This window comes from Flavobacterium solisilvae, from assembly GCF_012911605.1.
GTDB lineage: Bacteria > Bacteroidota > Bacteroidia > Flavobacteriales > Flavobacteriaceae > Flavobacterium > Flavobacterium solisilvae.
The window spans coordinates 57,672-115,342 of record NZ_JAAMPT010000202.1; the positions used below are offsets into that span (position 1 = coordinate 57,672).

At 31.2% G+C, this 57,671-nt stretch carries 61 protein-coding genes (2 of these 61 cut by a window edge); 20 read left to right on the top strand and 41 right to left on the bottom strand.

From position 1 onward, the window contains the following. The 4 genes from G6042_RS05050 to G6042_RS05065 all read right to left on the bottom strand — a co-directional run. Nucleotides 1-177 carry the 5' end (the start) of a TonB-dependent siderophore receptor gene (locus G6042_RS05050; protein WP_169523218.1) on the bottom strand. The gene continues 2,046 nt to the left of window position 1, outside the view, so only the first 177 of its 2,223 coding nucleotides appear in the window; the start codon lies at nt 175-177; its stop codon lies off the left edge, out of view. A 175-nt stretch (nt 178-352) separates the two neighbouring features. After that, nucleotides 353-838, bottom strand: coding sequence for a DUF6265 family protein (locus G6042_RS05055; RefSeq protein ID WP_169523219.1), 486 nt, complete (start codon nt 836-838; stop codon nt 353-355). Nucleotides 839-872: 34 nt separating this feature from the next. After that, nucleotides 873-1,481, bottom strand: a complete 609-nt coding sequence (locus G6042_RS05060; protein ID WP_169523220.1) for an HPP family protein — start codon at nt 1,479-1,481, stop codon at nt 873-875. Between the two features lie 2 nt (nt 1,482-1,483). Further along, the gene (locus G6042_RS05065; protein ID WP_169523221.1) at nt 1,484-2,764 is read right to left on the bottom strand and encodes a chloride channel protein; all 1,281 of its coding nucleotides are present in this window, start codon (nt 2,762-2,764) and stop codon (nt 1,484-1,486) included. 141 nt (nt 2,765-2,905) lie between these two features. Here G6042_RS05065 and prfA point away from each other — a divergent pair, with 141 nt between their 5' ends. Next, nucleotides 2,906-3,979, top strand: coding sequence for a peptide chain release factor 1 (prfA, locus tag G6042_RS05070; protein WP_169523222.1), 1,074 nt, complete (start codon nt 2,906-2,908; stop codon nt 3,977-3,979). 66 nt (nt 3,980-4,045) lie between these two features. Here prfA and G6042_RS05075 read toward each other — a convergent pair whose 3' ends face one another. The 16 genes from G6042_RS05075 to G6042_RS05145 form a co-directional block, all read right to left on the bottom strand. After that, the gene (locus G6042_RS05075) at nt 4,046-4,708 is read right to left on the bottom strand and encodes a DUF6565 domain-containing protein (RefSeq protein ID WP_169523223.1); all 663 of its coding nucleotides are present in this window, start codon (nt 4,706-4,708) and stop codon (nt 4,046-4,048) included. 12 nt (nt 4,709-4,720) lie between these two features. Further along, nucleotides 4,721-4,873: a hypothetical protein gene (locus tag G6042_RS14550; RefSeq protein ID WP_317168044.1), complete on the bottom strand. Its 153-nt coding sequence runs from the start codon at nt 4,871-4,873 to the stop codon at nt 4,721-4,723. An 18-nt stretch (nt 4,874-4,891) separates the two neighbouring features. Continuing rightward, on the bottom strand, nt 4,892-5,257 hold the full coding sequence (locus G6042_RS05080) for a hypothetical protein (RefSeq protein ID WP_317168045.1): 366 nt from the start codon (nt 5,255-5,257) through the stop codon (nt 4,892-4,894). A gap of 18 nt (nt 5,258-5,275) precedes the next feature. Further along, a complete protein-coding gene (locus G6042_RS05085; protein ID WP_169523224.1) occupies nt 5,276-5,599 on the bottom strand; it encodes a hypothetical protein in 324 nt (107 codons plus the stop codon). Beyond that, on the bottom strand, nt 5,568-5,984 hold the full coding sequence (locus G6042_RS05090) for a hypothetical protein (RefSeq protein WP_211161637.1): 417 nt from the start codon (nt 5,982-5,984) through the stop codon (nt 5,568-5,570). The genes G6042_RS05085 and G6042_RS05090 overlap by 32 nt, the downstream gene beginning before the upstream one ends. 10 nt (nt 5,985-5,994) lie before the next feature. Further along, nucleotides 5,995-6,291, bottom strand: coding sequence for a YtxH domain-containing protein (locus tag G6042_RS05095; RefSeq protein ID WP_169523225.1), 297 nt, complete (start codon nt 6,289-6,291; stop codon nt 5,995-5,997). A gap of 19 nt (nt 6,292-6,310) precedes the next feature. Beyond that, complete coding sequence (locus G6042_RS05100) at nt 6,311-6,463, bottom strand: lmo0937 family membrane protein (protein WP_169523226.1); 153 nt, start codon at nt 6,461-6,463, stop codon at nt 6,311-6,313. A 26-nt stretch (nt 6,464-6,489) separates the two neighbouring features. Continuing rightward, a complete protein-coding gene (locus tag G6042_RS05105) occupies nt 6,490-7,149 on the bottom strand; it encodes a porin family protein (protein ID WP_169523227.1) in 660 nt (219 codons plus the stop codon). A 38-nt stretch (nt 7,150-7,187) separates the two neighbouring features. Beyond that, complete coding sequence (locus G6042_RS05110) at nt 7,188-7,466, bottom strand: hypothetical protein (RefSeq protein ID WP_169523228.1); 279 nt, start codon at nt 7,464-7,466, stop codon at nt 7,188-7,190. 114 nt (nt 7,467-7,580) lie between these two features. Further along, a complete protein-coding gene (locus tag G6042_RS05115; protein WP_169523229.1) occupies nt 7,581-8,030 on the bottom strand; it encodes a hypothetical protein in 450 nt (149 codons plus the stop codon). A gap of 450 nt (nt 8,031-8,480) precedes the next feature. Then, nucleotides 8,481-9,395 (bottom strand): endonuclease/exonuclease/phosphatase family protein, encoded by a 915-nt coding sequence (locus G6042_RS05120; protein WP_235933197.1) that lies wholly within the window; start codon nt 9,393-9,395, stop codon nt 8,481-8,483. A gap of 189 nt (nt 9,396-9,584) precedes the next feature. Further along, nucleotides 9,585-11,369 (bottom strand): ATP-binding protein, encoded by a 1,785-nt coding sequence (locus G6042_RS05125; protein WP_211161638.1) that lies wholly within the window; start codon nt 11,367-11,369, stop codon nt 9,585-9,587. A gap of 2 nt (nt 11,370-11,371) precedes the next feature. Further along, nucleotides 11,372-11,818, bottom strand: coding sequence for a response regulator (locus G6042_RS05130; protein WP_169523232.1), 447 nt, complete (start codon nt 11,816-11,818; stop codon nt 11,372-11,374). Nucleotides 11,819-11,839: 21 nt separating this feature from the next. Further along, nucleotides 11,840-12,391 carry a helix-turn-helix domain-containing protein gene (locus G6042_RS05135; RefSeq protein ID WP_169523233.1) on the bottom strand — a complete coding sequence of 184 codons (552 nt, stop codon included), beginning with the start codon at nt 12,389-12,391 and terminating at the stop codon, nt 11,840-11,842. Between the two features lie 15 nt (nt 12,392-12,406). Further along, a complete protein-coding gene (locus G6042_RS05140) occupies nt 12,407-13,522 on the bottom strand; it encodes an AI-2E family transporter (RefSeq protein ID WP_169523234.1) in 1,116 nt (371 codons plus the stop codon). A 64-nt stretch (nt 13,523-13,586) separates the two neighbouring features. Continuing rightward, nucleotides 13,587-13,772: a CsbD family protein gene (locus tag G6042_RS05145; protein WP_169523235.1), complete on the bottom strand. Its 186-nt coding sequence runs from the start codon at nt 13,770-13,772 to the stop codon at nt 13,587-13,589. Nucleotides 13,773-13,926: 154 nt separating this feature from the next. Here G6042_RS05145 and pyrF point away from each other — a divergent pair, with 154 nt between their 5' ends. Continuing rightward, entirely contained in the window at nt 13,927-14,742 is an 816-nt protein-coding gene (gene pyrF, locus G6042_RS05150; protein ID WP_169523236.1) for an orotidine-5'-phosphate decarboxylase, read from the top strand. Nucleotides 14,743-14,753: 11 nt separating this feature from the next. Then, nucleotides 14,754-15,572, top strand: a complete 819-nt coding sequence (locus G6042_RS05155; RefSeq protein WP_169523237.1) for an ABC transporter substrate-binding protein — start codon at nt 14,754-14,756, stop codon at nt 15,570-15,572. A 157-nt stretch (nt 15,573-15,729) separates the two neighbouring features. Here the strand turns inward: G6042_RS05155 and G6042_RS05160 are convergent, their stop codons facing one another. After that, a complete protein-coding gene (locus G6042_RS05160) occupies nt 15,730-16,437 on the bottom strand; it encodes a DUF4197 domain-containing protein (protein WP_169523238.1) in 708 nt (235 codons plus the stop codon). Between the two features lie 237 nt (nt 16,438-16,674). Here G6042_RS05160 and G6042_RS05165 point away from each other — a divergent pair, with 237 nt between their 5' ends. The 7 genes from G6042_RS05165 (at nt 16,675) to G6042_RS05195 (ending at nt 26,862) form a co-directional block, all read left to right on the top strand. After that, entirely contained in the window at nt 16,675-18,531 is a 1,857-nt protein-coding gene (locus G6042_RS05165) for a galactose-binding domain-containing protein (protein ID WP_169523239.1), read from the top strand. A 192-nt stretch (nt 18,532-18,723) separates the two neighbouring features. Beyond that, the gene (locus G6042_RS05170) at nt 18,724-18,993 is read left to right on the top strand and encodes a hypothetical protein (RefSeq protein WP_169523240.1); all 270 of its coding nucleotides are present in this window, start codon (nt 18,724-18,726) and stop codon (nt 18,991-18,993) included. 21 nt (nt 18,994-19,014) lie between these two features. Beyond that, complete coding sequence (locus G6042_RS05175) at nt 19,015-19,704, top strand: T9SS type A sorting domain-containing protein (RefSeq protein WP_169523241.1); 690 nt, start codon at nt 19,015-19,017, stop codon at nt 19,702-19,704. 234 nt (nt 19,705-19,938) lie between these two features. Next, nucleotides 19,939-21,606 carry a sensor histidine kinase gene (locus G6042_RS05180; RefSeq protein WP_169523242.1) on the top strand — a complete coding sequence of 556 codons (1,668 nt, stop codon included), beginning with the start codon at nt 19,939-19,941 and terminating at the stop codon, nt 21,604-21,606. Between the two features lie 2 nt (nt 21,607-21,608). After that, nucleotides 21,609-22,304: a LytR/AlgR family response regulator transcription factor gene (locus tag G6042_RS05185; protein WP_169523243.1), complete on the top strand. Its 696-nt coding sequence runs from the start codon at nt 21,609-21,611 to the stop codon at nt 22,302-22,304. An 83-nt stretch (nt 22,305-22,387) separates the two neighbouring features. Next, a complete protein-coding gene (locus G6042_RS05190) occupies nt 22,388-25,813 on the top strand; it encodes a methylmalonyl-CoA mutase family protein (RefSeq protein ID WP_169523244.1) in 3,426 nt (1,141 codons plus the stop codon). 44 nt (nt 25,814-25,857) lie between these two features. Further along, complete coding sequence (locus G6042_RS05195) at nt 25,858-26,862, top strand: metal-dependent hydrolase (RefSeq protein WP_169523245.1); 1,005 nt, start codon at nt 25,858-25,860, stop codon at nt 26,860-26,862. On the opposite strand, the gene G6042_RS05200 is transcribed toward G6042_RS05195, so the two are convergent. Then, on the bottom strand, nt 26,863-27,069 hold the full coding sequence (locus G6042_RS05200) for a hypothetical protein (protein ID WP_169523171.1): 207 nt from the start codon (nt 27,067-27,069) through the stop codon (nt 26,863-26,865). A gap of 21 nt (nt 27,070-27,090) precedes the next feature. On the opposite strand from G6042_RS05200, the gene G6042_RS05205 reads away from it, so the two are divergent. Beyond that, nucleotides 27,091-27,609, top strand: coding sequence for a hypothetical protein (locus G6042_RS05205; RefSeq protein ID WP_169523246.1), 519 nt, complete (start codon nt 27,091-27,093; stop codon nt 27,607-27,609). A 297-nt stretch (nt 27,610-27,906) separates the two neighbouring features. After that, nucleotides 27,907-28,467, top strand: a complete 561-nt coding sequence (gene sigZ, locus G6042_RS05210) for an RNA polymerase sigma factor SigZ (RefSeq protein WP_169523247.1) — start codon at nt 27,907-27,909, stop codon at nt 28,465-28,467. A gap of 47 nt (nt 28,468-28,514) precedes the next feature. Here the strand turns inward: sigZ and G6042_RS05215 are convergent, their stop codons facing one another. Both G6042_RS05215 and G6042_RS05220 read right to left on the bottom strand, forming a co-directional pair. Next, nucleotides 28,515-29,774 (bottom strand): aminotransferase class I/II-fold pyridoxal phosphate-dependent enzyme, encoded by a 1,260-nt coding sequence (locus tag G6042_RS05215; RefSeq protein ID WP_169523248.1) that lies wholly within the window; start codon nt 29,772-29,774, stop codon nt 28,515-28,517. Nucleotides 29,775-29,838: 64 nt separating this feature from the next. Continuing rightward, nucleotides 29,839-30,465: a 7TMR-DISMED2 domain-containing protein gene (locus G6042_RS05220; RefSeq protein ID WP_169523249.1), complete on the bottom strand. Its 627-nt coding sequence runs from the start codon at nt 30,463-30,465 to the stop codon at nt 29,839-29,841. An 86-nt stretch (nt 30,466-30,551) separates the two neighbouring features. Here G6042_RS05220 and G6042_RS05225 point away from each other — a divergent pair, with 86 nt between their 5' ends. From G6042_RS05225 to G6042_RS05235, 3 genes are all read left to right on the top strand, one after another. Further along, nucleotides 30,552-31,121 (top strand): non-canonical purine NTP diphosphatase, encoded by a 570-nt coding sequence (locus G6042_RS05225; protein ID WP_169523250.1) that lies wholly within the window; start codon nt 30,552-30,554, stop codon nt 31,119-31,121. A gap of 153 nt (nt 31,122-31,274) precedes the next feature. After that, nucleotides 31,275-33,149, top strand: a complete 1,875-nt coding sequence (locus G6042_RS05230) for a DEAD/DEAH box helicase (RefSeq protein WP_169523251.1) — start codon at nt 31,275-31,277, stop codon at nt 33,147-33,149. Between the two features lie 186 nt (nt 33,150-33,335). Then, nucleotides 33,336-34,124, top strand: a complete 789-nt coding sequence (locus tag G6042_RS05235) for a carboxypeptidase-like regulatory domain-containing protein (protein ID WP_169523252.1) — start codon at nt 33,336-33,338, stop codon at nt 34,122-34,124. Nucleotides 34,125-34,143: 19 nt separating this feature from the next. Here the strand turns inward: G6042_RS05235 and G6042_RS05240 are convergent, their stop codons facing one another. Then, nucleotides 34,144-34,833, bottom strand: coding sequence for a TrmH family RNA methyltransferase (locus tag G6042_RS05240; protein ID WP_235933199.1), 690 nt, complete (start codon nt 34,831-34,833; stop codon nt 34,144-34,146). An 82-nt stretch (nt 34,834-34,915) separates the two neighbouring features. Here G6042_RS05240 and G6042_RS05245 point away from each other — a divergent pair, with 82 nt between their 5' ends. From G6042_RS05245 to G6042_RS05255, 3 genes are all read left to right on the top strand, one after another. Beyond that, nucleotides 34,916-35,098, top strand: coding sequence for a CAL67264 family membrane protein (locus G6042_RS05245; protein ID WP_187656238.1), 183 nt, complete (start codon nt 34,916-34,918; stop codon nt 35,096-35,098). 87 nt (nt 35,099-35,185) lie between these two features. Next, a complete protein-coding gene (ettA, locus tag G6042_RS05250) occupies nt 35,186-36,880 on the top strand; it encodes an energy-dependent translational throttle protein EttA (RefSeq protein WP_169523254.1) in 1,695 nt (564 codons plus the stop codon). A gap of 129 nt (nt 36,881-37,009) precedes the next feature. Next, nucleotides 37,010-39,163, top strand: coding sequence for a response regulator (locus G6042_RS05255; RefSeq protein ID WP_169523255.1), 2,154 nt, complete (start codon nt 37,010-37,012; stop codon nt 39,161-39,163). Here G6042_RS05255 and G6042_RS05260 read toward each other — a convergent pair. Beyond that, nucleotides 39,160-40,413, bottom strand: coding sequence for a DEAD/DEAH box helicase (locus G6042_RS05260; RefSeq protein WP_169523256.1), 1,254 nt, complete (start codon nt 40,411-40,413; stop codon nt 39,160-39,162). The two genes, G6042_RS05255 and G6042_RS05260, sit on opposite strands and share 4 nt — an antisense overlap. A 70-nt stretch (nt 40,414-40,483) precedes the next feature. Further along, nucleotides 40,484-41,521 carry a formimidoylglutamase gene (locus G6042_RS05265; RefSeq protein WP_169523257.1) on the bottom strand — a complete coding sequence of 346 codons (1,038 nt, stop codon included), beginning with the start codon at nt 41,519-41,521 and terminating at the stop codon, nt 40,484-40,486. Nucleotides 41,522-41,622: 101 nt separating this feature from the next. On the opposite strand from G6042_RS05265, the gene G6042_RS05270 reads away from it, so the two are divergent. Then, complete coding sequence (locus G6042_RS05270) at nt 41,623-42,507, top strand: hypothetical protein (protein WP_169523258.1); 885 nt, start codon at nt 41,623-41,625, stop codon at nt 42,505-42,507. 101 nt (nt 42,508-42,608) lie between these two features. On the opposite strand, the gene G6042_RS05275 is transcribed toward G6042_RS05270, so the two are convergent. The 13 genes from G6042_RS05275 to G6042_RS05335 all read right to left on the bottom strand — a co-directional run bounded on the left by G6042_RS05275 (nt 42,609) and on the right by G6042_RS05335 (nt 54,574). Further along, entirely contained in the window at nt 42,609-43,310 is a 702-nt protein-coding gene (locus G6042_RS05275) for a hypothetical protein (RefSeq protein ID WP_169523259.1), read from the bottom strand. Between the two features lie 92 nt (nt 43,311-43,402). Continuing rightward, nucleotides 43,403-45,391 carry an excinuclease ABC subunit UvrB gene (gene uvrB / locus G6042_RS05280; RefSeq protein WP_169523260.1) on the bottom strand — a complete coding sequence of 663 codons (1,989 nt, stop codon included), beginning with the start codon at nt 45,389-45,391 and terminating at the stop codon, nt 43,403-43,405. A 39-nt stretch (nt 45,392-45,430) separates the two neighbouring features. After that, nucleotides 45,431-45,736 carry a type II toxin-antitoxin system RelE/ParE family toxin gene (locus G6042_RS05285; RefSeq protein ID WP_169523261.1) on the bottom strand — a complete coding sequence of 102 codons (306 nt, stop codon included), beginning with the start codon at nt 45,734-45,736 and terminating at the stop codon, nt 45,431-45,433. Beyond that, nucleotides 45,721-45,939 carry a hypothetical protein gene (locus G6042_RS05290; protein WP_169523262.1) on the bottom strand — a complete coding sequence of 73 codons (219 nt, stop codon included), beginning with the start codon at nt 45,937-45,939 and terminating at the stop codon, nt 45,721-45,723. Before G6042_RS05290 ends, G6042_RS05285 begins: the two co-directional genes overlap by 16 nt. Before the next feature lie 37 nt (nt 45,940-45,976). Beyond that, nucleotides 45,977-46,930 (bottom strand): 23S rRNA (adenine(1618)-N(6))-methyltransferase RlmF, encoded by a 954-nt coding sequence (rlmF, locus tag G6042_RS05295; RefSeq protein ID WP_169523263.1) that lies wholly within the window; start codon nt 46,928-46,930, stop codon nt 45,977-45,979. Nucleotides 46,931-47,044: 114 nt separating this feature from the next. Further along, the gene (locus G6042_RS05300) at nt 47,045-48,247 is read right to left on the bottom strand and encodes a DUF3570 domain-containing protein (protein WP_169523264.1); all 1,203 of its coding nucleotides are present in this window, start codon (nt 48,245-48,247) and stop codon (nt 47,045-47,047) included. Nucleotides 48,248-48,265: 18 nt separating this feature from the next. Continuing rightward, complete coding sequence (locus G6042_RS05305; RefSeq protein WP_169523265.1) at nt 48,266-48,475, bottom strand: DUF4266 domain-containing protein; 210 nt, start codon at nt 48,473-48,475, stop codon at nt 48,266-48,268. 6 nt (nt 48,476-48,481) lie between these two features. Next, on the bottom strand, nt 48,482-49,414 hold the full coding sequence (locus tag G6042_RS05310) for an FAD:protein FMN transferase (RefSeq protein WP_169523266.1): 933 nt from the start codon (nt 49,412-49,414) through the stop codon (nt 48,482-48,484). Between the two features lie 9 nt (nt 49,415-49,423). Then, nucleotides 49,424-49,846, bottom strand: a complete 423-nt coding sequence (locus G6042_RS05315; protein WP_169523267.1) for a thioredoxin family protein — start codon at nt 49,844-49,846, stop codon at nt 49,424-49,426. A gap of 123 nt (nt 49,847-49,969) precedes the next feature. Further along, nucleotides 49,970-50,635: a thiamine diphosphokinase gene (locus tag G6042_RS05320; RefSeq protein ID WP_169523268.1), complete on the bottom strand. Its 666-nt coding sequence runs from the start codon at nt 50,633-50,635 to the stop codon at nt 49,970-49,972. Nucleotides 50,636-50,736: 101 nt separating this feature from the next. Next, a complete protein-coding gene (locus G6042_RS05325) occupies nt 50,737-51,297 on the bottom strand; it encodes a hypothetical protein (RefSeq protein WP_169523269.1) in 561 nt (186 codons plus the stop codon). Nucleotides 51,298-51,375: 78 nt separating this feature from the next. Continuing rightward, nucleotides 51,376-52,197 (bottom strand): DUF4249 family protein, encoded by an 822-nt coding sequence (locus G6042_RS05330; protein ID WP_169523270.1) that lies wholly within the window; start codon nt 52,195-52,197, stop codon nt 51,376-51,378. A 4-nt stretch (nt 52,198-52,201) separates the two neighbouring features. Continuing rightward, nucleotides 52,202-54,574 carry a TonB-dependent receptor gene (locus G6042_RS05335; RefSeq protein ID WP_169523271.1) on the bottom strand — a complete coding sequence of 791 codons (2,373 nt, stop codon included), beginning with the start codon at nt 54,572-54,574 and terminating at the stop codon, nt 52,202-52,204. A 138-nt stretch (nt 54,575-54,712) separates the two neighbouring features. On the opposite strand from G6042_RS05335, the gene G6042_RS05340 reads away from it, so the two are divergent. Further along, a complete protein-coding gene (locus G6042_RS05340; RefSeq protein ID WP_169523272.1) occupies nt 54,713-55,420 on the top strand; it encodes a hypothetical protein in 708 nt (235 codons plus the stop codon). Nucleotides 55,421-55,454: 34 nt separating this feature from the next. Here G6042_RS05340 and G6042_RS05345 read toward each other — a convergent pair whose 3' ends face one another. Then, nucleotides 55,455-57,671, bottom strand: the 3' portion of a protein-coding gene (locus tag G6042_RS05345) for an NADP-dependent isocitrate dehydrogenase (RefSeq protein ID WP_169523273.1). Its footprint extends 3 nt past the window's final position; only the last 2,217 of its 2,220 coding nucleotides appear in the window; the start codon falls outside the window, past its right edge — the gene reads right to left on this strand; its stop codon occupies nt 55,455-55,457.

Sequence of the window (57,671 nt, forward strand, 5' to 3'; positions counted from 1 at the left end):
ATTTGTTGGGTTATTTTTTCCATTAACAACAACTTCAGTTAGCTTTTTTACAGTATCATTTTCTGTAAAATAGGATACTTCATCAAAATTATCAGAATGTGCAGTTGCAGTTTCTTGAGCATGAAATTGTTGGTTAAAAAATAGTGTTAATCCGAAGGCAAGTATATAATTTTTCATCTTTATTTAGAATAATTTAAAATAACACCGCAAATATAATCCCGTTTTAATAAACGACAAATTTTATTTAGACTTATTTTAAATAAAATTTATAAACGATTGAAATTCTATAAATTAAAAAATAAAAAAACCTTGCGAAAGGCAAGGTTAGTGGTGTTTTTTAATAAAAAGAAACTTATTTTTTTGACATAGGATAACTTTCAGAAGATTGTTTTCCTTGTTGTTTTCCAGAAATTGTTGCTACAAGATTAGTGTCAGAAACTTTTTTGTACACAATTTTTTGAGGATAATCATGCGCTGGGTTTTCAAAAGCAAATTCGTTTTCAGTTTTACTTTCGGTCATTTTGAATTCAACAGGTTTGTTGTCATTTTGACCTTTTACTGTTGGGATATAAAGTAACGTTTCTCCTTTTTGAGTAAGTACAATTTCTTCAGAATGTAAAGTGTCTTTATCTTTAATAAAAAGTGTTTTTCCAGTAAAAGTACTATCGTTCGCTTTTATCCAAGTTTCGGTTAAATTACCTTCGGGCATTTTATTTTCCCATTCACCAACAAGCCAAGACATTTTCTCTAATTTTTCAAAAGATTTATTCGAAGAATCGGTTTTGCATGAAGTAAAGCAAATTGCAGCAATAATAGATGTAATAATGGTTGATTTCATAAGATTGAATTTGGAAAATGTAAATTTAAGAAACTTATTTATCATTTTGATATTTTGGAAAAAAAGGAACTCTTTTTCGTATTTCTGTAAATTTTTTATGAATAGGATATTGTCGGTTTGAAGTAATGTTATTGAAAAATAATGCCACAATAAGTAAAATTAAACTTCCAACAAGAACAGGCGAAACAACATACCAATAGCCTAAATTTTTAAGTTCCGCCGAGCCAGTAACAGCAATCAAAGCTGTTGCGCCACCTGGCGGATGAAGTGTTTTAGTTATTTGCATTAAAACAATTGATAATGAAACAGCCAATGGAGCTGTTATCCACAAAACATCGGGTACTATTTTTTGAATTGTTACACCAATAATAGCCGAAACCAAATGTCCACCAATTAGATTTCGAGGTTGTGCCAAAGGACTTTGAATTACACCATAAACCAATACACTCGATGCTCCAAACGAACCAATAAGATAAATCACATCCGATTTTGGTAACGTTTGCGATTGCAAATAAGCAATAATTCCAATCCCAATAAATGAACCTAAAAAAGCCCAAAAATGCTCTTCGGTATTAATTAAAGTTTCTTTGTAGAGAATGTAGCGTGTTTTTCGATAACTTCTTCTAATTTTTTTAGTAGGCATAATTATGACTTTAAATTGACCAAACTATAATTGTAAACCGTATAAGGAAAAATCATTTTTGAGGTGTATTTTGCAATCAATGAAACCATTAAAATTGGAAAAAATAAAGTATAATCATTTATCATTCCACAAACTAAAAATAAAGCAGTAAATGGAGCTTGAATGCTAGCGCTCAAAACAGCTGCCATACCAATAATCATAAAGTTAATAGGAATTACATTGGTGTGAAAATATGTATTCAAAATTGTAGCAACAAATAATCCTAAAAATGCTCCAATAAATAAACTTGGAGCAAAAACACCGCCATCGCCACCAGCAACTAATGTTGCTGATGTTAAAATTGGTTTCAATAAAATAATTCCAATTAAAGTGGCAAACCAAGCCAATGTGATAACAGGAGTTGAGTTTGCAAAAATTTCTTTGATAGCATGATAACCATCACCATATAGTTGAGGTAAAACCAATAATCCGATGCTTAAAATAATAGAGCCAATTATTATTTTATGGAATTGAGTTTTCAGTTTACTAAATTTTGATTTGAAAAATAAAACCGTTTTTGTCAAGTAAACCGAATTTACTCCAGCTAAAATTCCAAGTAGAATAAAGTAAGGAATAGCATGATAATGCCAAGTAGTTAAGGCAACAGTAAACAATGCTTTTTCATCAAAAAACAGCAATAAAGCAGAAGCAATAATAATGGCAATTCCATTGGTTAAAAAGAATGTTTTGTTCAGTTTTTTTGTAATCACTTCTATAGAAAATAAAATTCCAGCAATAGGACTTCCAAATAAAACGGTAATTCCAGCAGTAATTCCAGTACAGATTAATTCGGTTTTGTATTTTTTAAAAATAGTTTCTTTCTCAGGAACAACATTACCAATTGCTGCGGTTGCTACAACAGTAGAAACTTCAATTCCAGTAGAACCACCAAAAACAACAGTTATTAATCCGTTTAAAAAATGAGAAGGGATTTTATAAATAGGTAAAGTTTTGGATCTAAATTGTGTACAAGCAAAAATTTCAGTAATACCTTGATTGCTTTTTTTCTTAAACAAATAATACCTTAAAAAATAAATTAATGACAATCCAAAAATTGGAAAAACAAGAAAGAAAATCCAGTTATTTTCGGCTCTTAAAAAGAAAATAGCTTCATAATGTTCGGTTATGTGTTTTAAAGCTAATCCTAAAAAAGCAGAAAGAAAGCTAACTAAAACTGAAGCTATGACTAATTTTTTTGTAAAAATAAAAGAAGAATTGGGAGTGTTTTTTGCTTGATGTATCATCAGTATGAATAATCTGTTTCTACAAAAGTACTAAATCATTATTCGAAATACTTTAAATAACATCTTAAACTGTCCTTAAGAAGTGTAAACTTGAAGCAAAAAGTTGTATTTTTGCACTCTTAAAAATAGAAAGACAAGACAATGTTAGAAAGATTGCAATATGTAAAACAACGTTTCGACGAGATTTCGGATTTGATTATTCAACCCGATGTTATTGCCGATCAAAAACGTTATGTACAATTAAATCAAGAATATAAAGGATTAAAAGCGTTAATGGAAAAACGCGAGGAATTGATTAACGTTACCGGAAATATCAATGAAGCTAACGAAATTCTTGCGGATGGTTCTGATGCTGAAATGGTAGAAATGGCCAAAATGCAGTTGGACGAAGCCAAAGAACGTTTACCAGAACTGGAAGAAGAAATCAAATTCATGTTGATACCAAAAGATCCAGAAGATGCTAAAAATGTAATGGTAGAAATACGTGCCGGAACTGGTGGCGACGAAGCTTCAATTTTTGCTGGAGATTTATTCAGAATGTACACAAAATACTGCGAAGCTCGCGGTTGGAGAACATCGGTTGTAGATATGAACGAAGGAACATCAGGAGGTTTCAAAGAGATAATTTTTGAAGTAACAGGCGAAGACGTTTATGGAACATTGAAGTTTGAAGCTGGAGTTCACCGCGTACAACGTGTTCCACAAACCGAAACACAAGGTCGTGTTCACACCTCGGCAGCAACAGTTATGGTTTTACCAGAAGCCGAAGAATTTGACGTACAAATCGATATGAACGACGTTCGTGTTGACTTTTTCTGTTCATCTGGTCCAGGCGGACAATCGGTAAATACTACAAAATCGGCAGTTCGATTAACACACATTCCAACAGGTTTGGTGGCACAATGTCAAGACCAAAAATCGCAACATAAAAATAAAGACAAAGCTTTAGAAGTTTTACGTTCAAGATTATACGAGCAAGAATTGGCAAAAAAACAAGCCGAAGATGCGACAAAACGTACTTCTCAAGTAAGTTCTGGAGATCGTTCTGCAAAAATCCGTACCTATAATTATGCACAAGGTCGTGTGACCGATCATAGAGTTGGTTTGGACGTTTTTGATATGGATGGCGTTATGAACGGAAAAATCCAAAAATTTGTCGACGAACTTCAGTTGGTCAACAACATGGAAAAACTAAAAGAAAGCGAAGTTTTCTAAAAATAGAAAAGGCAGAAAGTTGTTAAACTTGTCTGCCTTTTCTCCCCCAAAGATTACTTAACCTAACTATTTTTTTGCGTTTGCATTCTCTTCTGATTTTGCACCCATTCGATTAACGGTATACATTGGTGCAAATTTTAATTTTAAACCAGCAATTTTCATATTGTCTTTGCTAGTTAATCCTTGTTTTTCAACAGTATTTTTTCTTGAATCCAATGCTTCATAAAGCAATTTAATTTCATCCCAATCTTCTCTTGAATAAGTATCTTTGTTCTTTTGAACTGTTGTTACAAATTGATCGTAAACAGCCAAGATATTGTCTTTGTTTACCCATTCAAATTTCATATCGTCATGTATGAATTGTGTTCCAAAAAGTTCTTTATTTCTTGTTAATTGAGCATTTTTTGCATCAATTTCAGCTTTCTTTACTAGAATATCTTTTTTGAAATCTTCATATCTGATACCAACAGCCGCAAACTTTTTTTCAAATTCATCTTTATTATCTAGTTGATTGATTTCGCTTTTTAAAGCAGTTGTTTTGTTGTCGAATTCCTTTTCAATTTCATTCCATTTAGAAACTATTTCATCAGATTTTTCAAGAGTTAAAGAATCTAAATATTTTGAATAGCTTTCTGTAAGTTTTTCAACTTTAACTTGTTGTTCATCTTTACATGAAATCAGTAAAGCTACGATTGAAAATAGGGCAAAGGGTTTTATCAAAATTTTCATGATTTTTATTTTTTAAAGTTTAAATCCGTAGGCAATTCTCAACGATATAAGTCCTAAACCTTCTTTGATAGTATTATTTTTTTCTACAGGAAAATCGTTGAAGTGATCGTATCTTAAAGAAATATCAATTTTATCGGTTGCATATCCAATAGTTGGACTTAACATCAATGAGGTTTTATCATATCAATTTGTTACTGCAAATGCCGCTCCAACTTCTCCCATTAAATATAATTGGTCTTTTAATACGAATGCTTTAAAACCAGCTTTTGCAGGAATATAACCTAAGTCATTATCACCTCCAGAAACAAACATGTTGCTAAAACCAGTTGTAAAGGTTAATGAATATTTTTTTGATAAATCATATTGTAGTCTCGCATCTGCGCCAAGGTTAAAATCATATGGATCATCAGTTGGAACACCAGCGTTAATTCCTATCCCAAGCCTAAAGCCTTGATCATATTTTTCTTGTTCTTGAGCTGTTGTGAAAATTGAAAACAATAACATTGTTAATGTTCCAATAAATGTTTTTTTGATTGCTAAATTTTTCATGGATTATTTTTTTTAGTTTTAATTTATTTTTTTTGATATGAAGTTAGTAACTGCATACTGCAAGGTATATCCAGCTATTTTCTTAAAGATATTTGTTGTGTCTCCAATTAAAAATTTTCTAGAAATATAGCCAGAGGCAACACTGGTTAATGAGTTAATCAGATTTGTTTTTGTTTCTGGTGTATTGAAATCTTTTAGAGTTTTATTTAATAGATTAACAGGTTTAATACTTTCAAATAATGAATCTAATTGGTTTTTTACATCAAGAAGTTCTTCTTTTTGTTTTTGTTCTAGAAGGTCAATAGCATTACTAAGCTTTTGAGTTGGAGTTAGTGTTCTCATGGTTTGTATGATTATTGTTTTCTAATACTTCATCTAAATCAATTTTTTTTAACATTTTGGTAATAATCATGTTACTTAATGGGATTTTCATTAATTTATTTCTTTTGAAGTAAACAACTGTACCTATAATGAGATAAAGGGTTGATACAATGATGAAACCTAGATAATGTTCATTAAGTATTTTACCAATGTAAAGACTAACTCCAATATTTATAAAAAGAGTAAACATTGAAAAAATTATAAAAATTACTATGTTTGAAGTCAGTGATGATAGAACGTCTGCTGATTTTTCTACAGCATTTAGTTTGATAAGATCAATACTTGTATTAGTATATTTTTCTATTTTATCAATTAGTAAATCTTTATTTTTTGCAAATGTTTCCATGATAAAAAAGTTATAAAACGGACTTGTTAATATCCTTTAAGTTTTCAAGATTTGTTTTTTCTTCTTTGATTTTTTGTTCAGCTTCAGCAATTAAATCTTGAGCTTCATCTTTAAAACCTTCTACTGATTTTGAAATTTTATCAGTCAATTTTGAAAGAGAGTCTTTAAAGTTGTCTTTCAAATCATTTCCTTTATCAGCGATTTTCTTTCTAGTTTCGCTACCTTTTGCTGGAGCAAATAATATTCCTAAAGCAGCACCAACTGCAACTCCACCAAGAATTCCTAATAATACATTGTTGTTTTTCATGATTTCTATTTTTTATTGGTTAAATTCCTTTTCCTTTGATTAATCTTAATAGAATAGCAATTACTGCAATTACTAATAAGATATGAATAATGTTACCTGCGCTATATACAAAGAAACCAAGTGCCCAAAGTATAACAAGTATAACTGCGATTGTGTATAATAAATTTTGCATGACGTATTTTTTTTAAAAGATTAGTATTAAAATTTGATTGTTGCGTAAACGCTTAATGAACTGTTTTTACCCTCTGGAAAAGTATATGATTGACCTAAAAATGATCTTTCTTTTCCCACTGTTTGGAGACCATAATTATAACGTGCTCCAATTCCAAAACTATCGAATTCAATTCCAAGTCCAACTGCTAAACCATAGTCAAACTTATTTAAGTCATCGTTATCAATTTCTTCTTCGAAATTAAAACTACCACCATCAGTTTCATTAGAAATTTTTGCATCAACTAAATAAGCAAAGTATGGTCCGAAATGAATGTTGAAGTTATCAGTTAGGTTAGCTCTAAGTAAAACTGGTGCTTCAATATAGTTTAATCTAAATTTTCCTGTACCTGATGCAAAAGCGTTGTCATAAGTTAGTTCTGCACCTTTTACTGAGTAAAGAAGTTCTGGTTGAAGAGATAAACTTGATGAAATAGGTAATTCCAGAAATAAACCGGCATTAAAACCTATCAATCCATTTTCATCATCAACATCTTCAGTATATAAATTTGATAAGTTCAATCCACCTTTAAAACCAAAATTGGCTCCTGTTTTTGATGTTGAATCTTTTGTATCTTGCGCATTTGCTGTTAAGGAAGTTCCTAAAGCTAAAATTAAGACTGCTGCTATTTTTTTAAACTTTTTCATAATAGACTTTTTTAAATTTTACTAAATTGATTTAATTTTTATTTGTATGTTTTAATAATCTTAGAACTTACAACGTCATTTGTTGACATTAGTTTTATTGTTTTTTTTGCACTTTCAATTGAGTTTGTATAACCACTTGCAACTCCATGCTTAGATTTTATTTCCCAGAAGAAAAGAGGTTGCTGTACTTTATTTACAATTTCAATTCGTTTTTGTTCTGAGATATTTATTTTTTGTTTTTCTTTTATTTCGCCATCATTATTTGCATTTGCAAATGAACTGATAACTAATGCGAGGGTTAAAATACTTGTTTTCATAATTCTATTTTTTTATTTCATTTTGATGTTACAAAGATTTAATTTAAGTTCTATTTGCTTGTTACATCATTATTACTACTTGTTATATAATTTCAATTTTGCTAAATTTTTATTTTAATTGATTGCTATTTGCTCTGTTTCTAAATCATTTCCTATCATGTTTTCAGCTGGTCTTTTTATTCTGCCTTTTGAATTGTATGGAAATTTTTTTGAATGAATTTTGATCATTGTTTCTGGATTATCTCCATCATAATCTGTAATTTGTACTTTTTCATTTTTAAAAATCGAATATCCACCATAATTTGTTGGAAGAATATCTGAAGTATACCATTGACCATTTTCTTGGAAATAATAAACTTTTTCTTTTAAGTCATAATAAGCTTGCATGTTCGGGAAATAATGATAGCGTATTGTGCAACCTGTAGATTTGCTTACATTCAATTTTGTTTCTTTTTTTGAAACTGGTTCAGTATCATTTTTTAGAACATTAGTTTCAACATTTGATGACCAAGCTGTTGACATTTCAACTAAAGAAAGCGCAACAATAAAAAGTATCTTTTTCATAGCAATTTTTTTTATTAGGTTATCTTTTTTTTACATTACAAAGTTGCAATCAAGTCGAGAAATTTATGTTACAACTTTATTTTAGTTTGTTATATAATTCTCATTTTTAATTTCTATGTGATTGAAAATGTTAGTATTAATTAACATTACAAAGATGCGACGCCTTTATGCTAAATCTTTTATATCATTTTTTTTACTTGTTATAGAATTACAATGTTGAGCTGTTTTTAAAGGATTTTAATGTTTATTTATTCTTTTGTGGAATTGAAAATTATGACTTCATTTATTTTTCTTGACATAAAAAAAAGTCCATTAAAACAACTTGTTTTAATGGACTTCAATGAAGTATCATATTGTATAAATTATCTGTTTAATTATTCAATAGAAACTTCTCGATGGATTCTGAAATTTTAATTAGTTATGAAAATTTGTATATTGAATAAAATGATATTATTCTCTGTTTCCTTCTTCTTTAATTCCTTCTTTGATATAATCATCAATAATATCTTTTTCGTGAGTTTCGATATTACTAACTTCTTCTTCTTGAATGTCGTTTTTATGATCAATCCAAAACTCAGCCCAGATTGGAAAGTGATCAGAGCCAAAAGCTTCTAACTTTTTTATGTTTTTAACAAAAATTTCTGCAGTATGAAATATATGATCAATAGGTATTCTCATGAACCAATATTTGGCATGAAAGGTAGAAATTAAACCTCTTCCAATTCTAGGATCTATTAGATTTCCACTTTTCATAAATAGTGTAGTACTTTTTGCCCAGCCAACATTATTTAAATCTCCAATAACAATGGATGGTTTGTTAAGCTCATTCAATCTTTTTGCTACACTTAATAGTTCACCATCGCGTTCTTTTGAATTTGTTTCCTCTGTTGGGCTTGGCGGCGGCGGATGAACTACAAATAATACAAAATGATATCCTTCTTTCAAATGAAAGTGAACTTCTAGGCTTGGAATGTCATCTGCAACAAAGTAATGTTCTTTGATGTCACTCAATGGTAGTTTAGAATATAAATGCATTCCATAAGTATTCTCCAGTGTAACTTTATGGTTATAGGGATAATTTTTTTCAAGACTCCTATTAGCAATTTCCCAATCTGAATTACTTTCTAGTGTTATGAAAATATCAGGATTATTAGTAGAAATTAAATTTTGAAATTTAGTATAATTAGTATTGAATTGATAAACATTTGCTGATAGAATTGATATGGTAGCAGATGCATCTTTCGATTTTTTTTTGTCGGGTAAACTATATAAAAACGTATATTTAATTATTGTTTTTGCATGAAAAATAATAATTAAGACAAGTGTTGTATTGAATAAAGGATTAACTGTTTGATAATTTATCATGCCAATAGCAATTAAAATTATTGATAGATATAATACATGTACTTTTAAAAAATCACCTAATCGAAAAAACCAATGTTGATTTTTTAACATTGGTAAAAAGGTTAGTAATAATACAAGTAAAAATAATATATGGAATAAAATCATTAAGTATGAGTTTTATATTATTTGTTAGAATAGTTACTTTTTAAATTAAATAATTGGTAAATAGATAGTGAATTTAGCTCCGTTATTCGGTTTACCATCAGCATAAATAAAGCCTTTGTGATTATCAACAATTTTTTTACAAATTGCAAGTCCTATTCCAGTACCACTATATTCGTCTTTGTTATGAAGTCTATTAAATAGCATAAAAATTCGTTCAGAATACTGTGGATCAAATCCAATTCCATTATCTGTAAATGTAATTTTGTAAAATTTGGATTTATCGTTGAAAGGAATTTTATTTTCATTTTTTGCTTCAACCTTTTTGACTTTTATATCAATTTTTGGAGGAATATTTTCTTTGCTATATTTTAAAGAGTTATTAATAAGGTTGGTAAACAACTGCTGTATTTGAAAAGGTATAACATTCAAATGAGGTAGAGAATCACTTGTAATAATTGCCTTTTTGTCTTCAATAATTTGAGTAAGTTCAAGTTTTGAGTTTTCTAATAGTTCATTTAAACAGGTTGATACAAAAACTTTTTCAGCTTTATTTGTTCTAGAAAATTGCAATAAATCATCAATTAAAAGACGCATTCTTTCTGATGAGTCTTTAATTTTTATTAAATATTGTTTACCATTTTCTGAAAGAGAATTTATTTCTTTATCAATTAATCTAGATATAAATGTTTGAATTTTTCTCAGTGGTTCTTGTAAATCATGACTTGCAACATAGTTGAATGCTTGAAGTTCTTTATTGTTTGCTTCTAATTCTCTATTTCGGTCTTCTAAATTTTTGTTTGTTTGAATTTCTTCAGTAACATCTGTAGTAGTACCTATTAGTATTTTTTCATTTTTAGTGTTTACAAATGAATTTGCAATATTTTTTATAAAAATAGTTTCACCATTTTTCTTTTCAACTCGGTAGATAATAGTAGGTAAATGACCTTCAACAATCATTTTTTCCGCAGCTTGTTTTAGTGTTTCTAAATCTTCTGGATGAACAAACTTCTCAAAATAACTTTCTAAAGTTGGTTTAAATTCCTCTGGTTCATAACCTAATAATCTAAATTTATTGTCTGAAAAAATGAATTCATTTGTGACTAAATTTAAATGCCAAGTTCCAGATTTTCCAACTATTTCTGCAAGTTTGTTTGTTTCGTTCTTTAAATCAAGAATTTCGTTGTTTGTTTGAAGTTCTTGTAAATCTCTACTTATTTTAACAAAAGCTAAACTTATTATTGCTATAGTAACAAACAAAGTTATATAAATAAATTTAGGAGTAAAGTTTATCAGACTATCATTTTTTTTATCTCTTGATTCTAAAAGCTTGTTTTCAATGGCTAGCATTTCATTAATTTTAAATGAAATTTGTTCCATTATTTTTTTACCTTTTAATAAATTTTCTTTCAATTCATCTTGTGTAAAAGATGAATTATTATTTAATCCATAATCAACTATTTTGAATTTTTCGATACAAAGTTTTTCTATTGTATCAATTAATTTTTTCTGTTTTGGGTTATCAGATGTTATTTTTTTTAGATAATCTATGTTATGTTTTATAATTAATTTTGAAAAATTAATTTGAGTAGGAAGTTTTTTATTTTTAGTCAATAGATAATTCCTTCTTTCTATTTCTAAATCTTTTATAGTTGTATATAATTGTTCAATTTCTATTGTAACTTTATATGAATGAGCAACCATTTCTGAGGAAACTGTAACCGAGTCCATATGACGATAGGTCAATGCAGAAACAAAAAGCATTATAAAAATAGCAAGAACAAATACGATTTTTAAAAAAAGTGGTGATTTATGTATTGACAAAATTTTCATAACTACATTCTAAGTAAAAAGTTATCTTTATTTAATCCAGAAGTATGATATTGCCAATTAATTGTAACTACATCTGATAAAACTTTCTTTAGAGTGTTAAAGTCATTTGGTTTTTTTATGTAGATATTAGCACCGTTGACAAAAGTCTCTTCAATATGTTCTTCAGATGAAGAGGTTGAATAAATTGCTATAGCAATATCATCAAATCGTTTATTGGCTTTAATTTCGTGAAGACATTCTATTCCGTTCTTTTTTGGCATGTTCAAATCTAAAAAAAGCACATGAGGTAAAACAGCATTTTCAGTCATTAAATAATTCATTAGTTCAACACCATCATTAAAGGTTTGAACTTTAGTTTTCATTTTAAGTTCATCAAATGCATCAGTAAAAAACATTCTATCATCTTCATCATCATCAGCTAATATAATGTGGATATAATCTTTTTCCATGAAGTGTAAATTTTAGTTAGGTTATTGTTTTTTTTCTCTTCGTTTTGAAATTATTCGTTGAAAAGCTGATGGAGTTATTCCGGTTGTATTTTTGAATTGTGTACTCAAATGTGCAACGCTTGAATAATTTAATCTAAAAGCAATTTCTGTTAAAGATAGTTTATTGTTTAAAATGAGTTGTTTAGCAAATTCAATTTTTTGAATAATAACATAATTTTCAATGGAAGTAAAAGTTATATCAGAAAATAGATTTGATAAATAACCATAACTGTGGTTGAGTTTTTCTGCTAAATAAACTGAAACTTTGACATTGAGAATTTCTTCTCCATAAACCATTTCGTGTATAGCATCCTTAATTTTTTGAACCAAAACACTTTTTTGATTTTCTATAATTGTTATTCCATACTCTAAAAATTCTTCTCTTAATTCTTCGATTTTATCTTCCGGAACATTTTCATAAAACTCTATTTCACCAAATCCAAGTATCGAAAATTTATAACCAAAACTCGTTAATTTGTCTTCAAGAATTTTTTTGGTTAACAGGTTGTAATCAAATTTTAAAAATGCTTTCATATAGGTGTAGAATATTTAATTTTTATTTTTTCTAATTTCCTGCCATTTTTTTAATCGTATTCTTGCTTTGCTTTTTATTTGATCTTCATTTGGTTCTCCAAGAACAAAACCATATGGTTCAAGGCTTGGAATAGCATCAAACATTATTTTTAAACTGGCTACAACAGGAAGTGCTAATATCATTCCAGATGTTCCCCAAAGCATTGAAAATGCAATTATAGAAATGATAGCAACCAAAGCATTTATGCTTACTTTTGAACCAGTTACTTTTGGAGTAATAAAATTGCCTTCTATAAATTGTATAAATCCAAATAAAGCAATTACGGCTAATGAATATAGATATGAATCTTTTGTGACTAAAGCAATTGCAGCTGGGATAAGTGATCCAATTAAAATACCAATATAAGGTATCAATAATAACAATGCAGCTAAAAATCCATAAAAAAAAGGATTTTCAATACCTAGAATTAATAAACCTAAACTGTTTAAAATTCCAACAATTCCCATAACTGTAAAAAGTCCTATCAAATAATCCTGTTGAACCCTGTATAATTTCTGAATAAGTAATTTAACCTTTGTGTTGTCATTTCCTTTGCAAAAAACTTTATAAATAAAAATTTGAAAAAATTTTCTATAAAATAAAAAGAAAAACATGTAAAGCGGAATTAAGACTAAATCGCTTAATAAACTTCCCGATGCACCTAGAAAACTTATAATATTGGTAAAGTTATCTTTTAGTGTCTTACCAAAATCAAAATTTCCTTGAACAAAATCATTTTTATTAACATTAAATTTTTGCTCTATTTGACTAATTGATTCATTATAAATTTGTTCCAATTTTGTGGCATAAGTATCACTTTTAGAAACAATCTCAGATAACTGAATTCCAATAAAAGTGAACAATAAACCAATAATGATGATTAAAATTAAAATAGCCGTCAAAGCTGAAAAAACTCTTTTAAACTTCAGCTTTCTTTCTAGGAAATTTACAATCGGAAAAATAGAAATACTCAGAATGATAGCAAACAATATGGGAACTATCAGTGGTTGAAGTACATACAATACAAAGACTAATAATACTATAAAGAGTAAATTACTTGTTCGAGAGGAAAGCTGTGTTAGGTAAGTCATTTTTTTAGCTAAATTAAAAAAAAATAGGGTGTAAAGTATTTCAAAACATCCTATTTTTAATGTTCTACAATTCAGAAATCATTTTTTTAATTTCGTCTTTAGTTTTTCCTATTTTTTGTTGAATTCTACCATACAATTCTTCTTCTTTTCCTTCAACAAATAATAAATCATCGTCAGTTAAATCGGCATACTTTTGTTTTAAAACTCCTTTTAACTCATTCCATTTTCCGGCTAATTCTGTTGTGTTCATAGTTATAATAATTGAAGTTAATAATTTGTTTTTTGTAATCGTATCACATTAACAAATTTATTGATACTTCCATTTTTTTTGGTTACACAATTTTAAGCGTTTGTTACACTATTTTAATTATATGTTTGTAATTTTGTAGTGCAACATAAATATAATGACAACACAACAACTAATTCAACAAATTCAACAAAAAAAATCATTTCTTTGCATCGGTTTAGATGTCGATGTAACCAAAATTCCAAAACATTTACTCGAATTCGAAGATCCAATTTTTGAATTCAACAAAGCCATAATCGATGCCACACATGATTTATGTGTTTCCTATAAACCAAACACCGCTTTTTATGAAGCTTATGGATTAAAAGGTTGGCAATCGTTAGAAAAAACAATCAATTACATCAATCAAAAATATCCTGAAGTTTTCACCATTGCTGATGCAAAACGTGGCGATATCGGAAATACTTCTTCCATGTATGCCAGGGCATTTTTGGAAGACTTAAATTTTGACAGCGTAACCGTTGCTCCATACATGGGCAAAGATTCAGTCGAACCATTTTTAGCTTTTGAAAATAAACATACTATTTTGTTAGCCTTAACTTCCAATGAAGGTGCGTTTGATTTTCAAACCAAAATTTCAGGAGAGAAAGAACTCTATAAAACGGTAATTGAAACCTCCAAAACTTGGAAAAATTCCGAAAACTTGATGTATGTTGTTGGTGCAACCAAAGCCGAGTATTTCACTGAAATTCGTAAAATGGTTCCCGATAGCTTTTTACTAGTTCCAGGAGTTGGAGCACAAGGTGGAAGTCTAGCTGAGGTTTGCAAATTCGGAATGAACGCTAATGTTGGTTTACTCATTAATTCCTCTCGCGGAATTATTTTTGCTTCCAACGGAGTTGATTTTGCAGAGAAAGCAAGAGAAGAAGCTTTGAAATTACAGCAAGAAATGGGACAAATACTAAGCAAATAAATTTATTCGTTTTGAAAAAATTAGTTGATCAAATAGGAAATAATCATTTCTTTGAGAACACACCTAAAAGAATCGTATCACTTGTTCCATCGCAAACCGAATTATTATATGATTTGGATTTGGAAGAGAGCATTGTTGGAATAACTAAGTTTTGTGTTCATCCGTTTCATTTTAAATCTACGAAGAAAATCATTGGTGGAACTAAAAAAGTACATTTCGAAAAAATTCGATTGCTTCAACCCGATATTATCATTGCCAATAAAGAAGAAAATACACCCGAAATTGTGGAAGAGTTATCCAAGATTTGTCCCGTTTGGGTAACCGATATTGTTACTATCGAAGATAATCTGAAAATGATTGCTGATTTTGGACAACTTTTTAATAAACGAACCGAAGCGCAAAAATGGATTGACAAAATCAACTTCGGATTAGAAGATTTCAAGCGTTTTCTTAAAGATAAAAATCCTGAAGATTCAAGACAAAAAGTAGCTTATTTCATTTGGGCAAATCCTTATATGGTTGCGGCAAGAAATACTTTTATTAATGAAATGTTGAAGTTAAATAATTTTGAAAACATTTATGATAACCATTCAAAGTATGAAGGTCGTTATCCTGAAGTTGTAGTTCAAAAGATGAGAATTCAAGGTGATCCAGACTTGGTTTTTCTTTCTTCTGAACCTTTTCCTTTTACAGATGAACATGCTTTTGAATTAGGAAGATATACGCACCATGCTAAAACGGTTTTTGTTGACGGCGAAATGTTTTCGTGGTATGGAAGCCGTTTGGTAAAAGCGTTTCAATATTTTAAAAAGTTACAAGAAACACTATAAAAAGAAAAAAGTCGGTGCTTTTTCAAACATCGACTTTTTTAACTAACCCTAACCAAAACTTATAAAACCAAATTTTATATTACAAAGATATAACTTATTGAAATACAGAATTGTTAAGTTTTTGTTATTCTTATGTTATTGATTTCTAAAAATAATTTTACTTTTTATCCTGCATTGCAAAAACGTTTTGTAAAAGCGTAGAAGTTCTAGCGCTAATATTAGTTCTAATGTTTTTTTCTTCAACAGCAATCATTTTGAAAACACCTTCAAGTGCTTTGTTAGTTGTGTAATCCGTCAAATCAGGATTTACTTTTTTTACTAATGGAACAGCGTTGTATTTTGTGATGATTTGGTTCCAAATTTTATCTGCACCAACTTTAGTAAACGAATTTTTAATCACAGGATTAAATTTAGCATATAAAGCAGTAGTGGTTGAATTCTGTAGATAGGTCGTGGCAGCACTTTCATTTCCCATCAAAATGTTTTTGGCATCTGTAAAACTCATGTTTTTAACCGCATCAACAAAAATTGGTGTTGATTCTTTTACAGCATCTTCGGCAGCACGATTTAATACTTTTAAACCTTCGTCAGCAAGACTTCCCATTCCAATTTGTCTCAAAGTTTTATCTACTTTTTGTAATTCTTCCGGCAAAAGAATTTTTACCATTTCGTTTTTAAAGAAACCATCAACCGAAGTAAGTTTTGAAACTTGTTTTGAAATTCCGTTGTTCAAAGCTTCTTTTAATCCGCCCGAAATATCTAAGCTTTGTGTTTGTCCTAGATTAGGTAATTGATTAGCAACTTGCTGCAATTCAGCACAGCTAATTAAAGTAAAGCAACCCAGAAGAAGTAATATGTTTTTCATAAGAAAGTGAGTTTTTAAAATTTAATTTCAACTTTTCAAAAATAGTGCCAATAATTAAGAATATTCATAAATAAATGTTATAGTATTTTAATCTAAAAACTTTCTATCCCTAAAAATGATATTCTGTCCCTAAAAATTGTGTGAAAATTTGATTGAATTAAAATTTGTGAAAATATTTTAGGAGAAAGCGGAAAATCCTTTAAAGAGTATGCGAAAAATAATAAATAAAATGAATTAATGAGATTATTTACACTTTTTATGACTTTGTCTATTGCTTTTGGGACAACAAAAGCAAATTCACAAATTTCTGTAAATCCTTGGGAAATACATGAAGGAACAGAAGGAGTTTTAAAGCATAACAACAGCATTCATGGAGATCCGAATGCTTATAAATTAGCAAAAATACCTGCTGTAAAAGATGGAGGATGGAAGTTAGCTCCAAAAGATGCAAAAGGAGATGTGTCTATGAAGAGAAGTTCTGTAATTCTTTGCAGAGAAGAAATTGATTTCACCTATTTTCAAACCATTGTTACTATTCCAGCAAATACAACCGTTACCGATTTTAAAGTATCCTATGATAATGCCGATGATGGAGCCAGGATTTATCTTTTTAATTCAAAATTTCCAAACGGTACTTTTGATCCAAAGTCTGATTTGGTAGGAAAGCATGCAAATTTTGCATCAACTAATCTTAAAGAATTAGTTGCTCCAGGCGAAAACAGAATTGTTATTGTTCAGTTTGATGACTGTGCAGATAACAATAGTATTAATGGAATTCGTGTTAGTGTAAATGGAAAAGAAGTAGCTCCAGTTACGCCAATAACTCCAGTAGCTTCTGCCACAGTAAAAAATGATCCCGATGGAGGTGTAACCATTTTTGAACATATCAATTTTGGTGGAAAAAAATGTACATTCGGTGTGGGTTCATATGATATTACAGGAACAGAATATAATGATATTATCAGTTCTATTAAAGTTTTAAGCGGCTGGAAAGTTACTATATATGAGAATTGGAAATATACAGGAACTAAGGTTGAAATCACATCTGATGTCAATGACTTGAATTCACTCAAATTTAACGATAAGATGTCAAGTTTAGTAGTAGAGAGGGTTTCCTCTTCAGTTGCTTCAAGCGGAGTGAATATAGCAAAAGGAAAACAATGCAGAGCATCAAGTGTAAATTTTGGAGGAGTTGCTTCCAGAGCAGTTGATGGGAATACAATTGGAGAATATGGTAAAAATTCTTGTACACATACTAATGATGAAAAAGATCCTTGGTGGGAAATTGATCTTGGTGCGGTATATGATGTTTCTTCAATTAGAATATGGAATCGCACAGATGATTGCTGTTGGAATAGATTACAAGGATTTTATGTCATGGGATATGAAACTTCTATAACAAGTTGCAGTACTTCAGCTGAATATCAATATAAAGGAAGTTCATATTCGTTTACAAGTGCATCGCAATCGAGTTTATTAATTGAAGGCAATAAAAGATGTCGTTATATCAGAGTTTTTATTCCAGGAAATGTAAAAGTCCTTTCTTTGGCTGAAGTTGAAATTTTTGGACAACTTGCAAAAGTTCAAACAGCTACGACAACTTCTATTGCAACTCCTACAGCAACTTCATTACCAGACAAGTTTAAAGTACTTGCATTTTCTGTACATGAAGGTAAAAAAGAGCAAGATAAATATTGGTTTGCAATCAAAAATGGAGAAAGCAGAGTTTCGATTTTAAGTACATCAAAACTTGTAAACGGTTCAAAATGGTTAGAAATTCAACGTGTTGATCTTGGTAACAATATTTTTGCTTTCAAAGTTTTGAATGCGGGTTCTGATATGTATCTTGTAGCAAAGGATAATAAAGAAGTTCATATTGAAAAAGCCACTACAGTTCCAGAAGGAGCAAAATTCAAAACAGTCACACCATTAACATCTGCTAAAGGCGCTAATGAAAATAACTACCGTTCTTTTGAATCGGTTAAATTCTCAGGACATTACTTGCGTCATGCAGGCTATGTGTTATTTGTTCATCCGAATGATAAATCAGAACTCTTCAAGCAAGATGCTTCTTGGTTGATTGAGAAAATGTAGTTTATATAATTATTATTTAGTTGTTATGATAATGCCTCGTGGATTAGTAAAATTCGTGAGGCATTTTTTTATCCCAAAAATCGCCATTCTATCCCGGAAATTTTACACTTTAAAAGTTACATACGATTTTTGATCTCAGAAATGCAGGAAGCCGAAAATGCTTAAGAGTAGGTATGTATCAAATCACAAATTATGAAACAAAATTATTTAAAAAAAACAAATGAGTTGCTGAATTTTTTTACGTTCTTACTGTTATCTGTTGTTTTTACTTCAAATGCACAATGTCCGACAGGAAATTTTGTATTAAGCACACAAGCAGAGGTAAACGCTATTGCTGTAAACTACCCAAACTGTACGCAAATTGCAGGAAATTTGCAAATTGGACCACCAAATACTGCTTTACCTGGCAATATAACAGACCTTACACCATTGTCAAATATCACACAGGTAAACGGTACGTAATACATACAGAATAATGGGGTATTGCAAAATGTAAATGGTTTAAATATCACCAATGTTGGCGGAGGATTGTATATTGGCGGAGATTACAATGACAAAACCAATTTAATATTACAAGATATCAGTGCTTTGAGTAGTATTATAAGTGTTGGAGGATGGCTTACTATTCAGAAGAATTTATCTTTGACTAATTTAAATGGGCTACAGAATTTGGCTACTGTTGCATATGATATCTACATCAACGATAATGATGCATTAACAGATATCTCTGTGTTACAAAATACTTCATTTAATGCTTATGACGGATATGGACTAACAATAACGAATAATGCTGTTCTTGCAGTTTGTAATCTTTCTAACTTCTGTGCCTACCTTGCCAATCCTTCGAGTACACATACGAGAAATATTTCAGGGAACTTGACCAATTGTTTAAACGAAGCAGTTGTGATTTCGACTTGTAACCTAAGTGTTACTGATGTAAGTGACTACAAAATTTCTTATTATCCAAATCCGGTAAAAGACATATTCAATTTGTCTTATAGTGAAGATATAGTGAGTATTTCGGTAATGAATACATTAGGGCAACTTGTTTTAAGTCAAAATATTGGTTCAAATAATGCTCAAATCGATATGAGCACATTGCCATCAGGAAATTATTTTGTAAAAGTAGAATCTTCAGAAGTAATGAGAACAGTAAAAGTGATCAAATTATAGTTTGCGGTGTAAATTGTTAGTTTTAAGAAAAGGTCGTAATTATTTACGACTTTTTTTTGCAAATTAGGTTAGAATAATTTTTTAAAAGCAAATTCTATCCCTAAAAACAGGTTTTCATCCCAATAATTATTAACTGATTTAGAGATTTTCTATATTTGACATTCATCAAGAAGTAGTGACGTGCGTCTATTTAAAACGATATTTTTATTTTTTCTAATTTCTAACCATTTTGCAATGGCTCAGAATTCATTTATAGATAAAGAAATAAAATTGATAGACAGTCTCATACAATACAATAAATTAGATATTGCTCAAGAGAAAACAGAGAAACTATATCAACTGTTGACTAATTCCAAAAAATCAAAAAATCAGAAAACTCAATTGTTAGAAATAAGGTTCAGAAAAGCTCTTATACTTGACAGACAGTCAGCTTCACCTGCTAAATCTATACAAATATTGCAGGGATTGATAGACGAAGCAGAAACAGCAGATTTAAATTCATTGTCTTGCCGCATTTATCTTTTAATGGCATTAGCTTATGAAAAAGCAGATGATTTAGATTTGACAGACAAATATCTCCAGAATGCATACAATACTTATAAAAAGTACGAGCTAAATGAAATTTATAGTACTTACTGTATCCGAAAAGGTTCTTATTATCGATATAAGGAAGAATTAGATTCAACGCTGTATTATGCAACTAAAGCCAAAGAGTATGCGAAAAAATACAGTAACACAACTGATTTAATGGATTCTTATATTTTACTTGGGAATGTTTTTCATAAAACTCATAATTATCCCGAAGCATTAAAAAATACTGTTTCCTTGTTGAACTATCGTCGTAAAACAACAGACACTGTTTCAATATTTCATAGCTATCAAGATATTTCTTCTACCTATTTTAAAATGCACGATTTAAAAAATGCATTGTTATATAGTGATTCGTCCTATATTCTCTATAAAAAAGTACCCATAACTAGTAAGTATTTGTTTGGAAAATCGAGATATAAGATATATGAATCTTTAGGAAACATTGACTCTGCCTATTATTATTTCAAACAATATCATGATGATTTACAGCTTTCACAGAAAGAAGAAGAACATATCAAGGCCAAGAAATTAGAAGAGCAATATCAAAATGATAAAAAAGAAGTAATTATAAAAAGTAAAAACCAGCAGGTATTTTTTATTAGTAGTTTACTTGTTTTGATTATTATAATTTTTGTTTTGGTGTTAAGAAAAAATCAAAAAATAAAGAAACAAAATAAAATTATCAACAGTCAATTAGCAGAGCTTTCCAAGGCTTTAGAGCAGAAACAAATGCTTTTGTCGGAGTTGCAACATCGAGTAAAAAATAATCTCCAACATGTCATCAGTATTCTGGAAATGCAGAAAGAATCTGTTGATTTTAACAATATTGATGAGCTTATTCGAGGAAATCAAAACCGAATTCATTCTATGGCTTTATTGCATAAAAAACTGAATGTTTCGGATAATGTAAATGAGATAGATTTTAAAAGATACATAACCGAACTTTCAGGATTGGTTAAAGAGTCGTATGACAATCACAACAAGAAAATAAGTTTAAATGTAAAATGTGAAATTGAAAATATTTCCATAGAAAAAGCTTTACCAATAGGTCTAATTATTACAGAGCTCGTAAGTAATAGCATGAAACACGCCTTCAAAAAAAGAAATATTGGTATCATTAATTTAGAAATTACAAAAAGCGGAATAGGTAATAAATTATACTATGCTGATAACGGTGACGGTTATGATTTTAATAAGGTAAATGAAAAAGGGTTAGGACAGGAAATTATCAAAGGTTTAATTGATCAACTTGACGGAATTACTGAAATTAAAGAGAATAATGGTTTTGAACTAATACTATATTTTAGATAATTATGAGTACAAAAGAAAAGACTATTTTATTGGTTGAAGATGATTTCCTAAATAGGCGATTATCTAAAAAAACTTTGATAGAAAATGGATATATTGTTTTGGAAGCTAAGAATGCTAAAGAAACCATTGAAATACTCAAAAAAGAAACGGTTGATGTTGCTGTTCTTGATATCAATCTTGGAGAAAATGAACAAAACGGAATAACTCTTGGGCAACAAATTAAAAATCAATATTCTATTCCGTTTATTTATTTGACAGCTTATGAAAATCCTGAAATCATTAATGAAGCAATATTGACTTCTCCTTATTCTTACTTGACAAAACCGTTTAAAAATATCGATCTAATTACATCAATTGAAATAGCCGCCAAACAATCTGCCCTAAAAATAAAGCAAAGTCCTAAAATTTTAGTGAAAGATCAAGAGTATAATGTAGAAATTTCAACAGAGGATATTAATTTCATAGAATCAGAGGGAAATTATATTTTATTCCATACCGATTGTAAAATCTATAAAACTCGTTCAACAATAAAAAATATAATGGAAATATTATCTGAATCTACTTTCATTCAGACGCATAGAGCTTATGTAGTAAATAAAACTAAAATTGAAAAGTTTAACATCAAAAGTTTAGTAATCAAAAATGTAACAATACCTGTTTCAAAAAGCTATTTAAGCAATTTTAATACAGGATACTAATTTAAAACTAAAACCTAAAAAAATAGCGTTCCATTTTTATTAATTCCGTAAATTGCACCCTCAAAAGCAATATATTTTTATCAATGGAACAACAAACTCCTTATATTCCTAAAAATAAAGTAAGAATCGTAACAGCTGCATCACTTTTTGACGGACACGATGCCGCTATCAATATTATGCGCCGAATTATTCAAGCTACAGGTGTTGAGGTAATTCATCTTGGACATGATAGAAGCGTTGAAGAAGTAGTAAATACAGCTATTCAAGAAGATGCAAATGCTATAGCAATGACTTCTTATCAAGGTGGACACAATGAATATTTCAAATATATGTTTGATTTATTAAAGGAAAAAGGAGCTGAACACATTAAAATATTTGGTGGTGGCGGAGGTGTTATTTTGCCAAGTGAAATTGCAGAATTACAAGAGTATGGTATCACTAGAATTTATTCTCCGGATGATGGTCGCGCTCTGGGTTTGCAAGGAATGATTAACGATTTAGTAAAACAAGCCGATTTTCCTGTTGGAGATAAATTAAATGGTGAAATCAATCAATTGGAAGAAAAAAATCCAACGGCAATTGCCCGAGTAATTTCTTCTGCGGAAAATTTCCCTGATGTTGCTAAAGAAACTTTGGAAACAATTCATAAAAAGAATGAAACGTCAAAAATTCCGGTTTTAGGAATTACAGGAACTGGTGGTGCAGGAAAATCTTCTTTAGTTGATGAATTGGTTCGTCGTTTTTTAATCGATTTCCCAGAAAAAACCATCGGATTAATTTCGGTTGATCCATCCAAACGTAAAACTGGCGGTGCATTGCTTGGTGATAGAATTCGTATGAATGCTATTAATAATCCAAGAGTTTATATGCGTTCGTTGGCAACACGTCAATCCAATTTAGCCTTGTCAAAATATGTAGCCGAAGCCATTCAGGTGTTGAAAGCTGCAAAATATGATATTATTATTTTGGAAACTTCGGGTATTGGTCAAAGTGATACCGAAATTTTAGAACATTCTGATGTTTCGCTTTATGTAATGACGCCAGAATTTGGTGCGGCAACGCAATTGGAAAAAATCGATATGCTTGATTTTGCCGATTTGGTGGCGATAAATAAATTTGACAAACGTGGTGCTTTGGATGCGATTCGCGATGTGAAAAAACAATACCAGCGAAATCATAATCTTTGGGATGTAAACCCAGATGAAATGCCAGTAATTGGAACCATTGCTTCTCAGTTTAACGATCCGGGAATGAACACACTCTACAAAAAAATCATGGATAAAATTGTAGAGAAAACAGGTGCCAATTTACATTCAACTTTCGAAATTACTCGTGAAATGAGTGAGAAGATTTTTGTAATTCCACCACATAGAACACGTTATTTATCTGAAATTGCAGAGAATAATCGTAAATATGACGAAACGGTTTTAACTCAAGTTGAAGTTGCTCAAAAATTGTATGGAATTTATAAAACAATTGAAACCGTAAACAAAAAAACACCACAGTTAGACAAAACAGGTATAGTTGCAGATAGTTTAAACCGCAATGATGACAATAAAGTTTTTCTTGAATTGCTTGTTCAGCAATTTGATAAAATAAAAATGGATTTGGATGCTTACAACTGGGAAATCATTTTAACTTGGGATGAAAAAGTAAACAAATACAAAAACCCAGTTTATAGCTTTAAAGTTCGAGATAAAGAGATTAAAATTCAAACACATACCGAAAGTTTATCGCATTCTCAAATTCCAAAAGTAGCCTTGCCAAAATACCAAGCTTGGGGTGATATTCTAAAATGGAATTTACAAGAAAATGTTCCTGGAGAATTCCCTTTTGCATCTGGATTGTATCCATTCAAACGCGAAGGCGAAGATCCAACTCGTATGTTTGCTGGTGAAGGTGGACCAGAACGTACCAATCGTCGTTTTCATTATGTTTCTCTTGGAATGCCAGCCAAAAGACTATCTACGGCTTTTGATAGTGTAACTTTATATGGAAACGATCCCGATTTGCGTCCAGATATTTATGGAAAAATTGGTAATGCTGGAGTTTCTATTTGTTGTTTAGACGATGCAAAAAAACTGTATTCTGGTTTTGATTTATCGCATCCAATGACTTCGGTTTCGATGACCATTAATGGTCCAGCTCCAATGTTGTTAGGTTTCTTTTTGAATGCTGCTATCGACCAAAATTGTGAAAAATACATTATTGAAAATAATCTTCAAGTTGAAATTGAAGAAAAAATCAATGAAATCTACAAGAAAAAAGGATTACCAAGACCAAAATACAATGGCGAATTACCACAAGGAAACAATGGTTTAGGGTTGATGTTACTTGGTGTTACTGGAGACCAAGTGTTGCCAATTGAAGTTTATAATGACATCAAGATTAAAACCTTATCTCAAGTTCGTGGAACGGTGCAAGCCGATATTCTAAAAGAAGATCAAGCACAGAATACTTGTATTTTTTCTACGGAATTTGCTTTACGATTAATGGGTGATGTTCAAGAATATTTTATACAAAAGAATGTTCGTAATTTCTATTCCGTTTCTATTTCAGGGTATCATATTGCTGAAGCAGGAGCAAACCCAATTACCCAATTAGCGTTTACCTTGGCAAATGGTTTTACTTATGTGGAATATTATTTGTCTCGTGGAATGAATATCAATGATTTTGGACCAAATTTATCCTTCTTTTTCTCAAACGGAATTGATCCAGAATATGCTGTGATTGGCCGTGTAGCTCGTAAAATTTGGGCAAAAGCCATGAAAAACAAATATGGAGCAAACGAAAGAGCTCAAATGTTGAAATACCATATTCAAACTTCTGGTCGTTCGCTTCACGCACAAGAAATTGATTTCAATGATATCCGTACTACTTTACAAGCGTTGTATGCTATTTATGACAATTGTAATTCATTACATACCAATGCGTATGACGAAGCGATTACAACTCCAACGGAAGAAAGTGTGCGTCGTGCCATGGCTATTCAGTTGATTATTAATAAAGAATTAGGTTTGGCTAAAAACGAAAACCCAATTCAAGGTTCGTTTATTATTGAAGAATTAACCGATTTAGTAGAAGAAGCTGTATTAAGAGAATTTGACAGAATTACAGAGCGTGGTGGCGTTCTTGGTGCTATGGAAACCATGTACCAACGTAACCAAATTCAAGAAGAAAGTATGTACTATGAAATGCTGAAACACACAGGTGAGTTCCCAATTATTGGTGTAAATACTTTTTTAAGTAGTAAAGGTTCGCCTACGGTTTTACCAGCTGAAGTAATTAGAGCAACTGAAGAGGAAAAACAATTCCAAATTACTACTTTGGATAATTTGCACAAAGCCAATGCCGATAAGGTAAAAGAGCAATTAAGTATCTTACAAGATGCCGCAATCAATAACCAAAACTTATTTGAAAAATTAATGGACGCGGCAAAATATTGTTCGTTAGGACAAATAACTTCAGCGTTGTTTGAAGTTGGCGGTCAATATAGAAGAAATATGTAATAAAAAAGTCTCCATTTAAGGAGACTTTTTTAAATCCAAAGAGTATGGATTCGGTAACACAAATAGTACTTGGTGCAGCTGTAGCTAATGAAGTTCTAGGTAAAAAGCTTGGTAATAAAGCCATTTTATACGGAGCAATTTTAGGAACTATTCCTGATTTGGATGTATTGGTTGGAAAGTTTTTAGATCCGTTAACGGCTACCTATATTCATCGTGGTTTAAGTCATTCTACATTGTTTTTTTTATTGTTTTCGCCTGTTTTGGCATTTGTTATTCAAAAAATAGAAAAGAACAACAATGTAAAATTCAAGGAAGCATTAATTTGTTCGTTTTTAGGATTGCAAACTCATGCTTTGTTAGATTTGTTTACTACTTGGGGAACACAACTGTTTTGGCCGTTGGAAACCCGATTTTCATTACAGTCTATATTTGTAATTGATCCATTGTATACTTTGCCATTTTTGTTCTTTCTGATCTTATCAATGCGAAAAAACAAAACGGATAGAAAAAGAATATTCTGGAACAGAATAGGGTTGATTGTTAGTACTTCTTATCTGTTTTTTACATTGATTGTTCAGTCAATTGTGACGAATAAATTTGAAAAGCAATTAAAAGAAAACAACATTGTTTATCAGGAAATTGTTGTAAAACCGTCACCATTTAATATTATTTTATGGACAACAAATGTGAAAGTAGATAATGGTTACTGGATTGGTGATTATTCTTTTTTTGATACAAAACCAATTCAATTTCAATTTATTCCGGCGCAAATAGAATTAATTAAAGGAATTGAGAATGAAGCTGTAGTTCATCAGCTCAAACGAATTTCAGAAGGTTGGTTTTGTATTACTCAAAAAGATGACCGTTTGTTTTTTAATGATTTACGGTTTGGTGTAATGGATACGGAAAAAGATAATTTTCAGTTTGCATTTAGTTATCAGTTGATAAATAAAGACGGAAAAATTTCTGCCACAGAATTACCTAACAAAAATAGAGAACAAGCACAAAAGTTATTGGCTAAACTATGGGTAAGGTTACAAGGAAATTAGTTACTGTTCACTATTGTATCTTTTCAATATAGCTTTTAGTTGTTCGGCACGGACAATTTTCTTTGCTTTTTCTTTACTTTGCGCTTTGTGAAGCTTGTCGTTGTGCGCTTTTATGTTTTTAGCATTGTTTCTTCCCATGATGCAAATGTATAAATTTTTGTTAAAAAGAATACTTTGGCACAACAATTGGAATGGAAGTAATATCATTAATCATTAAATTTACACATTATGAAAAGAATTACTTTAGTTTTAGCTTTTATCGGGATGATAACACTAAACAGTTGCACGGTTAACGAGGATAATGGAAACAATATAGATAACGACACTATTAGTGAAGTGTTTGAACTTAGAAATATAAATTTTTCATTTGATGGAGGAAATAGTTATTCTATCTATAGAACTTTAAATCCTCAAATTTATGCTTCAGATGTGGTTTTAATTTATAGAATGTCTGATTTGATTGATTCTAATACACCAGTTTGGCAATTAATTCCACGAACATTATATTTACAACAAGGTGAATTAGATTATGACTTTGATTTCAGTAAAGAAGATTTTACAATATATGCTGGTGGAACTTATGATTTATCTTTAACTCCAGGATATTTAACTAATCAAACGTTTAGAATTGTAATCGTTCCAGGGTATTTTTCAAATAGAATGGCTAACCCAGTTGATTACTCTGATTATAATGCAGTAATAAAAGCTTTTAATATAAATGACAAAAATGTGAAAGTACTTAATTAGAATATTTTGCATCATAAAACAAAGGCGGACACTATAGTCCGCTTTTTTTATTAAAAAAAAACAGATTTTTTTGCGTCTTTTTTGATGTTTTTTGGTCTAATAGATATAACATTAAAATATATTTATTATGAAAGCAAATAGAAAAGATAACTGCGGTTGTTCAACTGGTCAACCATGTACTTGTACTAATTGTACTTGTGAAAATTGTACTTGTCAAAAATAAGCAAGTTAAAGGATTACTAACCTTATTGTCTTTTTGCAATAAGGTTAGTAACTTTATAATCAATAAAGAAAGAAATGGAAATACCTAAAACAGATATTACTTCAGAGAATCTTTGGCAAACGTATGCCAACGACTTGAAACGTTATGTATTCAGTCAAATTAAAGACGAAGAGATAACAAATGATGTTTTACAGGAAGTTTTTATTAAAATTCATTTGAATATAGAAAACCTGAGAGAAAAGAGTAGTGTTAAGTCTTGGGTTTTTACCATAGCACATAATACATTAATGAATTTTTTAAATAAGAAATCTGTTTCGCTTCCTGTTGAGGATATTCCTGATGATTTTATAACTAATGAAGAAGTTCATTCTGCAAAAAGTTGTTTACTTCCATTGATAAAGAATTTACCTGAAAAATATCGTGAACCTTTATTGTTAAGTGAGATTCAAGGAAAAAAGCAATCTGAAGTAGCTGATGTTTTAGGGATTAGTTTATCAGGAGCAAAATCGAGAATTCAACGCGGACGTAAATTGTTGCAGCAAGGATTTATGGATTGTTGTCATTATAAATTAAACGAAGAAGGCTTTTTGGTAGGAGAACATCAGGACAAAGCTGATTGTAAAATGTGTAAATAAAAAACCATTCGCTTAGCGAATGGTTTTTTGTTTGTGTTTATTTATGATTACGAAACATCAACAGTGGTTTCTGCTGCAATTTTTTTGTATGTTCCGTTTTCTAATTTTTCACGGATAGCTTCAAAGGCTGTCAACGTTTCATTTATATCTTCAATAGTATGTGAAGCTGTTGGAATCATTCTTAACAAGATAATTCCTTTTGGAATAACTGGATAAACCACGATAGAAAGGAAAATTCCATAGTTTTCTCTCAAGTCGTTTACCATAACCATCGCTTCTGGAATAGAACCTTCAAGATAAACTGGAGTTACACAAGTATTAGTATCGCCAATGTTGAATCCTTTTTCTTTTAATCCGTTTTGTAACGCATTTACGTTTTCCCAAAGCTTGTCTTTCAACTCAGGCATTGTACGCAACATTTGTAAACGTTTTAACGAACCAATAGTTTGTATCATTGGTAACGCTTTAGCAAACATTTGCGAACGTAAGTTGTATTTTAAATAATCAATAATGTCTTTATCAGCAGCTACAAAAGCACCAATATTTGCCATAGATTTAGCAAACGTAGAGAAATAAACGTCAATTCCGTCTTGGCAACCTTGTTCTTCTCCAGCACCAGCACCAGTTTTTCCTAATGTTCCAAATCCGTGAGCATCATCAACCAAAAGACGGAAATTGTATTTTTCTTTCATCGCTACAATTTCTTTCAATTTTCCTTGTTGACCACGCATTCCAAAAACACCTTCGGTAATAAAAAGAATTCCGCCGCCAGTTTCTTCAGCCATTTTAGTAGCACGTTGAAGATTTTTCTCCATGCTTTCTAGATCATTGTGCTTGTAGGTAAAACGTTTTCCCATGTGTAAACGTACACCGTCAATGATACAAGCGTGAGAATCTACATCGTATACAATAATATCATTTTTAGTAACTAATGCATCGATGATAGAAACCATTCCTTGGTAACCAAAGTTCAATAAATAAGCCGATTCTTTCATAACGAATTCAGCCAATTCTTTTTCTAATTGTTCATGGAAATTAGTATGACCGCTCATCATTCTGGCACCCATTGGATACGCTGCGCCATATTGTGTAGCGGCATCAATATCCGCTTGGCGAACTTCTGGATGATTTGCTAATCCTAAATAATCGTTGATAGACCAGTTTAATATTTGTTTTCCGTGAAACTGCATTCTTGGACCAAGTTCACCTTCCAACTTTGGAAATACATAATATCCTTCTGCTTGTGATGCCCATTTTCCTAACGGACCTTTATTGTTTTGTATTCTTTCGAATAAATCTTTTACCATAATAACTTTGTATTTAGTCTTGGCAAAAGTAATTATAAATTTAGTTTACTCCTAATCATTATAATTAGAAAGTTTTAACTAATTTTTGTTGAAAACAGAAGGCAAAAATAAATTGTTCAAAATCGTTTTCGGCTAATAAATTCTCTGATTTTCTTAACAGTAATGGCATCGATAGCATTTCGCCGTCGCTTTTTACATGTAAATAGAATTGCTTAGTTTCATTTGGGGTTAATCTAATTTTAAAGATTGTTTTTCGCAAATCAAAACTTCTTTGATTGTACGGAACAGCGTCGCCACTGATATATTTAGTGACTAATTTTCCATCTTTTAAAACATATAAAATAGCATAGTCGGTTATTGGTCTTGCTGTTTCAAAATAAAGTGAAAAACTATCATCGGTTTCATTTTTTAGTTCAAATCGCAACCAAATATGACTGTTAGTAAACCCAAAATCATAATTTTCATTGGGAATATCTTTGAATTCATCGTCTGAAATTTTTAAAACTTCTTCTAATGTTAGATTTTTATCCTTAACATCAATAAATTCAGTTTGATTGTGAATGCTAATTCGCTTTGGAATTGAATTTTCTTTGAAAATGTATTGAGATGAAATACTTTGAATAGAAAATAAAAAAAATAAACATAGCAAATAAGCCTTGCTAGAAGGTGAAATTTTAGTAGTTTTTTGCATTTTGTGGTAGTTTTTGTAATTTTCATTTACGAGATGCGTTTAGGATTGGTTTTAAAAACCGTAATTTTACATCAAAAATAATTTGTATGAAACTAGTTTTTGCTTCCAATAACAAGAATAAAATCAAAGAAATTCAGCTTTTGGTTCCAAATGATATTCAAATTCTAAGTTTGGAAGACATTGGTTGTGTTGAAGAAATTCCCGAAACGGCAGATACTATCGAAGGAAATGCGATTTTGAAAGCCAATTATGTTACCCAAAAATATGGTTACGATTGTTTTGCTGACGACTCGGGTTTAGAAGTTGATGTTTTGAATGGCGAGCCAGGCGTTTTCTCGGCAAGATATGCTGGCGAACCTAAAAATGACGATAATAATATGGATAAATTATTGTCAAATTTAAAAGATAAAACCAATAGAAAAGCCAATTTTAAAACCGTTATTTGTTTAAATCTAAACGGAGAACAAAATCTTTTCACCGGAATTATAAACGGAAAAATCATTGATAAAAAAATAGGAAATAACGGTTTTGGTTACGATCCAATTTTTGTTGCCGATGGTTATTCAAAAACCTTCGCAGAACTTTCTATCGAAGAAAAATCTAATATTAGTCATCGTGGAATTGCTGTTAAAAAATTAATAGATTTTCTTAAATAAATGACAAGTTTTGATTAAGAATAATTTCTTTTGTGCTGGATTTCTAATTGTTATGGTAAAGTTAAAAATAATAACATATTGATTTTCAATAGAAAACAAATTAGTTTATGTCGTATTTAAACGCTACCTTTGCACCCAATTTTAAAATATTATATGAACAAATTTGAACAATTAGGTCTGAATGAGTCGTTACTGCTGGCGATCAAAGATCTAGGATTTGAGAATCCGTCAGAAGTACAAGAAAAAGCCATTCCAGTCTTATTGGAACAAGAAACAGACTTAGTCGCTTTAGCACAAACAGGTACAGGAAAAACAGCAGCTTTTGGTTTTCCGCTTATCCAAAAAATCGATGCCGAAGACAGAAGTACACAAGCGTTAATTTTATCACCAACGCGTGAGCTATGCTTACAAATCACCAACGAGATTAAACAATACTCAAAATATGTAAAGGGTTTACATACAGTGGCAGTTTATGGTGGTGCAAGCATTACAGAACAAGCCCGAGAAGTAAAACGTGGAGCACAAATTATTGTGGCAACTCCAGGAAGAATGCAAGACATGATTAATCGTGGATTGGTAAACATCAAAAACATCAATTATTGTATTCTTGACGAAGCCGATGAGATGTTGAACATGGGTTTTTATGAAGACATCGTATCGATTTTATCTGATACTCCAGACGAAAAAAGAACTTGGTTATTCTCTGCAACAATGCCATCTGAAGTAGCAAGAATTGCAAAGAAATTTATGTTTGAACCAGCAGAAATTACTGTTGGACACAAAAATTCAGGTTCTAAAACAGTATCTCACGAATTTTACGTAGTAAATGCTCGCGATAGATATGAAGCGTTAAAACGTTTAGCCGATGCTAATCCAGATATTTTTTCGGTAGTTTTTTGTAGAACAAAACGCGATACACAAGCTGTTGCCGAAAAATTAATTGAAGATGGATATAACGCAGCTGCTTTGCACGGCGATTTATCGCAAGCGCAACGTGATGGCGTAATGAAATCTTTCCGTGGTCGTCAAATTCAAATGCTTGTTGCGACTGATGTTGCGGCTCGTGGAATTGACGTTGATAATGTAACTCACGTAGTAAACTATCAATTGCCAGACGAAATTGAAACCTACAATCACCGTTCAGGAAGAACTGGTCGTGCTGGAAAATTAGGAACTTCAATTGTAATTGTTACCAAAAGTGAGTTGCGTAAAATTTCTTCAATCGAAAGAATTATTCAACAAAAATTTGAAGAAAAAACAATTCCATCAGGTATGGAAATCTGTGAAATTCAATTACTGCATTTAGCCAATAAAATTCACGATACAGAAATTGACCACGAAATAGACAACTATTTACCAGCAATTGAGGAAGTTTTTCAAGATTTATCTAAAGAAGAATTGATTAAAAGAATGGTTTCTGTTGAATTTAACCGTTTCCTTAATTATTATAAAAAGAAACGTGATATTTCATCTGAAAAAAGCGAAAGAAGTTCATCAGAACCAAGAGAAATTAGAGCTGGCGATCCAGTTCGTTATTTCGTAAATATTGGTGCAAGAGACGATTTCGATTGGATGCAATTGAAAGATTTCTTAAAAGAAACATTAGATTTAGGTCGTGATGACGTGTTTAAAGTAGATGTAAAAGAAGGTTTCTCTTTCTTTAATACGGATGGCGAACATACCGATAAAGTGATGTCTATCCTTAACGGATTTGACCTTAACGGAAGAAGAATTAATGTAGAAATTTCTAAAAACGATGGTGGAAGTTCTTCAAGACGCGACCACAACGGAAGAAATTCTGGTGGCGGAAGACGTGATGGCGGTTTTAGAGGTGAAAGAAAATCATCTGGTGGTTTTGGACCAAGAAAAGAAGGTGGTTTTAGAAGCGATAGAAATTCTTCAAGACGTGAACCAGGTTCATTTCAAAGAGATGAAAGACCAGCAAGACGTTCTTCTGAAGGAAGTTCTGATAGACCAGCAAGTCGTTCATTTGACGCAGCAAAAAGCAGAAGACCAAGAAGAAGTTAAGAAAATTGTCACACTGAGCTTGTTTAAGTGAGCAAATACTAAAAATCCAAATTCCAGTGATAAACTATTGGAGTTTGGATTTTCTTTTTTTAAATAGTCCTTATTTTGTTAATTTTCTTCTAAATCTCATCAGAACTGTACAATATCTTAAAAGAGTTTCATACTTTTAAACCATCAAAAACGGCTATGAGATATTTTACCCTTTTATTTTTACTTTTTACTTCCTTTAACATCGCTGCGCAAGAAGATAGCAATGTTCAAAAGGTGATTGGAACAATTGTTAACGATAATACTTTGTTTCCAATTCCAAATGCTAATGTTATTAATATCAATAAAGTAAAAGGAACAGTAACTAATACTCGTGGTCATTTTGAGCTTGATGCAGAAGTAAATGATACGTTACATATTACTTTATTAGGTTATCAATCGTTGCGTGTTCGTGTAACAAATGACTGGATTAAAAATGGAAATGCTAAAATTCAGTTGACTGAAAAAGCCATTGCATTAGAAGAAGTAATCGTAAAAAAATACAATTTAACAGGATACCTTGAAGTCGATTCAAAGCTAATTCCCGAAAAAGAGAATTATCGTTACAGTATTTCTGGTTTACCAACAGCTTATGAAGCTGGTGAACGTTCGCCAAATGCTTTTACAAGAGTTTTAGGTTCGATTTTCAATCCAGCCGATATGTTGTATAATTTCTTTGGGAATAAACCTAAGGAATTGAAGAAACTGAAACAGATGAAAAAAGACGATACAGTTCGATTACTCTTAGAATCTAAGTTTGATAGAGAAATGATTTCCGTATTGCTTGGTGTTGATAAAAAGGAAATAGCCGAAATATTGCAACGTTGTAACTACTCAGAATCGTTTGTACAAACGGCTAACGATTTGCAAATTCTTGATGCAATCAGCGAATGTTATGAGCAATACAAAGTACTGACTAAAAAGCACGAGAAATACGTTAAAGAGTAAGTTTTTATTTGTTCAAAAACTATAATGAAGCGTAATATCGTTCTTCGATTCGCTTGATATCTTTAATTGAATTTTTTGTCCAAGTTAATCGTTTCTTCAGAATTTCCTCATCGTTTAATTTCCAATTAATATTGGATTGGCGAAGGCGAGAAGTAATATCTTGAATAATTATTGCTGCCGAAACCGAAATATTCAAACTTTCAGTAAAACCAACCATTGGAATTTTTAAGAAACCATCGGCTTGCTCAATAACTTCTTGAGACAAACCTTGTTTTTCTGTTCCAAAGAAAATCGCACTTGGTTTAGTAATATCAAACTCGTGAAGCATACAACTGTCGTTATGTGGAGTTGTAGCAATGATTTGATAACCTTTTGCTCTAACGTTATCAATGCAGTTTTGCATACTGTCAAATCGATTGATATCAACCCATTTTTGCGCACCCATTGCAATTTCGGTATCAATTCGTTTTCCAAATTTTTGTTCTACAACATTCAATTCCTGAATACCAAAAACCTCACAACTTCTCATCACAGCACTTGTATTATGAAGTTGATAAACATCTTCCATGGCAATGGTAAAATGATTGGTTCTGTTTGCCAAAACTTCTAAAAATCGTTCTTTTCGGTTTTCGGTTAAAAAATCTTCTAAATAGTCGAGGAATTTAAGGTCAATCGCCATAATTTTAGTATTGATTTGCAAAATTAGCATAAAAAAACTATTCACTAATGACTATTCGATAATCACTAATCACTATTTTTGCATTCGCTTTAATTTAAAACTACTACAAAATATGGCAATGAATAAAAATACAGTATTAGCTTGGGCTACATTTATCATGATTGTAATGGGTTTAATTCTAATTGGATTAGGTGTTTACCGTTATGCAGATGTTGCTGGTTGGGGTTTTGGCGCAGTTGGTGTTGGTTTTTTAGCTAACGCATGGGTTTTCAATTCGTTAAAAGGAAGAGTGTAATAAAATTTTAAATTTTAGATATCCAATATTAAATATCTAAAAATGAGCATCAATATTTAAAATCTAATATCAAATATTTAATATAAAATGTCAGACGATAAAAAAGTAATATTTTCAATGCAAAAGGTAAGCAAAGCTTATCAAGGCAGTGACAAACAAGTTTTAAAGAATATCTATTTGAGCTTTTTCTATGGAGCAAAAATTGGTATTTTAGGTCTAAACGGTTCGGGTAAATCATCTTTACTTCGCATTATTGCTGGAGTTGATAAAAACTATCAAGGTGATGTTGTTTTTCAACCAGGTTACACGGTTGGTTATTTAGAGCAAGAACCACAATTAGACGAAACCAAAACCGTAATCGAAATTGTTCGTGAAGGTGTTGCAGAAACAATGGCTATTCTTGATGAATTCAATCAAATCAACGATATGTTTGGTTTGCCAGAAGTTTATGAAGATGCAGATAAAATGCAAAAATTGATGGACAGACAAGCTGATTTGCAGGATAAAATTGATGCTGCCGGAGCTTGGGAAATCGATAATAAATTAGAAGTTGCCATGGATGCGCTTCGAACTCCAGATGCTGATACGCCAATTAATGTCTTATCTGGTGGAGAAAAACGTAGAGTTGCACTTTGTCGTTTGCTATTACAACAACCTGATGTATTGTTATTGGATGAGCCAACAAACCACTTGGATGCTGAAAGCGTACTTTGGTTAGAGCAACATTTAGCACAATATGCTGGAACTGTAATTGCAGTAACGCACGATAGATATTTCTTAGATAATGTTGCTGGATGGATTTTGGAATTGGATAGAGGTGAAGGTATTCCGTGGAAAGGAAACTATTCTTCTTGGTTAGACCAAAAATCAAAACGAATGGAACAGGAAGAAAAAGTAGCTTCTAAGCGTAGAAAAACTTTGGAACGAGAATTAGAATGGGTTCGTCAAGGTGCAAAAGGAAGACAAACCAAGCAAAAAGCTCGTTTACAGAACTATGATAAACTCTTAAATGAAGATCAAAAAGAATTAGACGAAAAATTAGAAATCTATATTCCAAATGGTCCAAGATTAGGAACAAATGTAATTGAAGCTAAAGGTGTTGCTAAAGCATTTGGGGAAAAATTATTGTATGATAATTTGAATTTTACGTTGCCACAAGCAGGAATTGTTGGAATTATTGGTCCAAATGGTGCCGGAAAATCAACTATTTTCCGAATGATTATGGGCGAAGAAAAAGCCGATGCAGGAGAATTTCAAGTAGGAGAAACAGTTAAGATTGCTTATGTTGACCAATCGCATTCCAATATCGATCCAAATAAATCGATTTGGGAAAACTTTTGCGACGGACAAGAATTAATTATGATGGGCGGAAGACAAGTAAATTCAAGAGCTTATCTTTCTCGTTTTAACTTTGGTGGAAGTGATCAAAACAAAAAAGTTTCAGCACTTTCTGGTGGAGAAAGAAACCGTTTACATTTAGCAATGACGTTAAAAGAAGAAGGTAATGTATTGCTTTTAGATGAGCCAACTAACGATTTAGATGTTAATACATTACGTGCTTTGGAAGAAGGTTTGGAAAACTTTGCTGGATGTGCTGTTGTAATCAGTCACGACAGATGGTTTTTAGACAGAATTTGTACGCACATTTTAGCATTTGAAGGAAACTCTGAAGTATATTTCTTCGAAGGAAGTTTTTCTGAATATGAAGAAAATAAAAAGAAACGTCTTGGAGTTGATGCAACACCAAAACGAATTAAGTATAGAAAATTAATCAGAAATTAACATTTATTATAACAAAATCCTGATTTTATCGGGATTTTTTTTGCTAATACTTTATCTTTGCTTTTTGCTTGACCAATGAATTATAGTAATAAATTTATATTTTCTTTAGCATTTATCTTTCTTTTTGGGATGTCATTTTCTCAAGAAAGCTATAAAAAGGAAAAAGATGAAATAAAAAAATATATTCAAAGCGCAGTTAGTGAGTTTAACAACACTAATTATGATAAAGCGTTAGAGTTTTCAAAGTTTGCTTTGATAAATTCATTTGCAATAAATGACAATCTATACATTGCGCAATCATACAATACAATTGGAGTGATTTATGACGAATGTTCTGAGACAGAAAAAGCGATTCAATTTTATCATAAAGCTCTACGATACACTTCTGAAGTTAAAAATGATACCCTAAACAATTGGATTTATGGTAATTTGGGTAGCGTTTATTACTTCAACGGAATTGATGTTCCAAAAGGAATTGAGTACTATAAAAAAGCATTGAAATTTGCCGAAAAAGTAAAAGATTCTTCCCAAATAGTTTATACCAAACTTAATCTTGCAAGTGCTTATTTTTCTATTGATAGTATGCAACAAGGGAAAAGAGAAATCGCTAGGATTAAAAATGGTATTTTAAAAAATGGTTCCGAGGATGCAAAAATGTCGGTGTATATTTTGCTAGGTATTGAAGCATCGCAAAGTAAGCAAAAGCAAAAAGCAGAAGATTATTATGCTAAAGCATTGAAAATTGCTAAGGATAATGATTATATATCCTATATTACCAATATTTATGAAAATCTATCAAAACATTATAAGCTGAATAATGATTTGGCAAATCAAAAATTATATGAAGCTAAAATAGATTCAATAAATGGCATTGTTTTTTCTGATGATAAAGTGAGTAAACTTAAAAGTCAAGTATTGCATATTGAGCTTGACGAACATCGAATTCAGTTGGAACGAATTGAACAGGAAAACGAGCGAAATCAAAAAGTAGTAAGAGACTCTAAATTAGTGGTAATCCTTTTTATCATAGGAATTATAATATTATTACTACTGTTATTAACATTATATAAAAACATTAAATTTAGAGAACAAGCCAACGAGGAATTAAAAAAAGCCTACGAGGAATTAAAAATAGCCAAAGAAAAAGCAGAAGAAGCATCGTTGTTAAAATCGCAATTTGTTTCAACAATTACTCACGAATTAAGAACTCCTTTGTATGGTGTAATTGGAATTACCAATATTATTTTGGACGAACACAAAGAACTAAATAACAGTCCACATCTAAAATCACTCAAATTTTCTGCTAAATATTTATTATCATTAGTAAACGATATTCTTCAGATTAATAAAATCGAAGAAAAGAAAATCGTTCTGGAAAGTTTGATTTTCAATTTATCTGATGAAATCAATACCATATGTAATTCAGTTGAATATATTGCTGATAAAAACAACAACAAACTTATAGTAGAAATCGATACTGAAATTCCTGAATTTTTAATTGGAGATAAACTGAGATTGTCTCAAATTATTATGAATTTGGTTAGTAATGCTTTGAAATTTACCAAAAATGGAGAAGTAATTATTTCCGCTGATTTGAAAAATGTTAACGATACAATTTATAACATTGAATTTAAAGTAAAAGACAACGGAATTGGTATTCCAAAAGAACATCAAGGCAAAATTTTTGACAAATTTGTTCAAATAGAAAGGCGAGAAGAAGATTATCAAGGTACAGGACTTGGACTATCAATTGTTACGAGTTTGATAGAATTGTTTAAAAGTGAAATTCATTTAGAAAGCCAAGAAAATGTGGGAACAACGTTTAGTTTTACTATTGGATTTGAGTACAACGAAGAAAAATCACGAGAGATAATTAATAACATTGAAGTTGATTTATCGTCAAATTATGTTTACAATATTTTGGTTGTAGAAGACAATAAAATCAACCAAATAGTAACCAAGAAAATCATTCAAAATAGTAATATGAATTGCACGATTGTTGATGATGGTTATGCTGCAATGGTTGCCATAGAACGAGAACATTTTGATTTAATTTTGATGGATATCAACATGCCATTAATCAACGGATTTGAAACTACTAAAAAAATTAGAGAAAAAGGAATTCAAATACCTGTAATAGCTTTAACAGCATTTGATAAACAAGAAGTTTCAGAAGAAGCAATTGCTGCTGGAATGAACGATATTTTAATAAAACCATTTGAGCCAACAAAACTGTATCAAATAATTTCTAATCAAATTATTAAAAAAGAAAACGCTGATTAATACCAGCGTTTTTTGTTTTTCTTTGAAGCTTCCGATTTTCTTGAGTTGTTCTTTCCGTTTTGTTTCTTTTTGTTTCTCAAATCAGGTTTTGCATCTGGATTTGGAACAGTCTCTTTCCAAGGAAACGGATGATCTTTAATCGTTTTTACATTTACTTTAATCAATTTTTGAATGTCTTTCCAGTAAACTTCTTCGTCTTTTCCGCAGAATGAAATTGATATTCCACCGTTTCCAGCTCGACCAGTTCTTCCTATTCGGTGAACATAGGTTTCTGGAATATTAGGCAAATCAAAATTGATAACATAAGGTAAACTTTCGATGTCAATGCCTCGAGCGGCAATATCGGTAGCAACTAAAACGGTAATTTCTTTATTTTTAAAACTGTCTAAAACTCGTTGACGCGCCGTTTGCGATTTATCGCCATGAATAGCTTCGGCATTTACACCTTGCTTTTTCAAAGCTTTAACTACGTTATCAGCACCGTGTTTGGTTCTAACAAAAACCAAAACATTACTCAGATTTTCATTTCTAATCAAATGATATAACAAACCGCGTTTATCTGATTTGTCAACAAAATAAACTTGTTGCTGAATGATTTCGGCAGTAGAAGAAACTGGCGTAACCGAAACATATTCGGGTTTTGTTAAGAAACTATCGGCCAATTCACGAATAGCCATTGGCATTGTAGCCGAAAATAATAGCGTTTGTCTATTGGTTGGAACGAGTTTCACGATTTTTTTCACATCATTGATAAAACCCATATCAAGCATCAAATCGGATTCGTCAAGAACCAAAAAATGTAAATGATCAAAATCAACAAAACCTTGTTTGTGTAAATCCAATAATCTTCCTGGCGTTGCAATTAAAATATCAACTCCTTTTTTTAGTTGGTCAACTTGCGGCACTTGAGAAACGCCACCAAAAATGGTTAGTTGTCTCAAATTAGTATATTTTCCATACGTATCGAAGCTTTCACCAATTTGAACTGCCAATTCGCGCGTAGGCGTAACAACCAAACAACGAATTTGTTTTGTCTTTTTGGACGAACCTACAATTTTATGTAAGTTATGTATAATTGGAATGGCAAACGCTGCCGTTTTTCCGGTTCCAGTTTGTGCGCAACCAACCAAGTCTTTTCCAGCTAAAATAAATGGAATAGCTTTTTCTTGAATTGGGGTTGGGCTAGTATATCCTTCTTCAAAAACGGCTCTTTGAATACTTTTGGATAATGATAAATCTTCGAATAACATAAAAATTGCTCACGATTAATTGTAAGCCGTGGCAAAGATAGGTTTTTTAAAACGAATTGATTTCAGCAGATTAAATAATGTCTTTTCTAGATTTGATAAAATCCGTCACAAGGTAACCAATTAGTTTTCCGATAAGATGATTGTTTTTTTCTTCACCAAGTTCTGGCGCGCCTTCGCATATATGAAGATAACTTGCATTTTTATGTTTGCCAAAAAAGTAAACAAACTGACGAACTTCTTCAATAGAAAAACCGCTTAAAGTCATTGCACTACTGGCAATATTTGGCAATGAATCTAAATCAATTTCAATACCAAATGCATCATTTTTGATAAAATCCAAAGCTGTATTGAGTTCTTGTTGGAAGTTTTTTTGTTGGCGAACTTTAATTTCGTCATAGGTATTATAAGTAACGCGATCTTCCATTTTCTTTAGAATATCAAGAACATTTTTGGACGTATAATTTTCGTGTAAACCAAAAATGAAATATTTTTTCAAGAAACCTTCTTCAAATGCATACGAAAATCCGTTTCCGCTGTGTCTTCCTTCCAAAATTCTGAAATCAGAGTGAGCATCAAAGTTTACGGCATTGATAGGTTTTCCGTGAGCAAGTGCTGTTCCTTTGATATTTCCGTAGGCATTGTTGTGTCCGCCGCCAATAATAATTGGAATTTTTCCAGTTTTTACGATAGACGTGATGGTATGAACGACTTCTTTATCAATTTGATTGACTAGTTCGCTTAATCGTTTTCTATCATTGGTTGCGTTGAAATCTAAATTTTCGGCTTCATCCATTTGATTTTTAAAATCCAAAGTGCCAAGAACTATAATTTGACTTCCTTTACAAAAACGATTGTGCTGAATATTGGCAATGCTTTTTATGGTACTTTCCCATGCTGAAGCTGCGCCTGGACGACCATAATTTGCTCTAACGCCAACATCTTCTGGAATTCCAAGAAGTACATATTTTGCTTCACATTTTTTTAAAAACTCAATGCAATTTTCACCTTTTGGAATAGTAAGCATTTTTTCTCCGAATTTTACTTCACCACTTCTGTGATTCGTAACTTTTGCCAAATCGGAAATTGAAAAAGGAATTAAATTATCCATTTTTAGACGTTAAATTTTTCCCAAAAATATAATATAATTGCATAAGCAACGTTAGTAACTTTAAATATTATTTACTTTTGTTATATCAAAAACTATAAATTATGGAAAATCAAAACAGTAATTCTAAATTAAAAGCGATAATAGCGGTATTATCAGTATTGTTAATCGGTAGTTTGTTTTATATCTTCAAATTAACTTCGGAAGCCAAAGAGATGCAAACTGTTGTTACCACGACAAAATCTGATAAAGAAGCTGTTTTAAAGGATTTGGCAGCGTTAAAATCATCTTATGATGCAGCTATTGCCGAAAACACGTCAATGTCAGACGAATTAATCGAAGCTCGTGATGAAGTTACCAAATTGATGGAAGAACTAAAAAAATCGAAAGGCGATGTTGCTTCTTTGTCAAAATACAAACAGCAATATGCAGCATTGGAAGTCAAGATGAAAAACATGATGGAAGAAGTTGCCGTACTGAAAGTTAAAAATCAGCAGCTTACTTCTACAATTGACAGTACAAACGTAGTTTTGGAAGATTCTAAAAAGTACAATCAAGTATTGGTTGGTCAAAACGAAGAATTAGCAAAAACAGTTGAAAAAGGGCAGAAGTTAAGTGTAACAAACCTAAAAACTGCGGCTTACAAACAAAGAAGTTCAGGAAAACAAATTGAAACGGATAAAGCAAGCCGTGCTGATTTACTTCAAATTAGTTTTACTATTGCTGAAAATGCAATTGCAAAAACAGGTGACAAAGTATATTATGTTCAAGTAATTGATGCTAAAAATAATGTACTTGGCGATAAAGCAACGATTTCATTTGGTGAAACTTCGTTAACCTACAGTTTTACTACAACTGTAAACTATGAAAATAAAACAGTTAACGTAAAAGAACAATTACCAGGAAAAGATTTTGCCAAAGGAACTTACTTTGTAAATGTTTTTGACAAAGGCGAATTGGTTTCAAAAAGCAGTTTCTCTTTGAGATAATAAATTAAAATGTAAGGTTAATTAATAAATCCGATGGAAATTTTTCATCGGATTTTTTTTAATATTTGTGCATTCTAAATTGTGTAACAATTACATTTTAGTTATGATTTTTTTATTTTAAAAAATTTTACTTCTTTTAAATTGTAAACTTCAGTGTAATTATTCTTTAAATTATAAATAAATATATTTTCATGAGTTTTCCCCAAAAAGATGTAGTTTTTTTTCGTTTTGTAGATTTTATTTTCAAATACAAATTCGATATTGTAATAAGGTTTATTTCTTTTTATTTTTTCAATGTCTATATAAGCTTTTGTAACAGAAAAAATGAATAATGATAAAACACAAAAAAATAGATATAACTTATTCAAAAAAATAGGTTCTTTTTTTAGAACAAATAATATTGAGACAAAAAATAAAATTAATGATTTTTGACATTGATCAATTATTATTAAAATATCTTTTTCAGTGAATAGAATTAAAATTATTTTTACAGGAAAGACTAATATAAAAATAGTAGTAAATGTTTTTGTTAAACTATAAGTAAAGTTTTTTTCTCCAAATTTTTTTTGTGTATAATTTCTTATATATATAAAAGGTAATACAGCAAATAGTAAACCTGTAAATATCAAATAGATTTTAATTTCACTAATAAATAATAATGGAAATTCACTCAAACTTATGAATTCATTTATATTTATTCCAAAGTATTCATAATATATATAATTTTTTATTAAGCTACTCAATAAAATTATAATTGAAATTAGGGGAATTACTTTTAATATTCTTTCTATTTTTTCTGTCATTTTTTTGAAACTATTATGAAAACCATTTTTATGTTTTTTTAAGTAAAATTGTGACTAACTCAAATATACAAAACTCTTTTATTTGTCAAAAATCATATTTTCTCCTGCAACGCTTTAATTTCATCACGCAATTTTGCGGCTTGCATAAAGTCTAAATCTTTGGCAGCTTTTTCCATAGCTTTTTGTTTCTCACGAATTTTCTTTTCAATTTCGGGTTTTGATAAATATTCGCTTTCCGGTTCGGCAGCTTTTAAAACTTGGTTTTCATAATATTGTGTTGAAACTGAATTTCCAGCCAAAGCACTTCCCAAACTTTTATTCAACGCTTTTGGAACTAAATTGTGTTTGGTGTTGTAATTGATTTGTTTTTCTCTGCGGTAATTGGTTTCGTCAATGGTTTTTTGCATCGAAGCCGTGATTTTATCACCATACATAATGGCTTTTCCATTTACGTTTCTCGCAGCACGACCAACCGTTTGCGTCAAAGAACGATGACTTCGTAAAAAACCTTCTTTGTCAGCATCCAAAATCGCTACCAACGAAACTTCGGGTAAATCCAAACCTTCACGAAGTAAGTTTACACCAATCAAAACATCAAACAAACCTTTACGCAAATCTTGCATAATTTCTACACGTTCCAAAGTATCAACATCCGAATGAATGTAACGGCAACGAATGGAAACTTTAGTCAAATATTTGGTCAATTCTTCCGCCATTCTTTTGGTTAAAGTCGTGACCAAAACACGTTCATCTACTTCGCAACGTTGCTGAATTTCTTCAATTAAATCGTCAATTTGGTTTAAGCTCGGTCGAACTTCTATAATTGGATCAAGTAATCCTGTTGGACGAATAACTTGCTCTACATAAATTCCTTCTGATTTTTGCAATTCATAATCAGCTGGCGTTGCCGAAACATAAATTACCTGATTCTGCATGCTTTCAAATTCTTCAAACTTCAACGGACGATTGTCCATCGCTGCCGGAAGTCTGAAACCATATTCCACCAAATTCTCTTTTCGACTTCTGTCGCCACCATACATGGCATGAACTTGCGAAATGGTAACGTGACTTTCATCTACAACCATCAAAAAATCATCCGGAAAATAATCTAACAAACAGAAAGGTCGCGTTCCAGGCAAACGTCTATCTAAATAGCGAGAATAATTTTCAATTCCGGAGCAATAACCGAGTTCGCGTATCATTTCTAAATCGAAATTGGTGCGTTCTTCCAATCGTTTGGCTTCAAGATGTTTACCAATTTCCTTGAAATAATCGACTTGTTTAACCAAATCTTGTTGAATATCCCAAATGGCTGCTTGTAAAACATCAGGCGAAGTCACAAACATATTGGCGGGATAAATATTTAGTTTTTCATAGCGTTCAATAACCGAAGATGTTTTGGCATCAAAAGCTTCTATTTCTTCTATTTCATCGCCAAAAAAGTGTACTCGAAAAGGTTCGTCAGCATAACTAGGAAAGATTTCGACCGTATCACCTTTAATTCTGAAATTCCCCGGAGTAAAATCGGCTTCGGTTCTGGAATATAAACTTTGGACTAATTTGTGCAGTAATTTGGTTCGAGAAATGATTTGGTTTTTTTCTATCGAAACTACATTTTTCTGAAATTCCACTGGATTTCCAATTCCATAAAGACAAGAAACAGAGGAAATAACAATAATATCACGACGACCGGAAAGTAGAGCAGAAGTTGTACTTAAACGAAGTTTTTCCAATTCATCATTAATTGATAAATCTTTTTCAATATAAGTTCCAGTCACAGGAATGAACGCTTCCGGTTGGTAATAATCGTAATAAGAAACGAAATATTGCACCGAATTATTTGGAAAAAACTGTTTGAATTCGGAATATAATTGTGCCGCCAAAGTTTTGTTGTGTGCCAAAACTAAAGTTGGTTTTTCAACATTCTGAATTACATTAGCAACGGTAAATGTCTTTCCCGAACCAGTAACTCCTAATAAAGTTTGGTATTTTTCGCCATTTAGAATTCCGTTTGAAAGTTTTTCAATGGCTTGTGGCTGATCGCCTGTTGGCTTGTAATCGGATATGACTTGGAATTTCATGAGGTAATTTCGATTGAAACTGTTAATAAGCAGACTTGCTTATCGATAAAATTTCGGATTTCTACTTGTATGTCTTACTCTAAGTACATAGATTTTGTCAAAATCAATTTTATATGAAATTCTATAACTAAATTTTTCAAAAGCTCTATAATTTTCATCAATTGGAACTCGCATTTCATCAACTTCATAAATTTCCCAATTGCTTTTAAGAATTTCTACCGAAACTATTAATGTATCAACTACTTTATCGGCAATTTCAAAACTTTTAGTTTCTTCAAGTAAATAAAAATAAATATCTTCTAATTGATTTTGAGAAGTTTGTGTCCAAATTATCTCTTTTTCCATTGAGCTATTTTTTCTAAAACTTGATCATGAGTTGAAACATTTCCTTGTGCAATATCATCTTCAGATTTTTTTAAATCCAAATTATAATCCTCAACACTTTCAGATTTACTATCCAAAATTGTGTTTATTGCAGCCAAAAATGCTTCATCGTTAATTTCTGATATCTTAGAAATCACCAAGTTTTTTAATTCAATTGTGCTCATGATGAAAATAGTTTATACAAATTTAATAAAAAAAGCATCAATCAATGTTAAACTTCCAGTCTTTCTGTTGCTTTTCACTTAAGAAAGTCCACGCTACAAAACGACTTATTTTTTGACTTTGAGCCATTTCTATTGTTTTGATTTCAACGGCTCCAACTTTGTTTAAGGTTTTGTAAATGCTTCTTAAATTGTCTTTTTTAGAAACTAAAGTAGTAAACCAAAACACTTGCAACGGATATTTTACGCTTTCATAAATCATTTGAGTAATAAAGCCAATTTCGCCACCAGTACACCAAAGTTCGGCGTTTTGTCCGCCAAAATTTAAAACTGGCTTATTAGATTTTTTGTTTTCAAGATTATTTACTTTTCGTAATGCTGCTTTTGTTGCTTCGTCTTGTGATGCATGAAATGGCGGATTGCAAATGGTAAAAGCAAATTTATCTTCGGGCAAAATGATATTTTTGAAAATAAATCGAGGTTCAACTTGCAATTGTAAACTGATGGCTTCAATCAAATGTGGATTGTTACCAATGATTTTTTTGCAGTTTTGGAGTGCATTTTCATCAATATCAGTTCCAACAAAACTCCAATGGTATTCATGATTTCCAATGATTGGATAAATACAATTGGCACCAATTCCAACATCCAATCCAACAATATTTTCTCCTTCGGGAATAATTCCGTTATTAGAATTGGCTAATAAATCGGCTAAATAGTGAATATAATCTGCTCTTCCGGGAATTGGCGGACAAAGATAATTTTTAGGAATATCCCAATATTCGATATCATAATCTGAAATTAAAATAGCTTTGTTTAATGCTTTTACCGCTTCGGGATTGGCAAAATCGATAGTATTTGAACCATGTTCGTTGTTGAAAACAAATTGTTTTAACTCAGGAAAACTTTGAATTAAGGTATCAAAATCATATCTAAATCGATGTGGATTTCTTGGATGTAAAGTAGTTTTTTCTGGACTTTTAGTATTCTTCATTTTGTCATTTCTCTATATCAAATATATGGAAAGAGAATGATTTGGGCAAAATAAAAAGCCATTGTGATTTTGAATGTCGCAATGGCTTGTAATGAATTAAAAATAATTTGTTAACTATTTGAATTGCAAGGCTAAAGTGATAATATGAGAATTCAAACCGTTGTTTCTGGTATAATAACCATAACGTAAATCTAAGCTATGAATTCGTTTTATGTGAAAAATACCTTTGTTACTATCCGTAAGATGATAACCCAAACCAATCATGTGACTGGTAAATTTTGATAAATCATAATCGCTGGTGTAATATTCATCGCCAAGTAAATGTTGATTGATAGCTTTGAAATATTTTGCCTCACTTTGCTGATAAAAACGATAAGGCAATGACAAAGCTGAAAATGCCGTTAATTTGTATGTTGGTTCCAAACTGATAGTATGTGAACTAATACCCCAATTATCAATATAATAACGATAAAAATTGCGTAAAACAATTTTGTCTCCAAGAAAATAATTGGCGCGAACTCCAACCGGAATTTTAAATCGCGTACTCGGTAATTTTTCAGAAGCAACAGAGAAATCTTGAAAATAAACACGATTGAATTTTGTTGCCAATAAACCTTCCTGATAACCAATATCGGCCAAAAATGCCATTTGGAAATTTTTATTGATAACTTGCGAGAAAGTTAATCCTAAATTATAAGAATTTCGAGGTTTCGAATCGTTGTTTTTGGCTTCATTATCCGAGGGATTATTCCTCAGTTCGATAGGCAAAATGACTTTCCATGTATCAAAAAACGCCATTCCTTTAATCGAAAATTCCCGATTGTTGTCTTTGGAAGTTTTAGTATAACCAACATTTGCACCAATTGAGAAATAATCATATTCAGCAGAGAAAGAAAGTCCTCCGTTTAAAACAGTTTTTGTTTCTTCATTGGTATAAGAATAATTTGCCGAAGGATAAATTCTAATGTCTTGATAAGACGCTGAAGAAACCGTGCTCGGATCAATTTTATCAGATGAAGCTGAAGTATAACTGTCAATTCCTAAATTAAAATCAAGAGAATGTAAATTGTTTCTGGAATCTCTTTTGGATAAAATTACTTCAAAATTGGTTGCAATATCTGTCAGTTTTTCGGTTCCTTCACCACCAGTAACCGCAGAATTATTTCCGTTTTGAGTATAGTAACTCGAAATAAAATTAACTTCCTCAATTTTAAGTTTTTGCTTTTTGTAACCTGAAGTAATACTATCAGTTTGTGCTTTCGCTTGATGAGAAAATAGAAAAGCCAAACAAGCGGCAGTAATCAGTCTTTTTTTCATGATTTACAGATGCAAAGATTAATTACAACCACAACCTCCGCCGGTTTTTCCACCATTGGCTCCAGAGCTGGCTTCACGATACAACTGGAAAGTATTTTCAAACTTTTCAGTTTTTTTAGCAGTTAATGCCATTTCGGCATCATTGATTTTTGACTTTTGATATTCCTTTACCGATTCGCAGGAATGCAATGCGAACCCAAGAAATAAAGCCATCGCAAGTTTTTTCATAATTTTTTAATGGTTTTTAGTTATTGTAATATTGTTAGAAAAATAGGTTTTGTTATTGTCGTCAATGATGATACAACCAATGTTTTTCAGCTGATTGATAAAATCTAATCCAATTTCAATTCCCATAACAGTAACAGGAGTTGCTAAGGCATCTGCGATTTCGGCATTTTCGGCTAAAATGGTAACGCTTTTTATTCCAGAAACAGGATAACCGGTTTTTGGGTCAATTGTATGTGAATATTTTTTATTGTTAATTATGACAAATTTTTCATAATTACCCGAAGTGGCAACAGCACGATTGGTAATTTTAAAAGCCGAAAAAATGGCATTTTTTTGGTTTGGATCAGCAATGCCAATCGTCCAAGGTTCACCATTTTCTTGAAATCCCCAAGCTGATAAATCGCCTGAAGCATTTACAATTCCACTTTCTACATTGGCTTCTATGAGTTTCTTTTTTGCCATTTCAGCAGCGTAACCTTTTCCAATTCCACCAAAACCAATTCGCATGCCTTTATTTTTTAAGAAAACAGTTTGATTGGTTTCGTCCAGAATAATATTTTCATAATTGATTAAGGCAACTGATTTTTTAGCTTCATTCGGATTAGGAAGTGATGTCATTTGTAAATCGAAATTCCAAAACTTTTTATCCAAACTTCCATAACTGATATCGAATGCACCTTGTGTTATTTTGGAAATAAATTGTGCTCGTTTAATTAATTGAAATACTTCATCGTCAACTTCAACAGCTTGAATTCCTGCCATTTCATTGATTTTTGCCGTAATACTATCGTTAGAAAAAGTAGTCAGTAACTTTTCAATCCGTTGAATTTCGGTAATAGCAACTTCAAATAGTTTTTCTGCCTCATTTTCATTTGCGGTAATTACCGTAAACTCAAATTGGTTTCCCATTAATCGAGCTGTTTTTTTAAACGAAGGCATCGTTGAAAATTATTTAAGTTGTGCTAAAAAGGTATCGATAGTTTCTTCGGGTATTTTTTCCCATTTCTTTATGACTTTTCCATTTTCATCCAATACAAGTACTAACGGAAAAATCCCGTTTGCATTGTATTTATCGGCTAGCTTTTCATTTTCGGTTGTTTGTTCTGCTGATAATGCATTTTTTTTCAAACGAGGAAAATCAGCATTGACAACGATCAAATTTTCAGAAGCAAAGGATTGAAAAGCTTCGTTTTGAATGAATGTTTTTTTGAATTTGATACAAGGTGCGCACCAATCGGAACCGGAAAAATAGAGTAAAACTTTTTTGTGCTCTTGTTTGGCCTTTGTTAAAGAACTCTCAAGTGTATTCACTTGTTGGCTGAAAGAAATCTGAGTTATTGAAAACAAGCAGATTAGAAGATAATGTTTCATCGGGGTACGAGTTAAAAGTAGAATAAAAGTACTTCTAATTTTAATTCGATATTAAAAAGAATTCTTAACTTTCGATTAGGAACGATTATTTATTTTTAGTCTGCATAAACATATGTTAAAAAATTAATTGTCCCAACATTCCATGAGTAATAAATCACCTTCGGTATGTTCGATTTTTACAATTCCATCTTCGGTTGCATGATTACTACTTCCAGTTCTATAACCTATTGTAAGTTCCTCATTTTTTAGTGGATAAAATAGATTTTGAGTTGTAATTCCGCTTACTTTTCCAATAGGAATTAATGAGATTGGCGTATTTTTAGTGTACCATTTTTCAAATTTATTGGGTAATAAAAAAACTTTGGAATGGTCGTCAAGAATAACAATTTTGAGTTTATTGCGATAACTTACAATGTTTGTAATATTTGTAATGGTATGATCGGCACGTTTTCCGGTTGCCCAAATCACATTTACTGCTTTGTGTCCTTTTTCTATTAAATAATCAAATGCTTTCTCCAAATCAGTTTTGTCTTGATTTGGCGTATGAACAATTTCTAGAGGAAACTGTTTTTCTTTATAAATTTCGGGATTAAAATCGCCATCAAAATCGCCTAACAACACATCAACTTTGATGCCCAAGTTTACTACTCGTTCCATTGCACTGTCAAGCACAATCACAATTGGCGACCATTCTAAAAGTTGACCTAAGAGTTCGTTGCTGCATTCGGCACCATTAGCAATGATTAATGCTGGTTCTTGGTCGTCGCGAACGATGTGGTGTGATGACATTTGGATTTTGGATTTGAAATAATTAAATTTTAAAAAGAAATTGATTTGAATTTGCAATAAAGATACACCTTGCTTCAAACGTTTCTTATATGTTCTTTGATTTAATAGATAAGTGTTCCTGAATATATTTTTTCAGCAAATTCCATATCTATTATTTCAATAGCTTCTATTATAAAATCAGGAATAATTTTTTCTTCGACAGTAGCGTTAAATATCTCCTGTGCTAATTCATAACTTGGAGCGTATATGATTAGTCCATCAAAAGGATAATTCACAAAAAAATTATGATCTAAGTCAAAGTAGATGTTTTTATTTGCGTTTAGTAATTCACTCATTTTATTTCCAATTCCATAATCTTTGAAAAGTTTCCCTTTGTATCCTTTTCTACACGTCATTGAAACAATTTTTCCAGATAGTAAATCAATATTTATTTCAAATTCTTTTTTTTCAGAACTTAGACTTATGTATATGTTTTTGCTGTCGATTTCATGCTTGATTTTAGTTTTATGATTATCAAAAAAATTCGCTGTGATAACTGGTTCAAAATCTGAAATAGAATTTTTAAAACTAATATTGGCAGCACCAATTCTAGGAATAATATCGGCTTCAAGATTAAATTCTTGAATCCCTGTGATATTTTCAATGTTTACTCGGGCTTTCATAAAATATGATATTAAATCCAAATATAAGTAAGTTCTGAGATAAGGTATTCATCAATGAACAATTATTTTGAAATAAATCTATTCAATAACATATTCTTTAACCTCGGTTTTACTCAATCGGAAATAACCTAAAGCAAAATTATCAAAATTAGTTTGGTTTACAATATTTCCTCTAGTTGTAGCTGTTGGTGTAGAAAATGGTCCAGCACTGTTGGTTCCAGTTTGTGCCAAAAGTATGTTCATGTAATTGTAATAGTTTAAAGTAACGCCATTTAAAGTGAATTTTAATGTGTCGCCAGCTTTTAAATCTTCGCTAAAATACAAACCAAACATTTCGTTGTTTTCAAAGAATTTGTCTTCAAGAACGCCATATTCAGGAATGACTTTATATGGATCATTTATTTTTAAAAAATAATGGTTTGTTTCGTTCACTAAATCATTGAAAAAGAATTTTACTTCTACATCTTGACCTAGAATTCCGCCATCGTCTTTTTGTTCCACTCTTGTAATAACTGGCGTGTTTAAAAGTTTTTCGGTAGAAGTATAGGTTTCGCCTTCGTGGATAACGGTTAAAGTATAGGTTTCGTTTACAACAGGAACAAAATCATAACATTTATAAATTCCGGCAGTTTCTTCTTCAACAAAAGTAAAAACCTGAGATGAACTATTGGTTATAAAAACCGTTGCGCCACTAACTGGCGGAATAGTATTTGAAAAATAATCGGTTGTAGTCGAAAGTTTTATGTGCTGTTCACTTCCGTCAGTATCGGCAAACCAATTGATGGAAGCTTCGATAACCAATCGTGGTTCGCCATTTTGTAAATTAACGTCAATTACTTTTTCACACGAAGTGAAAGCAATCAAAATCAGTAGGAAACTTATATAGGATAACTTTTTCATATGTTTAAAATTTGATATTGTAGGTTGCACTTGGTACAAATCCAAATATTGATAATCGAATGGCTTCGTTTGAAGCGGTTTCTTTGTCTTGTCTGAACGTAATCGACGCTGCATTCATTCGGTTGTAGATATTATAAATTCCAAAAACCCATTCGCTTTGCCATTTTCGACCTTTATTTTTTCTCGGAGTTAGTGTTGCCGAAACATCCAATCGATGATAGGAAGGCAAGTTATTTTCGTTTCTTGAACTAAAATTTGGAACAGTAATTCCTTCATATTCATATTGTCCATCAGGAAACGTTACTGGTTGTCCAGTTTGGAAAATAAAATTCGCACCAAATCGCCATTTTTCATTCAATTTATAATTAGCAACTACCGATAAATTATGGGTTTTATCAAAACCTGTTTTATACCAATCGCCATTATTAATTCCGGTTTCAAGTGGCGTTCTGCCTTCAACTTGTTGTTCGGTTCTGGAAAGTGTATATGAAAGCCAACCTTTAAATTGACCAGTATTTTTTCGGAACAAAACTTCTAAACCATACGCTCGAGCATTTCCGTTTAAAACCACTCTTTCGATAGCTTCGTTTGCAATTAAATTGGCACCATCAATATAATCTACACGGTTTTTGATGGTTTTGTAAAATGCTTCAGTTTCTAGTGAATATTCATCGTCTTTGAAATTTTGGAAATAACCAACAGCAACTTGGTCGAGTAGTTGTGGCTTTAAATATTGATCGCTGGGTGCCCAAACATCCAATGGTGTTGGCGATTGCGTATTGGAAATCAAATGCAAATATTGTGTCATTCGATTATAACTCGCTTTAATCGATTGGTCGTCGTTTAAAGCATAAGAAACCGCAAAACGTGGTTCAAGATTGTCAAATTTGGCAATCGTTTGATTTTTTCCATAACTGATTGTTCCGATAGGTTCAGCACTTTCATAGATTTGGAAATTTTGGTTGAAAGTCACGGGTTGATTATTGGCATACGTATTCAATGTTTGCCGACCTAATCGAAGAAACGAGCTTCCGCGAAGTCCATAGGAAAAGGTTAAATTTTTAGTGATTTGATGTTCCGCATCGATGTAAATCGAATTTTCCAAAGCATATTTTTTATCCAATTGATCAGCATTAATTCCAGAATCGGGACGCGTTGGTTCAATTTTTCCCGGATTGAAATCATAATAATGCGATTGAATTCCGTAGGTTAATTTGAATTTATCTGAAATGTAATGTTTTAAATCATATTTGATGTTGTAGTTTTTGATGCCGCTATCCCAATTGAAACCGATGATGTCTAATTTTAATCCATAGTAATAATCAGAGTAAATCATCGATAAATTAGAAAATAATTTATCCGAAAATAAGTGGTTCCAACGGAAATTCAGCACCGAATTTCCATACGTATTGACAAAACTATCGTTCAACTGAAAAACATCTCTTCCAAAATAGCCTGAAAGGTAAATGTTGTTTTTTTCGTTTAGCGAATAACTTAATTTAGTATTCAAATCATAAAAATACGCCAAGTTTGGATTGTCAACTAATTTCAAAAAAAGATGTGCATACGAAGCTCTTCCGGCAACAACAAAAGAACCTTTATCTTTTACAATTGGACCTTCGGCAAGAATTCTACTGGAAATTAAACCAATTCCACCATTCATGTGAAAGTCGTTTTTGTTTCCTTCTTTTTGATAAATATCCAAAATAGAAGATAATCTTCCGCCATAACGAGCTGGAATTCCGCCTTTATACAATTTTAAATCTTTAATAGCATCGGGATTAAAAACGGAAAAAAGTCCAAAAAGGTGAGAAGAATTATAAATAGTAGCTTCGTCTAGCAAAACTAAATTTTGATCTGCGCCACCGCCACGAACGTTAAAACCCGATTGTCCTTCGCCAGCATTAGTAACACCTGGTAAGGTTAAAATAGATTTAATAATATCAACTTCACCAAAAATAACTGGCATTTCTTTGATTTCCTGAATGGTCAGTTTGTTGACACTCATTTCGGGTTTTCTGATGTCGATGCGTTTTTTGTTGTCAATAATTACAACTTCGTCAAGAATTTTACTGCTTTCAGAAAGTAGAAAATTCTTTTTTATGTTTTGGGTTAGACTTATTTTTTCGGATGAATTTTGATAACCAACATAACTTATCGAAACGGTATAATCGCCTTTAGGCAAGGTTATCGAGTAAAAACCATATTCGTTCGTTACAGTTCCAGTTTTGGTTTCTTCAACAAAAACGGAAACACCAATCAAAGTTTCTTTATTGGAACCATCCGAAATAATTCCACTGAGTGTAAATTTCTCCTGCGAAAATGCAGTTATCGAGAAAAAAATAGACAAAAAAAGCGTGAGAAAGTTTTTTGGCATAAAATTGGATGTTAGTACTACAAAATTCTTAATAAAAAGGGTTACTTGGTCATAATCATTTGTTAATATTTGGTTAATAAAAATGACTAGTTTTCATTTAATTAGGTATTTTTACAAATCAGAAATTTATTTTGAAATATGAAGGCACGATTATCTATTTTATGTTTTGGTTTGGCAGTTTTTAATGGTTATACTCAATTTGAGTTGCCAAAAAAAACGCTAAAAATTGCGCCCATTTCAAATCCGAGTGGTCAAACTTCGCCAACAACATCTACATCGAGTGCGATAAAATATCCGAGTATTTTTGACAAAAAAGACAATTTAGCAGGAAAGTTTTCTTTATTAAATCAAAAACCTGAAGAAACTAAAAGTGTCATGGAAACTGAAAAATTTGAAAGCCAGTCACAAGAGTACACCGATAGAATGAACAAGAAAATGGAAAGAGATTTGCAGCAAGAAGGTCTCGAAACTGTTGTTGAAAATAGAGATTTCTTTTTTGGAGAATTCAAAGTTTCAACTGAAAAATTATTTATTGCATGTAGGGATTATGGTGCAATTGATGGTGATAATGTTTCTATTTGGTTAAATGGGGAAAAAGTAATTCCTGCAATTCATCTAGATTCAGGTTATAAAAAATATACTTTTCAACTAAAGGAAGGTTTAAATGTTATTTTTATTGAAGCGCTAAATACAGGGTTGTATTTTCCTAACACTGGTCAATTTACCTTTTTTGATGGGGACGAAAAGTTAGTAACCAATCAACAATGGACATTAAATTCAGGATACAAAGCAATTGTTAAAATAAGAAAAGTTGATGAACTGCTAGAAATAAAAAAAGACGACTAAATTGTCGTCTTTTTTATTTGAAATATTTAAAGTTTTAGTTTAACTGAGCTAAAATACCATTCAGTTTCTCACTAGGTTTCATAGCGTTGTTTAATAAATTTTCAGCTGGTTTGTAATAACCATTAATGTTTTGTGGTTTTCCTTGTGCATCAATCAGTTCTTGATTTATCAAAGCTTCGTTTGCAGTTAAATCATTTGCAATAGGAGTGAAGATAGCTTTCAATTCTGCATCGTTATTTTGGTTAGCCAAAGCTTGTGCCCAATATAAAGCCAAATAAAAATGTGATCCTCGATTGTCTAATTGTCCAACTTTTCTAGCAGGAGATTTATCGTTGTCTAAGAATTTAGCATTGGCTTCGTCTAAAGCATCAGCTAAAACTTGCGCTTTAGAGTTATTTTGTGTTTGTGCTAAATGTTCCAATGAAGCTTGCAATGCCAAAAATTCTCCTAAAGAATCCCAACGCAAATAACCTTCTTCAATAAATTGTTCTACGTGTTTTGGAGCAGAACCACCAGCGCCAGTTTCAAATAATCCACCGCCATTCATCAACGGAACAATTGAAAGCATTTTTGCAGATGTTCCTAATTCTAAAATCGGGAATAAATCGGTTAAATAATCACGCAATACATTTCCTGAAACTGAAATTACATCTTTGCCAGTTCTTATAATTCGTAACGTTTCAGTCATTGCATCTTTTACATCCATGATGCGAATATCTAGTCCATTTGTATCAAAATCTTTTAAATATTTTTCAACTTTTTTGATAATTTCTCTATCGTGAGCTCTATCTTTATCTAACCAAAAAATAGCAGTTGTATCGGATAATTTCGCTCTGTTTACGGCTAATTTTACCCAATCTTGAATTGGCGCATCTTTAGTTTGACACATTCTAAATATATCGCCAGCAGAAACAGTTTGCGATAGTAAAACTGTTCCGTTTTCTGTTTCAACGGTTACTAAACCATCTTCAGAAAGTTGGAATGTTTTATCGTGCGAACCATATTCTTCTGCTTTTTGAGCCATCAAGCCTACATTTGGAACAGAACCAATAGTTTTTGGATCTAAGGCACCATTTTTCTTCATTTCTTCAATGCAAGCACTATAAAATCCAGCATACGAACGATCCGGAATCATGGCAATTGTATCTTCTTCTTTTCCTTCAGCATTCCACATTTTTCCTCCATTTCTTGCTAATGCTGCCATTGACGCATCAACAATAACATCAGATGAAACATGGAAATTTGTAATTCCTTTATCGCTATTTACCATAGCAATTCTTGGTCCATTGGTTATAGCATCTGAAATTGCTTGTTTAATTTCTTCTTCTAAAGAATGTCCTGCAATTTTATTGTACAAATCTTGCAAACCATAATCTGGTGTTATATCTAATGCTTTAAAAGTTTCGGAAAATTTTGTATAAACTTCTTCAAAATAGGCTTCTACAATCGCTCCAAAAATAATTGGATCAGAAACCTTCATCATCGTTGATTTCAGATGAACAGATAGCATTACATCTTTTGCTTTTGCATCAGAAATTGTTTTTTTTGCATAAGCTTTCAAAGCATTCATATTCATTACTGAACTATCAATTACCTCGCCAGCTTTTAGGTTAGCTAAATCTTTTAAAACTTGAGTTTGACCAACTTTGTTTGTGAAGACAATTTTATATTTAGTATCGTTTTCAATGGTAGTAGAATTTTCACTTCCATAAAAATCACCTGTTTCCATGTGAGCTACTTCTGTTTTACTATCGGAACTCCAAATACCCATTTTGTGTGGATTTTTTTTGGCGTAATTTTTAACCGCTTTTGGCGCACGTCTATCTGAATTTCCTTCACGAAGAACTGGATTTACTGCTGAACCTAATACTTTTGAGTATTTTGCTTTGGCTGATTTTTCTTCATCGGTTTGAGCATCTTCTGGAAAATCAGGAATTTTATAACCTTTGGATTGTAATTCTTTTATCGCTTCTTTTAATTGAGGTACTGAAGCCGAAATATTTGGAAGTTTTATGATGTTAGCTTCTGGAGTTGTTGCTAAATTTCCTAGTTCAGCTAAATCGTCTGATTGTTTTTGATCATCAGAAAGATATTCTGGAAAATTTGACAAAATTCTCGCTGCTAAAGAAATATCTCTTGTTTCAACTGAAATTCCTGCTGGTTTTGTGAATGCTTGAATAATTGGTAATAATGAATGAGTAGCAAGCATAGGTGCTTCATCCGTAATGGTATAAATAATTTTAGAATCTGA

What these genes read in the sequence shown, in the direction of transcription:
- G6042_RS05185 (WP_169523243.1), top strand. Translation starts at nt 21,609, where the DNA reads ATGAGTACAAAAGAAAAGACTATTTTATTGGTTGAAGATGATTTCCTA.
- G6042_RS05060 (WP_169523220.1), bottom strand. Translation starts at nt 1,481, where the DNA reads ATGCCTACTAAAAAAATTAGAAGAAGTTATCGAAAAACACGCTACATT.
- G6042_RS14550 (WP_317168044.1), bottom strand. Translation starts at nt 4,873, where the DNA reads ATGTTAAGTCCAACTATTGGATATGCAACCGATAAAATTGATATTTCT.
- G6042_RS05220 (WP_169523249.1), bottom strand. Translation starts at nt 30,465, where the DNA reads ATGCAAAAAACTACTAAAATTTCACCTTCTAGCAAGGCTTATTTGCTA.
- G6042_RS05240 (WP_235933199.1), bottom strand. Translation starts at nt 34,833, where the DNA reads ATGCTAATTTTGCAAATCAATACTAAAATTATGGCGATTGACCTTAAA.
- G6042_RS05285 (WP_169523261.1), bottom strand. Translation starts at nt 45,736, where the DNA reads ATGGAAAAAGAGATAATTTGGACACAAACTTCTCAAAATCAATTAGAA.
- G6042_RS05195 (WP_169523245.1), top strand. Translation starts at nt 25,858, where the DNA reads ATGGATTCGGTAACACAAATAGTACTTGGTGCAGCTGTAGCTAATGAA.
- G6042_RS05080 (WP_317168045.1), bottom strand. Translation starts at nt 5,257, where the DNA reads ATGAAAAATTTAGCAATCAAAAAAACATTTATTGGAACATTAACAATG.
- G6042_RS05085 (WP_169523224.1), bottom strand. Translation starts at nt 5,599, where the DNA reads ATGAGAACACTAACTCCAACTCAAAAGCTTAGTAATGCTATTGACCTT.
- G6042_RS05190 (WP_169523244.1), top strand. Translation starts at nt 22,388, where the DNA reads ATGGAACAACAAACTCCTTATATTCCTAAAAATAAAGTAAGAATCGTA.
- G6042_RS05130 (WP_169523232.1), bottom strand. Translation starts at nt 11,818, where the DNA reads ATGGAAAAAGATTATATCCACATTATATTAGCTGATGATGATGAAGAT.
- prfA (WP_169523222.1), top strand. Translation starts at nt 2,906, where the DNA reads ATGTTAGAAAGATTGCAATATGTAAAACAACGTTTCGACGAGATTTCG.
- G6042_RS05300 (WP_169523264.1), bottom strand. Translation starts at nt 48,247, where the DNA reads ATGAAAAAAAGACTGATTACTGCCGCTTGTTTGGCTTTTCTATTTTCT.
- G6042_RS05095 (WP_169523225.1), bottom strand. Translation starts at nt 6,291, where the DNA reads ATGAAAAACAACAATGTATTATTAGGAATTCTTGGTGGAGTTGCAGTT.
- G6042_RS05265 (WP_169523257.1), bottom strand. Translation starts at nt 41,521, where the DNA reads ATGGATAATTTAATTCCTTTTTCAATTTCCGATTTGGCAAAAGTTACG.
- G6042_RS05290 (WP_169523262.1), bottom strand. Translation starts at nt 45,939, where the DNA reads ATGAGCACAATTGAATTAAAAAACTTGGTGATTTCTAAGATATCAGAA.
- G6042_RS05065 (WP_169523221.1), bottom strand. Translation starts at nt 2,764, where the DNA reads ATGATACATCAAGCAAAAAACACTCCCAATTCTTCTTTTATTTTTACA.
- G6042_RS05315 (WP_169523267.1), bottom strand. Translation starts at nt 49,846, where the DNA reads ATGAAACATTATCTTCTAATCTGCTTGTTTTCAATAACTCAGATTTCT.
- G6042_RS05310 (WP_169523266.1), bottom strand. Translation starts at nt 49,414, where the DNA reads ATGCCTTCGTTTAAAAAAACAGCTCGATTAATGGGAAACCAATTTGAG.
- G6042_RS05330 (WP_169523270.1), bottom strand. Translation starts at nt 52,197, where the DNA reads ATGAAAAAGTTATCCTATATAAGTTTCCTACTGATTTTGATTGCTTTC.
- G6042_RS05105 (WP_169523227.1), bottom strand. Translation starts at nt 7,149, where the DNA reads ATGAAAAAGTTTAAAAAAATAGCAGCAGTCTTAATTTTAGCTTTAGGA.
- G6042_RS05135 (WP_169523233.1), bottom strand. Translation starts at nt 12,391, where the DNA reads ATGAAAGCATTTTTAAAATTTGATTACAACCTGTTAACCAAAAAAATT.
- G6042_RS05090 (WP_211161637.1), bottom strand. Translation starts at nt 5,984, where the DNA reads ATGGAAACATTTGCAAAAAATAAAGATTTACTAATTGATAAAATAGAA.
- G6042_RS05165 (WP_169523239.1), top strand. Translation starts at nt 16,675, where the DNA reads ATGAGATTATTTACACTTTTTATGACTTTGTCTATTGCTTTTGGGACA.
- G6042_RS05140 (WP_169523234.1), bottom strand. Translation starts at nt 13,522, where the DNA reads ATGACTTACCTAACACAGCTTTCCTCTCGAACAAGTAATTTACTCTTT.
- ettA (WP_169523254.1), top strand. Translation starts at nt 35,186, where the DNA reads ATGTCAGACGATAAAAAAGTAATATTTTCAATGCAAAAGGTAAGCAAA.
- G6042_RS05160 (WP_169523238.1), bottom strand. Translation starts at nt 16,437, where the DNA reads ATGAAAAACATATTACTTCTTCTGGGTTGCTTTACTTTAATTAGCTGT.
- G6042_RS05335 (WP_169523271.1), bottom strand. Translation starts at nt 54,574, where the DNA reads ATGCCAAAAAACTTTCTCACGCTTTTTTTGTCTATTTTTTTCTCGATA.
- G6042_RS05255 (WP_169523255.1), top strand. Translation starts at nt 37,010, where the DNA reads ATGTCATTTTCTCAAGAAAGCTATAAAAAGGAAAAAGATGAAATAAAA.
- G6042_RS05120 (WP_235933197.1), bottom strand. Translation starts at nt 9,395, where the DNA reads ATGATAAATTATCAAACAGTTAATCCTTTATTCAATACAACACTTGTC.
- G6042_RS05125 (WP_211161638.1), bottom strand. Translation starts at nt 11,369, where the DNA reads ATGAAAATTTTGTCAATACATAAATCACCACTTTTTTTAAAAATCGTA.
- uvrB (WP_169523260.1), bottom strand. Translation starts at nt 45,391, where the DNA reads ATGAAATTCCAAGTCATATCCGATTACAAGCCAACAGGCGATCAGCCA.
- G6042_RS05320 (WP_169523268.1), bottom strand. Translation starts at nt 50,635, where the DNA reads ATGTCATCACACCACATCGTTCGCGACGACCAAGAACCAGCATTAATC.
- G6042_RS05200 (WP_169523171.1), bottom strand. Translation starts at nt 27,069, where the DNA reads ATGATATTACTTCCATTCCAATTGTTGTGCCAAAGTATTCTTTTTAAC.
- G6042_RS05100 (WP_169523226.1), bottom strand. Translation starts at nt 6,463, where the DNA reads ATGCAAAATTTATTATACACAATCGCAGTTATACTTGTTATACTTTGG.
- G6042_RS05270 (WP_169523258.1), top strand. Translation starts at nt 41,623, where the DNA reads ATGGAAAATCAAAACAGTAATTCTAAATTAAAAGCGATAATAGCGGTA.
- sigZ (WP_169523247.1), top strand. Translation starts at nt 27,907, where the DNA reads ATGGAAATACCTAAAACAGATATTACTTCAGAGAATCTTTGGCAAACG.
- G6042_RS05055 (WP_169523219.1), bottom strand. Translation starts at nt 838, where the DNA reads ATGAAATCAACCATTATTACATCTATTATTGCTGCAATTTGCTTTACT.
- G6042_RS05260 (WP_169523256.1), bottom strand. Translation starts at nt 40,413, where the DNA reads ATGTTATTCGAAGATTTATCATTATCCAAAAGTATTCAAAGAGCCGTT.
- G6042_RS05245 (WP_187656238.1), top strand. Translation starts at nt 34,916, where the DNA reads ATGGCAATGAATAAAAATACAGTATTAGCTTGGGCTACATTTATCATG.
- G6042_RS05075 (WP_169523223.1), bottom strand. Translation starts at nt 4,708, where the DNA reads ATGAAAATTTTGATAAAACCCTTTGCCCTATTTTCAATCGTAGCTTTA.
- G6042_RS05230 (WP_169523251.1), top strand. Translation starts at nt 31,275, where the DNA reads ATGAACAAATTTGAACAATTAGGTCTGAATGAGTCGTTACTGCTGGCG.
- G6042_RS05305 (WP_169523265.1), bottom strand. Translation starts at nt 48,475, where the DNA reads ATGAAAAAACTTGCGATGGCTTTATTTCTTGGGTTCGCATTGCATTCC.
- G6042_RS05340 (WP_169523272.1), top strand. Translation starts at nt 54,713, where the DNA reads ATGAAGGCACGATTATCTATTTTATGTTTTGGTTTGGCAGTTTTTAAT.
- pyrF (WP_169523236.1), top strand. Translation starts at nt 13,927, where the DNA reads ATGACAACACAACAACTAATTCAACAAATTCAACAAAAAAAATCATTT.
- G6042_RS05275 (WP_169523259.1), bottom strand. Translation starts at nt 43,310, where the DNA reads ATGACAGAAAAAATAGAAAGAATATTAAAAGTAATTCCCCTAATTTCA.
- G6042_RS05235 (WP_169523252.1), top strand. Translation starts at nt 33,336, where the DNA reads ATGAGATATTTTACCCTTTTATTTTTACTTTTTACTTCCTTTAACATC.
- G6042_RS05325 (WP_169523269.1), bottom strand. Translation starts at nt 51,297, where the DNA reads ATGAAAGCCCGAGTAAACATTGAAAATATCACAGGGATTCAAGAATTT.
- G6042_RS05110 (WP_169523228.1), bottom strand. Translation starts at nt 7,466, where the DNA reads ATGAAAACAAGTATTTTAACCCTCGCATTAGTTATCAGTTCATTTGCA.
- G6042_RS05215 (WP_169523248.1), bottom strand. Translation starts at nt 29,774, where the DNA reads ATGGTAAAAGATTTATTCGAAAGAATACAAAACAATAAAGGTCCGTTA.
- G6042_RS05180 (WP_169523242.1), top strand. Translation starts at nt 19,939, where the DNA reads ATGGCTCAGAATTCATTTATAGATAAAGAAATAAAATTGATAGACAGT.
- rlmF (WP_169523263.1), bottom strand. Translation starts at nt 46,930, where the DNA reads ATGAAGAATACTAAAAGTCCAGAAAAAACTACTTTACATCCAAGAAAT.
- G6042_RS05205 (WP_169523246.1), top strand. Translation starts at nt 27,091, where the DNA reads ATGAAAAGAATTACTTTAGTTTTAGCTTTTATCGGGATGATAACACTA.
- G6042_RS05145 (WP_169523235.1), bottom strand. Translation starts at nt 13,772, where the DNA reads ATGAACACAACAGAATTAGCCGGAAAATGGAATGAGTTAAAAGGAGTT.
- G6042_RS05225 (WP_169523250.1), top strand. Translation starts at nt 30,552, where the DNA reads ATGAAACTAGTTTTTGCTTCCAATAACAAGAATAAAATCAAAGAAATT.
- G6042_RS05115 (WP_169523229.1), bottom strand. Translation starts at nt 8,030, where the DNA reads ATGAAAAAGATACTTTTTATTGTTGCGCTTTCTTTAGTTGAAATGTCA.
- G6042_RS05170 (WP_169523240.1), top strand. Translation starts at nt 18,724, where the DNA reads ATGAAACAAAATTATTTAAAAAAAACAAATGAGTTGCTGAATTTTTTT.